Source organism: Oceanobacillus oncorhynchi (genome assembly GCF_000821065.1).
Taxonomy (GTDB): Bacteria; Bacillota; Bacilli; order Bacillales; family Amphibacillaceae; genus Oceanobacillus; species Oceanobacillus oncorhynchi.
The window spans coordinates 4,379,386-4,437,056 of sequence record NZ_CDGG01000001.1 but is presented as its reverse complement, the minus strand read 5'-3'; the positions used below and the strand labels follow the sequence as shown (position 1 = coordinate 4,437,056).

Here is a 57,671-nt window from a genome sequence, read left to right as displayed (position 1 = left end):
CGGACACGGTGATGACATGGTCCCGCTTATCCGTTATTCTTACGCAGGCGGCATCCCGCTTGAAAAGCTGATTTCGAAAGAACGGTTACAAGAGATTGTACAAAGAACCCGGACTGGCGGCGGTGAAATTGTAAATCTGTTAGGAAATGGAAGTGCTTACTATGCGCCGGCTGCTTCTTTAACCGTAATGGCAGAAGCAATACTAAAGGATCAGCGCCGGATATTACCATCCATTGCTTATTTAGAAGGGGAATACGGCTATGATGGTATTTACTTAGGTGTACCGACTGTTCTTGGCGGCAAAGGGATTGAAGAAGTGATTGAGCTGGATTTAACAGAGGAAGAGAAGCAGCAATTAGATAAATCTGCAAAATCTGTAAAGAAAGTAATTGACATTCTGGAATGAATTTTAATAAAAGCGCAATGGTTTAAAAATAGACCATTGCGCTTTTATTAATGACTCAACTTTTGCACATTAAAAAGTAGCTTCATTTCCATAGAAATAGGAGTTGATCGTTCCTTCGAAAATACCCTTGACAAAGAATAGAAGGTGAAGTGTAAAGCACCATCACCAATTCCAAAAAGGCCGGATATGTAACCAGCAAGCATGCTAATGGAGAACATGTTCATCTTGGAATAGCAAGATATATTTGCTTATTCTTAGGTGCGAAAGTTGAGTTAATGAATAAGAATGTTTTAAAGAATAGCTGAAAACAGCCGCTCTAGCAAGAACACCAAGTTTTAGAGACAAAGTGATCATCTTGGTTTTTATTATGAGTAAAAATACATTTTCGATTGGTTATTATTTTGTACCCGCTGCCTTCATTATTGCATAGGCTACTATACATAATGAAGGAGAGGATCTGAATGAAATGAGTTTAACTATCCCGCATTTATTGTATGGATTTTTTACTTTGCTTATTTTAATAACAATGATTTTCCGGAGAGGCATTGTTCTTCCAAGCCTACTAGGAACATTTGTTATTGCCTGCTTTTATAAAGGAAGTATAGTCAGCGGATTTATGGCTATTTTTAACGCTAATTTAGTCGCAGCACGTGAGCTTTTTAGTATCTTTTTGATTATTACTTTTATGCTTGCGCTATTAAATGCCTTAAAAGATTTGAAAGCGGATGTACTGATGATTCAGCCAATTCAGAAGGTCATGGTCAATGGACATTTATCTTATTTTGTTTTAATCGCTGTGACGTATGTGGTTTCTTTATTTTTCTGGCCGACACCAGCTGTCCCGCTTATTTGTGCTTTACTTGTCCCTGCAGCGATACGTTCTGGGCTACCGGCGATTACAGCGGCAGTTGCGATTACAATAGCAGGCCAGGGGATGGCTTTATCCTCTGACTATATTGTTCAGGTTGCACCAGCTCTTTCTGCAGCTGCAGCGGGTGTAGAAACTTCAGCAGTTGCTGATCGGGCACTGGTTTTATCTATTATTACCGGTGTGATTGCTTCTGTATTAGCTTATTTATTTTACAGAAATTCGATTCGTTCAAAAGTAGACCCTAGAAATCAGACAGAAGCAGAACAAATTCAAGATTATGATTCCTCCGGCCATAAGGCAGCTTCGAAGCATTTGAACAAGTGGAGTCGCGCGTTTGCCTGGCTGGTGCCAATTGTTTTATTATCCGTCGTCGGATATATGCTGTACAGTAAATTTTTTGGATCCAGTGATTTGGTCGGTGGAGAAGGAGCTGCCTTCGTTGGCGGAGTGGCAGTGATTCTATTATTATTGGCTACGGCTGTATTTGGAAAGCAAAATGCGTTAGATTATGTGGGGAATCATATCACCAATGGATTTGTATTTGCCTTTAAGGCAATGGGACCAGTTATCCCGATTGCAGGATTTTTCTTCTTAGGAAATGCGGAATTTTCACGGGAAATATTACTTGTAGAAGAAGCGCCATCCTTTTTATTCGATATCATTTCATCCATCCAGGCCTTTCTTCCGGAAAGCACGGTGTTTGTTGCTTTTAGCTTATTAATTGTAGGGATTATCACAGGACTGGACGGATCTGGCTTTTCCGGCTTGCCATTAACGGGAGCATTAGCTGCATCCTTAGAATCTGCTTCCATCGATGCAAGTACATTAGCAGCAATAGGCCAGCTTGGAGCAATTTGGACTGGCGGAGGAGCATTAATTGCATGGTCCTCCCTAATTGCTGTTGCAGGATTTTGTGGTGTTTCAGCAATGGAACTAGTCAGGAAAAACTTTTTTCCGGTCATACTGGGACTATTTATAGCGACGCTTGCTGCGTTAATCATATTTTAATGGAAGAGAAAATATAATTGTATGGGTTAGGGTTGTTCATTCTGGCTCATACAATTTTTTAGCTGTTTTCCAATGGTATTATTTGAAAATTTTTAAATATAATGTGAATATATGTTTGAATATGTTAAACTGTTAAAAAATCCATAAAGGAGGTTTTTAATAAAAAATAATTTAAGCGCTTACAAAAAATAAAAGGAGGGGAAGTTTTACATGAATGCAATTTTAATAGCTTTCATAGGGATTGTTGTATTTATTTTAGGCTATCGGTATTATTCCAAGTTTGTTGCAGAGAAAATATTTCGATTAGACCCGAATTATGTTACTCCGGCACACCGTTTCAAGGATGGTGTGGACTATGTCCCAACCAATAAATTTGTTTTGTGGGGGCATCATTTTACATCTGTAGCAGGTGCTGCTCCTATCTTGGGACCGGCAATTGCTATTTATTGGGGCTGGCTTCCGGCTTTTTTGTGGGTTGTTTTAGGAACCATTTTTGCAGCTGGTGTCCATGATTTTGGCACATTGGCATTATCTGTCCGAAATAAAGGGTATTCTATTGGAACAATTGCAGATCGCTTGGTCGGGAGAAGGGCAAAGCTATTATTTTTATTCATTATTCTTATTCTCGTATTGATGGTAAATGCGGTGTTTGCATGGGTTATTTCCAATTTATTTATTAGTTATCCTGCAAGTGTATTTCCTGTTTTTATACAAATTCCGTTAGCTATTTGGATTGGTTATGCAGCATATAAACGGAATATAAAAATGCTTCTTCCCTCTGTTATTGCATTAGTTATCATGTATGCAGCGGCTATTATGGCAAGCAGGGTCGGCTTCCTTCAAATTGATTTAGTCAGGTATATGGGAGGAGAGAATGGCACTGGTTTGTTCGGACTGGGTACTGTTTCAACGGCGTTCCTGATATGGATTGTTATTTTGATGGTATATGTATATATTGCGTCTACACTCCCGGTATGGAAATTGCTGCAACCGAGAGATTTTATTAATTCGCATCAATTAGTTGTCGGACTGGCTATTCTTTACTTGGGATTGCTTTTCACGTCTCCAAGTATGACAGCTCCTGTAGTAAATGAAAGTCCGGATAGAAGCTTTCTGCCGCTGCTATTTATCACAATTGCCTGCGGTGCGATTTCCGGCTTTCATGGACTAGTATCCTCAGGGACATCTTCTAAACAGCTGGATAAAGAAACCGATGCGCGTTTTGTAGGTTACTTTGGAGCAGTAGGAGAAGGCATTCTGGCCCTGGTTTCCATCATTGCGGTAGGGACATTCTTTGCAAATACCGATGCGTTTTCACAAGCCTATACTTCTTTTAATGAAGCGAATGCCATTGGTCTTGGAACGTTTATCGAAGGAGCGGCAACATTAGCGCAGGGGCTGGGAATTCCAACAGATATAGCGACGACAATCGTATCGATTATCGTTGTCAGCTTTGCTGCGACGACATTAGATACCTCGGTACGCTTGATGCGGTACATTATTGCAGAATTAGGGATTGAATATAAAATCCAGCCATTAACGAAAACACATGTAGCGACAACGGTTGCTGTGCTTTCCAGTGCGGCACTTGTGTTAATTCCTGAAGGTCCAAATGGTTTCGGGTCAGGCGGCTACCTCATCTGGCCACTATTTGGCACTGCCAATCAATTACTGGCTGCCATTAGTTTATTCTTAATTGCTATTTGGCTAAAACGAAAAGGAAGTAATTATATGGTTGCGCTCATCCCGATGATATTCCTGATCTTTATGACTTTGTTTGCGATGTTCCAGCAGGTGGTCTTTGAATGGTCGTGGATGGGAACAGGTTCCAATATGCTATTGTTTGTTCTGGGCTCTATTATCTTTGTATTTGCGATTTGGATAGCTCTGACCTCCTTTTCAGAACTGATGAAAAAAGTAGAAGATCCGTTAAATAAAGATTGATTTTGCTTCCATACATATCTTCTTCAAAAGATATGTATGGAGGTTCGATATAAATAAATTATAGCCGGGAGGGCGGGAAAATGTTCACAGACAGGTTAAAACAGTTGATCCACTATTATGAGGAAGTAATAAGCTTGCCGCATAAAACAGAAGTAGCCAGAGAATTAAGAAACGAAGATGATTTTTTCTTGCTGCTTCTATATTCTGAAATGGTAGGAATACCGAACCCGGTTTATTATTATACGTTGGAATTATACCCGTATATCATTGAATCCTTCCATGATTGGCATTTACGAATGGGGATGGATAAATCACCACTTAACGGGATTCGCTGCTGTTAAAAAATTGGATGGGCATGCTGGCCATACATTGGAAGGAGGAGAGAAAGGATGCTTGGAGATAATAACCGGATTATTTTTGTAGGAGGCAAAGGCGGCGTCGGGAAATCCAGCTCGGCTGCTGCTTTGGCAACGGGATATGCAGAAAAAGGCTATCGTACCTTACTCATTTCAACGGATCCAGCTCACAATATAAGCGATATTTTTCAGCGGCAGATCGGTGGAAATATCACCTATATTGAAAAAAATCTATATGCGCTGGAAATTGATTCTGAAAAAGAAACAGACGCGTATATTCAAAAGGTTAAAGAAAACATACAGGGGGTTGTTCATGTTCAGATGATGGAAGAGGTACACCGTCAATTAGACACAGCAAAAGCCTCGCCGGGAGCAGATGAAGCTGCCTTATTTGATAAACTCATATCAATTATTTTGGAAGAAGGGGCCAGGTTTGATAAACTAGTATTTGATACGGCTCCAACAGGTCATACGATTCGGTTGTTATCTCTTCCGGAATTAATGGGAATTTGGATTGAAGGTCTATTAAATAAAAGGAAAAAAACGAATACACAATATTCGCAATTGCTAAACGATGGACAAGCTGTAGATGATCCTATTTACGATACATTACAAGAAAGAAAACAGCGGTTTACCAAGGCAAGAGAAATTCTATTGGATAAGCAGGCAACAACCTTTCTATTTGTTTTGAATCCGGAGAAATTACCAATATCGGAAACCAAAAAAGCAATTCATCTCCTGGAGAAATTTCAGATAGATGTTCCTTACATTATTGTCAATAAAGTGTTGCCAGAGGAGACCGGCGCCGGTTTTTTTGAAAAACGGAAACAAAATGAAAAAATCTATTTAGAACGTATCGCCGTGGACTTTTCTGCTCAAACGATTTTGTATATTCCCTTTTTTTCTGAAGACATCACAAACCGTAAACAATTGAAGCAAATGGGAGCTTATTTGAAGGAGGTATTAGCGGATGAGAGCACTAGTACATGAAAATGGAAGCTTGCATATGAAAGAGATGGAGCTCCAAAGTCCGGGAGGATCAGAAGTTGTTGTAAAATTGAAAGCAGCAGGGCTTAACCGGAGAGATTTAGCTATTCCGAACCGTCGTAAAGAAACGGAAGAAGCATTGATTCTTGGCTCAGATGGAGCGGGAATCATTGAAGAGGTAGGAAAAAATGTCAACGATGTAAAAGTTGGCGATGAAGTGATTATCAATCCGGCTTTACGCTGGGTACGAAATAGTGAGGCGCCGCCGAAAGAGTTTGATATTTTAGGCATGCCAGACCATGGTACGTTTGCTGAAAAAATTGTGATTTCTGAAGATCAGGTAGAACCAAAACCGGCATATATGAGCTGGGAGGAAGCGGCAGCCTTTCCGTTAGCTGCATTAACAGCGTATCGGGCAATGTTTACTAAAGGGGAACTCGAAAAAAAAGAAACGGTATTTATTCCCGGAGCAGGCGGCGGTGTTGCGACTTATTTGATTGCATTTGCAAAAAATATCGGTGCCCGGGTAATTACAACTTCAAGAAGTGAACAGAAAAGAGAAAAAGCACGAGAGCTCGGTGCGGATGTCGTGATAGATACGGCAGATGATTGGGAAGAGAAATTAAGCAATGAAACCATTGATATGGTAATTGATAGTAACGGCAAAGCAACCTTTCAACGTTCTTTAGCCATTTTGAAAAAAGGCGGTAAATTTGTTACATTCGGTGCGACAACAGAGGATGTTATTGATTTTGATTTACGTGCTTTCTTCTATGGACAATACAAATTGATTGGTTCTACAATGGGGTGCCGGGAAGAACTTATGGCTGCGTTAGCACATGCAGAGAAATACCAATTGCATCCTGTTGTTGACCGTGTTTTTTCCTTGGATCAAAGTGTAGAAGCACTTAGTTATTTGGATGAAGGAAAACAGTTTGGAAAGGTAATTATTCGTATTTCTTAAAGCGGATATTTAAAAAAGAATTCCTATAGGAAGAAGCGGCAGATTGATGAAGAATAAAAGCAGAGAGACTGACGAGCGCTGATGTGCTATAAAAGTCTCTCTGCTTTATATTGTATTGGCACTGGTCAAAGGAAAAGCAAGCATTAGAACGATATTTATGATTTTAAATAGGGCTCCATCCGGTTGACCGCTTCTTGCATCCGTTTTTGGTTCCGGTCATATACTTCCTTGGATGCAGGGTTATCAGTAGCTAAAGCAAACAGCTCTAAATCTGCTTGGCATTTTTTCATGCTGGCTAATAACAGAGCAGATTGTGCCGGCTCAGGAACGGTGATATGGTCGTCATAGAGATCAAGAAATAATTGTCCTTGATGGTCTACTTGACCGAGAAACACATTATCTATGGTAACATTTTGTTTTTCTAACTCTGCTTCCAGCCACGTCGGGTTTAAGGAAGCATTAGCCAGAGGCTCCAGCAGTATATTGCCGTCAGCAATAACCGTTTGCGGTTCTTTAGCTGGTGCTGGAGTGATATTTAAGTCTTTTAAAGTGATGGGCTGGTTTTCCTTTTTAGGCAAAACATTTAATTCCCCAGTCGGCTCTAATACGGCAAATTCAACATCGGAAACGAGGAATTGATTATTATTTCGAAGCTTTTCTAATAAATCATCAGTAGAATAGCCTTCTTTTTTTAAGTTTTCCTCCATAATTTTTCCATTTTGTATAAAAACAGTACTTTTCCCATCCGTGAAATCTCGCATCCGTTTGCTTTTTAACGATAACTTTTCAATGGTGAAGGCAGCAATAAACCAGACAAACATCGCTAATAATGCATAATAAAAGCTATTATACGGATCCACTGTATGGAAGGCGGCAATTCCTCCGAGTACGATTCCCGAAATGGTTTCAAATATATTGAGCTGTGATAATTGCTTTGCGCCCAGCCACTTTACAAAGAAAAATAAGACGGTGATTAAAATAATGGAGCGAATAATAATGGATATCCATTCAGGCATGATTTTCCCTCCTTATGACTTATATTGCGGTTCTTGTTTGTCGATATGAATAACCTGCTGATGTATATCATGGCGTGTTTCTTTGATTAGCTGCGAAGCTTCTTCAATTGCGGCTTTTAAATCCTGTTCCATGGAGGCGGCGTATAATAAATCTAATCCTGCTTCAATGGATTTTAATGTAGCGTAGCACGTCTTTACCTGTGATCCTACTGTCATAAAACATCTTCCTATCCTTTTGGTTTGAATATCATGGCGCCGATGACACCGAATATAATGGCGGCTGAAATACCAGCACTTGTAACCTCAAACATTCCAGTTACGACACCGATTAATCCGTGTTTATCCGCTTCCTGCATAGCTCCATGAACTAAAGAGTTCCCAAAGCTTGTGATAGGAACGGTAGCGCCTGCTCCTGCAAAATCAATAAGCGGTTCATACCAGCCGAGTCCATCCAAAATCGCTCCAGCAATAACCAGAATAGATAATGTATGTGCAGGAGATAGCTTAAATACATCAAACATAATTTGTCCGATAACGCAGATAAGTCCTCCTATTACAAATGCCCAGAAAAAAATCATAGATGTTCACCTCTTGCTTCGATTGACACTGCATGTGCAATACATGGGATAGGAGCTTTCTGCTGAATGCTCAAGGTTGAATGCAAAGACCCGGTTGCCACCACAAGAATTCGCTGTAAATTCCCTTTGATGACTTCTTGAAGATAATGGCCATATGTCACGATAGCAGAGCATGCTGCACCACTGCCTCCAGCAAGAACTGGCTGGTCTTCGCGGTAAATTGTAATCCCGCAATCCACATATTTTTCTGATTCAATCGGAATATTTCTGTCACGCAATAAATCAAAAGAAACCTCTCTGCCGACATGCCCCAGGTCGCCAGTGATGATTAGATCATAATAAGACGGATCTATCTGCAGGTCCCGCAGATGTGCTTCAATCGTATCAGCAGCAGCGATAGCCATCGCGCCCCCCATATTAAATGGATCTGTCATCCCCATATCAGCTACTTTTCCAATCGTCGCCGAAGTAACAGCCGGTCCTGTTCCGTTCTGAGCAACAAGCGCACAGCCGGCTCCGGTAACTGTCCACTGGGAGGTTGGAGGTTTTTGTCCGCCGTATTCTGTCGGATAGCGAAATTGTTTTTCCGTCGCTGCATTATGACTGGAAGCAGCACAAAGAATATAATTTGCTCCCTTTGCATTTATAATAGAAGCTGCAAGTGCCAGGCTTTCCATTGAGGTAGCACAAGCGCTGAAAGCTCCCAAAAAAGGAATGCTGCTTGTACTTGCTGCAAAGCTGGTCGGTGTCATTTGATTGATTAAGTCGCCGGCAATCAAAAATTCAATATTTTCTTTTTCGATGCGGGCTTTTTTTAATGTAGTCTGTATCGCTTCCTCCAGCATTTTTTGCTGGGCTTTTTCCCAGGAATCCTGATTGAGCCACATATCCTCATGAAGCGTATCGAATGCCTCGGGGATGTTCCCCTTTGCTTCAAATGGTCCGCCGATTGTTCCTGTAGAAAGAATAGCCGGCCGATTTTCAAAAATCCAGGATTGATGTCCTTTCAGCATTAGAATCCCCCCCATTGCGTAAGTATGGTTTTAATAATGGCTACGACAAATGCAGAAAAAACACCATAAACAATTACCGGGCCGGCAAGTTTAAGCATATTGCTGCCCACGCCGAGAATAAAGCCTTCAGAACGATATTCGATTGCTGAAGAAATAACGGCATTACCAAACCCTGTCACCGGCACTGCAGATCCCGCTCCGGCAACCTGTGCAATACGGTCATAGACCCCAAATCCGGTTAACAGCATTGTAATAAAAATTAATGTAGCAATCGTCGGATTTCCAGCTGTTTTCTCTGTGAAATTAAATTGATAAATATAGAAAGTAGAGATGAGCTGTCCGATGAAACAGATAAATCCGCCTATAAGAAAAGCTTTGATGCAGTTTTTAAAGACAGGCCGTTTGGTTTCCCGCTTTTGTTGAAAAGCCTGGTAGCGCTGTTGATTTGGCTGTAGCTTTTGTTTCTTTTTATCTCCCATGGAAAGCACTCCTTTTCAGGTTAATACACGAAAGAAATGAAGATAGCTCGTCATCAAATATCAAGTCTGTTCCTTGGACAGATGGATGATTTCCTTCATTTTTTTCTTGATTTCTTCTTTTGTTAATGTTTGATTATCCATTTTTTCTTCCAGCTTTGCTGTTTCCAGGATGATCTTTTTATCCGTCGATAATTCTATTGTAAAATCAGGAAAGGCCTGTTCGAGTTCTTTTTGATAGGCTTCCGTTTTATCTTGCAGCGAAAAACGCTCATGATGTGGAACTTCGATGGTAACGAGCAATGTATCATCTGTATTTACTGCATGAACAGCGGTAATATCATCTTTATTAATCAGCAATTCCTTTGCCTGTGTTGCGGGATCCTGAGAGGAATTGGTGGATAAATGCTTTATATTTGGATTTTCTGAATAAGAAGATTCGTTCTGATGATTACAGCCGACTAAAAAAAGAATAAAGAGGAGCAGCAGGGCCATTTTTTTATTTCGCATATATTCACATCCTGTTCTGTAACGAAATATGTAGGGCGGAGGACCAGACAGTCCCCCTGTTTTCCTGTATTTGCTGACATATCTTATTACTGTTTGTATTGTGGCTCTTCCTGCGTAATTTGTTGCATCCTCGGTTCTAATTGGTCTAAAATACCCTGTGTTTGTTGTGCTGCATTTTTATATAGCTGTTTTGCTTGTTTATTATCTGTTTGAAGAGCAAATTGCTCCAGACTCGCCTGAGCACTTTTTAAACCTGCTACAGTTTGTTGAACTTGTGTGCCTACTGTCATCTTCCTCACTCCTTTTCATATCTTGCCTTATTATTTTGATGAAATAATTATATTTTATGCTTGTAAACAATTTCCAAAACCTATATGGACAGGAAAGCAGAAAGCAATGAAGACGTGTAAAAGCAGGTGACGGGAGGGAAAGTAAATAACAGGAATCGTGTTGACGTTGGAAGGATAATGAACGTAAACATAAAAAAACGACAGAAGGTACCTGTCGTTTTTAACATATATCGCAACAGATGGAAGCTTATCCAAATGTTAAATTTTATTTATTGTTTATTTAAGTTTTTTGATTTTACAAAAGGTCCTACATCCATGCGTGTTGGTTTTTTATATTTTTGGCTCATTTGTTCTGTCCATGTTTCCTGTTTGTTATTCGAATTTCGCGATTCATAATAATCTTTCATAGTCTGATCGTATTCCTGAATAAAGTGTTTTTGTTTGTCAAAAGGAATATACTGATTTTCGTGATAAATTGCCGGAAACGGCAAACGTGGTTTGATATCTGGTATTTCTGCCGGGTAGCCAATCGCCAGGCCGAACAATGGAACCACATGATCCGGTAATTCCAGAACATCGTTGAAGGCCTGGATATCATTACGAAGGCTTCCTAAGAAACAGATTCCCAGCCCCAATGATTCAGCAGCAACAACAGCATTTTGAGCAGCTAAAGAGGCGTCGATCGTTCCTACTATAAATTGTTCGGTGCTTTCCAGATTTTCGGTATGTTCGATTCCATCCAGTTGTTCAAGACGATGCAGATCCGCGCAAAATATAAGCAGATGACCATTTTTCTTTACATGCTTATGCCCCGAAATGGCATAGAGTTTTTCCTTGAGAACCTGGTCTGATACACCGATGATACTGTAGGCCATCACATTGCTGGAGGTGGAGGCGCGTTGTGCACTTTCTACAATTGTTCTTATTTGAACGTTGTTTAAGGGTTTATCTGAAAATTTTCGAATAGAGCGATGATTCATTAATGTTTCAATGACTTGATTCATACGGGTTCCTCCTCTTCATCGATACTGTTCCATAAGTTATTATAATGATTTATTTTGAAGACAATACTCGATAGCAAGTGTATCATGGGATTTACATCGGTTCCAAGAAACTTGCTCTGTTACAATGAATGGTGTAAAGAAATTATGTTATTATAAAGGCAATATAAATCTTTATAATAACATGAGCAGTAGCTGATGGGCTGAGAACAGTAAAATCCAAAGTTACATATGCTGGAGGGGCGATGTGTGTGAAAACATTTAAACTGCGTAAATTGGTTGTTTTAGATTATGATAAAGGATTAGAAGGAACAGAAGTGGAGCTGATTGACGGTCTCATTATTAATCGGGAAGATGATTATGATACATGGTTGATTGAAGGATTTATTAATCGTAATTACTGGAATTATTTTGAGGATAAAAAACATGAGGAACTGATGGTGCAAGCAACCATTACAAAAGAGAGCAATGAACCTGCTTCATTTATAACAAAGATGACTGAGATGCATGAAATCGGACAACAAATGAATGTAATGCTGATGGGGAAAATTATTGATAAACAAAAGAAAGATGTGGAGCAGCTATTAACTGCGCTGGTAGAGGATGGATATGAGGGAGAAGAGTTAATTCAAAAATTTAAAGAAATCTATTAGAGGATGTTCACAAAATCCAATAAAAAATGATATGTCAGGAAAAGGAGCCTCTCCCAAGAAGATCCGCGACGTGCGGGCAGCGCAGAAATCATCGCAACACGATGTGCTCTGATGCGACTGGTCCTTTTCAGCGTACTGTTTAAACATGTACAAACAGTATTCACATGATAAGAAGAAGGGAAAAACAATGAATAAAGAACGAAAAAAATTTGAGACGCCCACCCGGCGTTCTCCATTTCAAATGCTAATGATTTATTATATGGCTGCGATAGCGCTATCGACTATATTGCTATCTTTACCTGTTTCGCATAAGCCCGGTATTGATATTCCTTTTATTGATATTGTTTTTACGGCTGTCAGTGCGATTAGTGTAACAGGATTAAGTACTATTTCCATTGCGGATTCATTAAGTACCACGGGAATTATTTTTTTAGCTCTGATGATGCAGATTGGAGCAGTAGGGATTATGGCAATTGGTACGATACTCTGGGTGGTGTTAGGTAAACGGATAGGTTTTAAAGAAAGAAGCATGATTATGACTGACCAGAATCAAACGCATTTTAACGGCATGGTACAGCTAATCAAGAATATTATATTCTTGCTGCTGGCGGTTGAAGCAGCTTTCTTCATTATATTAGGCATCTATTTTATGGGGTATTATGATTCCGTAGGAGAAGCATTCCTGCAAGGTTTTTTCATGGTTATCAGTTCGGTGACAAATGGTGGTTTTGATATTACGGGGCAATCCATGATTCCATTTCAATCTGATTATTTTGTTCAAATAATCAGTATGGTGCTTATTATCATTGGCGCTATCGGCTATCCGGTCATCATAGAGATAAAGGAATATCTTTTGCATAAAAGAAAATTAAAAAAACAATTTCATTTTAGTTTGTTTACGAAGCTGACAACTGTAACTTTTTTTAGCTTGGTTTTGGTTGGTGCGTTCGGCATTTATCTGTTTGATATAAATGGATTTTTTAAAGGTGTTGTCTGGCATGAATCCTTTTTTTATGCGTTGTTTCAGTCTGTTACCACAAGAAGCGGGGGATTGGCGACAATGGACTTAACTTTATTATCAGATACCAACCATTTATTCATGTCTGCATGGATGTTTATCGGGGCATCTCCAAGCAGTGCCGGGGGAGGAATCCGGACAACGACCTTTGCGCTGGTTTTGATTTTTCTATTTACGTTTATCCGCGGCGGAAGAAGTGTTAAAATTTTTCACAGAGAGGTCTACGAGGTAGATTTAAATAAAGCGGTGACTGTAACCTTTTTTGCAATAATGGTTGTATTTTCTTCTGTTATTATCCTTAGTTATTTAGAGCCGTATTCATTAGATGCGCTTATTTTTGAAGTTACTTCTGCTTTCGGAACAGTGGGGTTATCCCTGGGGGTTACAGGTGACTTAACCACATTCAGTAAAATAATATTGATGATATTAATGTTTATTGGACGAGTCGGTATTCTCACATTCCTTTTAGTATTCCGTCGTAAAAAGGATCCAGCGAAATTTAATTACCCGAAGGAAAGAATGATTATTGGGTAAAGGGCGTTAAGAAAGGAATAGTTAGTATGTAAAATAAAATGGCCTGTGCCTTTAGCACAAGCCATTTTGTGTTTAGCAGTAAAATGCAGCTCCTACGATGATTAGTAAAATGAAAAGAACAACAATCAACGCAAAGCCGTTTCCGTAGCCGCCACCATAGCCGCCACCATAGCCGCCACCGTAGCCGCCACCATAGCCGCCACCATATCCATAGCCCATGCTTTTCACCTCCTGAACTTACAGTATTACTGTATGCAGATAGATAAAATGTGTATAGACGTTTGCCTAGTTTTTTAACAGCAGCGTTCTGATACTTCCTCTGTTATTGTTTCAGCAGGCTTTATAAAAGACAGGAGATTTATACAGCAAGTAATAAAGAATACAGGAATTACTCAGCAAACAGCATGCAATTACATTTTTTACTTTATTTTATGTAGAGATATTGATAAAATGGAATTATATAAGTGAAATGAGTAATCATATTTTGTACATAGGCGAAGGGAGTGCTTCATGATGGAAATGCTTTTCGGTGTGGTTTGTTTTGCGATTCTTGTTTTGAATATTGGTTATTGCGTTATGGATAGAGAGTAGTCTTTCCGCCATTATAAAAGCAGAATGCTGTTTCTATTTTCTTGAAGAAAATAAGAATCCAGTGTTCTGCTTTTAGTCTATCCAGCCAAATTCGTTGAAAGGATAAATAATTAATTCAGATTTGCCGATAATATCATCTCGTGGAATAAACCCAAGTCCATTGCGGCTGTCTTTACTAATCAGTCGATTGTCTCCCATGACAAAATAATTATTTTCAGGAATTTCTAACGGACCAAAATTATTAGTTTGTGCAATGACTTCATCGCTTAAAAAATGCTGCTGATAGGCCTGACCATCGATATATAATTGACTGTTTTCAATTTCTATCGTTTCTCCGGGCATCCCGATAATACGTTTTACATAGTTTTTTGGCGGCTGATGGATGATGACCACATCGCCCCTGCCAGGGTCATCTATCGTGTAAACAATTTTATTAAAAATGACACGCTCTCCATCCTGAAGAGTGGGATACATGCTTTCTCCTTCTACAATGGAAGTGGCAAAAATAAATGTCCTGAGAAAGAAAGCAAGCATTATCGTAATAATAATTGCCTTCAGCCAGCCTACCCATTCTTTTTTTTGATCGGTATTTTCCACTAACTCATCTCCAAAACGTGCATAGTCTCCTTTTATCGTAGCATGTTTACGCGATTTTGCGCAAACATGCCAGTGGAAACAATTGAAAAATATATTGCGGAAGAGAAATAATATCCATTTACTTTTTATTTAACAGGTATGCTTCTAATCGATCCAATCCTTCTTTTAAAATGTCCTCGTGATAGGCATAGCTTAGACGCATATAGCCTTCGCCGTCTTTAGAGAAGCTGCTGCCTGGAACAAGAGCGACTCTGGCGTTCCGGACCAGGGAGAGCCCTAAATCAAATGAACTCATATCATTTAATGTCAGCTTTGGAAAAATATAAAATGCGCCCTGCGGCTGCTCAACCTCCAATCCCATGCCTGTCAAACGTTCATACACATAATCCCTTCGTTTTTTAAACACTTCTTTTATATATGCCGTGTGTTCCTGATAAGTAGTCATTGCTTCTAAAGCAGCGTATTGGCTGATGGAAGCAGCACAAGATACATTGTATTGGTGAACCTTTAACATTTGCTCTGATATCCATTCAGGAGCAAGGGTGTATCCGATACGAAAGCCTGTCATGGAGTGTGATTTAGATACACCGTTGATAACGATGGTTTGATTTTTTAAATCGGAAATCGAAGCAATCGATGTGTGGGCAAAATCAAAAACAATCTCACTGTAGATTTCATCGGATAAAATAAATATTTCTTTCCCTTTAATCACTCCGGCAAGAGCTTCTAATTCTTCTCTAGAATAGGCTGCACCAGTCGGGTTAGAAGGGGAAGGAAGAACAATACATTTGGTATTTTCATTGATAACATCTGCCAATGCTTCCGGAGTAAACTTAAACCCGGTATTAGTTGTATCTACATGAACCGGTTTGGCGCCAGCGAGCGTAATCAGCGGTTCATAGCCCGGATAAATAGGACTTGGCAAAATCACTTCATCCCCAGGTGTAAGGATGGTCCGGAAAGTAATATCAATTGCCTCAGATGCACCAGAAGTAACAATAATTTCCGAATCCGGCTGATAAGCCAGCTCATAATTTGTCTTGTAATAGGTATGTATGGCTTTTCGTAACTCCCAGATTCCTTGATTCGGTGTGTACGTTGTGAAGTTATTCTCAATCGCCTGAATTCCTGCATTTTTTACATTATCCGGAGTATGGAAATCCGGCTGTCCGATTGTTAAAGAAACGACGTCCTTTTCATCAGAAACCAGATTAAAGAATTTACGGATTCCCGATATTTCAATATTTTTTACATTGTTATTTATTAAATGCTTCAACATAATCACCTACGCTTAAAAAGTAAAATTTTCATTAAATGTTCAAATAATTTGGATTAATACGAATGAAATTGGGTATAATAAAAATATAGAATAAAATAAAAGGAGAATACAATATGCGACCAAGATCTCTTAATTTCGAACAGCTTGTTGACATGAATAGACAAGAATTATTAAACGATGAGAAAAGTATATCACAAATTGAAGAGAAGTTAGACAAGAAACAAGAAGCTTTTTTATTGAATCATAAAAAGAATAAAAACGAATTAACCGCTGAGTAGGAGAAATCCTTGCTAAAGCGGTTTTTTATTGGAGAGAGGGAAGAGGAATAAAAAAACGATTTTGAAGCAGCCCTGTTCTTATTGTATCATCTTTATAAAATAAGGGATTTTACCGCCGTATAAAATCGTTTCAACATGACGAAACTGAATAGCAGCGAAATCAGAAAGAAAAGGTGAGAACATGTTGCTGTCAGGGATAGTATCTATCGGAAATGTTGGAATTAATATTACTTATATTTATGTCATTATGATGCTGTTATGCAGTACAGCTGTGTACTATCTGACGAAAAAAATATATCAATGGGCGGTTAGAAAGCAAATGATGCGGTTTCTGGCATATATCGGTGCAAGCATTATTGTGATTAGCTTAACGATTATAACAGCTGTCATCCAGGAAAGGGATGCTTGGCACTTTCTAAGGGCTGCTATGCAAAGCCTCGCTTTTTTAGGCATCTGCTTAGCTATTTTTCCATTATTGCATCAATTTTTATTGAAAAGAAAATAATCTTCGGCAAATGTTATTTTCTTTTTAATACGGCAATAAAATGTTTATATACGATGGGCCAAAGATTAATGTCTGGCCAGCTTCCTTATTTCTTTTTAGAGCGTGCAGGAGGCCAATCCATTTTTCCTAACGAAGAAGGTACGTAATAGCTGGAGCGATGTTTTTTGGCAGGGGTCGATTTTGGTTTTTCCTGCTTCCAGTTAATATACTGACAAATTAGCCGTTTAGCTTGAGATAAAGACATTTTTACAGGCGGGTTGCGATAGCTTTGGTCTAATGCACCCAGATGCTTCAGATGTTTTAAATCCTCTTTGGCAGGAGGGATATGGAAGCAATATTCTCCAACCTTAATAAGCACTGTAGAATGTTGATTGCTAAGCTTGGGATGGTCAGAAAAATGCAACCCTTTTTTAGAAGCTTTTTTCTCTTTTAATAATTTTTCGATGGCTTGTTTTTTTAATTGATACAGCTGCTTCGGGTCAGGAGCCGTTTTTGCATGCTTATTAATAACAAATAAAGCCTGCGCCAGCTTTTCAACCTCAACGTCATGTTTCATTTTTAGTCTCTCCCTTTAAAAAAGGATTCAATCAATCTATATTTAATTAATACTCTAACTTAAAATTTATGGAATTTCAATACTATATCGAAAAAATACGAACAAATGCACTAGTTTTGTGCCGGGTGAAAAATAAAAGCTTGAATAATGCTTGCGCCAGCAAGGATTACGCGTATAAGCACGTGCTGAGAAAAATATACTGTAGATTATTAGGAAGGCATGATAGTAATTTCCGAATTCAGGGAAGAAAAAAGACCCTCGCATGGCGGCTAAGGTCTTTTCAGATGAGCAAGAAGAAATATCATTTTAGTGCTGTGGGAATGCTTTGTTGAAATATCGTGCTGTCTAATTTACTTTTTTTAAGTCATCAAGAATTGCATCCATGTTATCAAATTCCACTCCATCATAATTTTTGACAACTTCACCTTCCGGGCTGACTAGAAAGAAAGATGTCCCGTGGAGAACCTGATCATCTCCCTCTGCGGGGGCTTGAACAAGGTTTTTAAAATGCTTAATGGAAAATTCGCGGATCGTTTCAAAATCATAACCAGTGACGAAAGACCAATTATCGAAATTCACATCATAGTTAGAGGCATAATCCTTTAATACCTCAGGGGTATCGAAATCTGGATCTACGCTAAAAGAAACAATCTGTGCATCGATGCCTTCCTCTTCCATCATGGATTGCAGGTGAGCCATATTATATGTCATCGGCATACAGACGGTGGTACAGTTTGTAAAGATAAAATCAGCAATCCACCATTCTCCTTTTAAATCTTCAAGGGAGAGCTGTTCTTCATCCTGTGTCGTATACTCAAATTCCGGGACTTGTTCTGACATGGTTGTTTCAATTGCGTAACCCTGTCCGCAGCCTGCTAATACGAAAAATAAACCAATAAGTAATAAATAATGTCTCATATCATTAAACCCTTTCCTACTGTATCTTATGTTCATTATAGCATTGGGGAAAATGTTGAAAAAGTCTCTCATATGAAGGAATTATGACATTTTAAACCGGGCTGCCCGGATATCTTTCTTTCGATAAAATTTTACTGCAATCCAATTCTTTCAAGCTGAAGGATAATCGAGCCCTTTAATAGTGATTCTCCAATCGCTGCTGCAGGCGAAAATCGAGGTTATCCCATGAAGAAACAAAAAATTCTGCAGGTAAAGCATTAATTTGGATGTAATGTAAATACATGCAGCTCCGGTTTGCAGAAGAATCGATAAGGTAAACGGGTGGTTCCAATCCCGCTGTTCACGTATAATGTCAATCTATCTGAAACAGTGTATTTCCCTTGTACATATTTTTCTGCGTACGCCGGCGTATATAAATCGCCAATAAAAGGTAACCGGACCTGCCCTCCATGGCTATGACCTGATAATTGAATATCCACAGGATAATCCTTCACCATATCGGCAAGGTCAGGCTCGTGCGCAAGAAGAATGGTGAAATCAGAAGCTGTCCGATCTCTTAACGATTGACTGACATCCGGATTCCCAAGCATTGCATCATCCAGTCCAGCCAGCAGAAAGGAAGCATTCTCACGATGGATACGGGAGGCATTGTTTTGGAGCAAGGTAAAATCAGCTGCTTCAAAGGTTTCGTATAAAATATCCGTTCCATAGCCCCCATGATCATGATTTCCATAAATCCAAAACTTTCCTTCAGGCGCCTCCAGCTGCTGTAATATACGGATGAGACTGTCGTCCCAGTGATAATTATTAGGTTCGTCTACTAAGTCCCCTGTAAATAAAATCAAGTCGGGTTCCAGATTATTAATTTTTGTAACAAGAGTTTCGAGCTGCTCTAAGCTATAATGGAAACCTAAATGGGTATCGGAAAATTGCACAATTTTAAACTGATTAAAAGCGTTGGGAATTTGTGGAGATGTAATTGATTCTTCTGTGATTTTCAGGAGAGAAGGTTCTATCTCACGAGCATAAAAATACGTTCCGCCGCTCAAACCAAATAATGTTAATAAGCTTCCTAAAGACCTTTTTAAAAATGTTCTGCGATTCATTGTATAATTTCCTTTCTGCATATAAACCAATACGAAAATTATAGCACGGATAGAAGCTTTTTTTCATTTGGCAAATAGGTAAAGTTTTATACTTTTTTATTTAAGATACAGTAAAATCATTCTTACTGCTTTTAAAGACCTGATTTATCGCGTTTTACTCGGACATAATTCTTCTGTAGAAATATGTGAAGGCACTTTTTTAGGAGCAATATTCTTCCAAATGAGGAATCTGCTGATACAATCACTGGGAGAGAACCGCAGAAGTATGTTAAACTAAAAGTGTGTGTATAACGAAAAATCAAGTAATATACTTTAAGGTGACCGTTTATGGGTAATTATCCTCGCAGATAACACCCGTGAACTTTTATGATGAAGATAGAGCAGGTCTCGCAGAAACGTTTTGGAAGAAGATGTATCTACCGGGTTACTTTCACAGCATTTCTAATAAGTTAAAAGCATCTTTGAATTTCAATCGTCTTTATATGAAGAAGGGGGTAAATAAGGTGAGTACAACGCAAGATAAACAATTGTCAGATATGAAAATCAGTGAAGTCCTTATACCTGCTGAAAAGGTAGCGCATGTCCAGCTCAATAATCCTTTAGAACATGCATTGCTGGTATTAATGAAATCCGGCTATGCAGCAGTGCCAGTACTTGATGCAACCTATAAATTTGCCGGGATTATCGGAAAAACCGTTATCCTGAATGAAGTACTCGGGATTGAAAGCTTTGAAATGGAACGCTTATCAGAAATTCGGGTAATGGACGCCATGGCTGCAAATGTACCGACCTTAACCAGAGAAAATAGTTTACTAGACGGGCTGAATGCTTCCATTGACCATCCATTTGTATGTATAGTAGATAAAGATGGTTATTTTGATGGTATTTTAACAAGAAGAGCAATATTGAAGCAAGTAAAAAAAGATATTTATATGAATGCATATAAAAAATAATAACAATGTCTCCATGACGTGGAAGAGCGATAGTTTATTCTGCTTCATGGGGATTTTTTTGCATGTTAGGAAATATATATGCTGAATTTAGCGCTTCAACATGTTCCATGGGGGAATAATCTTAGGCACCAGAAATACACTCCGCTTTCGTAGGCCCCGAGCTCATCTCCTTTGAAGAAGACTTAGCGATTGGCAAGAACATCGATATTTTAAATAACAAGTGGTTTTCTTGGTTTTTCTTACAGTAATATTAGTTGCCGATGAAGATGGCGTCTGCTAAAGTAAGAAGGAGATTATAGAAAATGGAGGAGTAGTTGATTATGGATGCAAATGAAATTATACAATTTATTTCTAATAGTAAGAAAAGCACACCTGTAAAAGTATACGTGAAGGGAGACTTGGACAAGCTTCCTGAACAGAACGAAATAAAGGCATTTGTTGATGCGAAAAGCGGTACATTATTTGGAGAATGGAAAGCAGTAGAGCAATTCTTAAAAGATAATGAAGCTGTTATCGAAGATTATGTTATTGAAAATGATCGCCGTAACTCTGCTATCCCAATGCTGGATTTAAAAAATATCAATGCGCGTATCGAGCCGGGTGCGATTATTCGTGACCAGGTAGAAATTGGCGATGGTGTTGTAATCATGATGGGTGCATCAATTAATATTGGTGCTGTTATCGGTGAAGGAACGATGATTGATATGAATGCAGTTCTTGGCGGGAGAGCTACTGTAGGAAAGAACTGTCATATTGGTGCAGGTACTGTCCTTGCCGGCGTAATTGAGCCGCCATCTGCTAAACCAGTTATCGTAGAAGATGATGTGGTAATTGGCGCAAATGTTGTTGTCCTTGAAGGAATCACGATTGGAAAAGGCTCTATTGTTGCAGCAGGATCTATTGTTACCAAGGACGTAGAACCAAACACATTAGTCGGCGGTACACCTGCCCGAGTTTTAAAAGAAATCGATGAGCAGACAAAATCGAAAACAGAAATCAAACAAGAGCTTCGTAAATTAGATAATTAAGGCAGATGAAAACTTTATGACAGCAATTGATTTGCAAACGATCCGCAGGGAACTGCATCAGATTCCTGAATTAGGTTTCAGGGAGGAAAAGACGCAAAAGTACCTGCTCGCAAAAATTCAAGAAATGGCGACAGATCGTGTTGAAGTGAGAACATGGCGGACCGGTATTTTAGTACATGTATCTGGAACCAATCCAACAAAGCGGATTGGTTTTCGGTCTGATATCGACGGACTCCCCATTTTGGAAGACACAGGCTTCGACTTTGCTTCAACGCATAGGGGACAAATGCATGCGTGCGGACACGATTTCCATATGACCATTGCTTTGGCAGCACTCAACAGGCTGATTGAACAGCCTGTAAAGGATGATGTGCTATTTATTTTTCAGCCAGCTGAAGAAGGCCCGGGCGGCGCAAAGCCGATGATTGCGTCAGAAGAATTTCTTGCATGGAAACCAGATACGATTTTTGCACTGCATATTGCTCCAGAGCTGCCAGTTGGTCAGGTATCCTCTAAATCTGGACTTTTATTTGCTAATACGAGTGAGCTGTTCCTGGATTTTAAAGGACTTGGCGGCCATGCTGCCTATCCGCATTTAGCGAAGGACATGACCGTAGCAGCGAGTAATTTTGTTGTGCAGGCTCAGCAAATTGTCTCCAGAAGGTTAAATCCGTTAGACGGTTCCGTCGTTACGATTGGAAAAATGGAGAGCGGATTTGTTCAGAATGCCATAGCGGAGACAGCTCGTTTGGAAGGAACCATTCGAACGACAGAAGCTTCCTCCATCATATTGGTGAAGGAAGAGCTGGAGAGGCTGATCAAAGGATTTGAAATAGCCTATGATTGCCAAATAAATGTCGATTATGGAGCGAATTATTACCAGGTAGTAAATGAAGAAAAATATGTGGAGCTCTTTAAAACGTCTCTGGAAAACACGGGCATTACTTATGTTCAGGCTTCTGCAGCAATGACTGGAGAGGATTTTGGAGATATGCTAAAAGAGATTCCAGGATTTATGTTCTGGCTTGGGGTAAATTCTCCATATGGACTGCATCATGCGAAGCTAACCCCGGATGAAGCTGCGCTTTCTGTAGGGGCGGAAGCTGTAGAAACCTATATCCGCTCCATTGGTAGTGTTTGACAGGTATATTAGGGTTTAATAAAAAAGATTTTCTCTTGTAATGGGGGAAATCTTTTTTATATGCTCTATTCTTCTAAAATCAAATGCATACATCTTCCTCCCTCATCATATATCAGTTAAAGAGAATAGGAAGGAGTGACCTCATGCAGATTTATGATGCCCTCCCTGATTTATCTAAATTCAAACCATTGCCCGGAAGTAATCAATCCCTGTTATTTTCTAGCGGAAAGCCGATTCTTGTTATATTTTGGTCTGTTAGCTGTTCATCCTGTGATTATTTCTTGCAAAAGCTGGCTGCTATTCCTCCAATCAAATACCAAAAAGTGATTACTATATTGATTCACACATATTTAGATGGTGAACAAATCAGCCTGCCTGAAATAAAAAATAAACTAAATCAGCTGCATGTTGATGCTGTATATTTAGATGATGTAACTGGACAATTGGATGATATATTTCAGTTCCGTTATGTACCTGCGTTATACTTATTTGATAAACAGGAAAAGCTGCGGTTCAAACAAATTGGAAAACCTTCTACAAGTTTGGTAGAACAGCGTTTGAGACGATTAATCAATACAAAATAAATAAAATATATAGACTCTATTCTTTCCGGGATGGAGTTTTTTTGTGCAAAAGGAGCAGATTATGGATGGTTTCAAAATATTTCACGGATAGAAATCACGCAACAAAAGCTGTCTTAAAAAATTTATCAAAAATTTTCAAAAAAATTTCACAAAACAGTAGAAATTTATTTCGGAAACCGTTATATTAGTTATTACGGATTAGTGGAAAGGGGGAATTAATTTTGAATACCTTTAAAAAACTGAAGCATTTCTATTGGCCTTATAAAAAGTATTTTATTTGGTCGATTATTTGTATGCTTATCGTTACCAGCATTATGGTTGTTTATCCGATTATCCTGCAAATTACAATCGATGAAGTAGTTGCTGAACAGAGATATGGACTGATTCCTTATATTTGTGGCGTATTCTTAGGGTTGATGATGATAAAGGGTGTATCTACTTTTTTCTTTCAGTACCTGGGTGATTTATTTGGAATGACCTCTGTATATAAGCTGCGTGAATCATTATACGATAAGCTGCAAGCGCTGGCATTTAAATATTATGATAATGCCAAAACAGGGGATATTATGTCCCGGCTGACTGCAGATGTCGAAGGATTTCGTTTCTTTCTTTCGGTAGGTTTTGCAGAATTGATTCGCGTTGTGTCGTTGATGCTGATAAGTATTTCGGTTATGTTTTATTATTCTATTCCTCTAGCACTTATAACAATGGCGGCGATGCCGTTTCTGGCATTTGTTGTTTATAAATTTGATAAGCAGGTTCATCCGGCCTTTCGAAATATCAGGCGCTCCTTTGGAAAGTTAAATACAAGAGTACAGGAAAATATAAGCGGGATGAATACGGTTAAATCATTATCAAGAGAAGACTTTGAGATTGGCAGGTTTTCTGAAAGTAATGATAATTACCGCCAAAAATATTTGTTTACATCAGGTTTGTGGGCAAAGTATTTTCCGGTGATGGAATTTATCGGAAATGTCAGCGCCGTTGTTTTATTAGCGTTTGGCGGTTTTTTTGTCATAAATGGATCCATGACGACCGGACAATTAATGGCCTTTTTCAGTTTAGTCTGGTTTATCATGGGACCGCTTATGAACTTAGGATTTATCATTAATCAATTTTCACAGGCAAAAGCATCTGGAGAGCGGCTGCTGGAGATCCTCGAAGCGCCTGAAGATATCGAAGAAAAGACTGGTGCGATGGATGCTGATATTCAAGGTCATGTCACCTTTAAGGATGTCACATTAACATATATCGAGGAAGATGATGAAGCATTAAAACATGTCAGCTTCGATGCCCCGCCGGGCAAAACAATCGGGTTAATCGGCGCAACAGGCGCAGGAAAAACAAGTATTACCCAGCTGCTTACACGGTTTTATGAACCGGAAGAGGGGGAAGTTTTAATCGATGGGCGCCCTGTTTCGGACTATAAGCTGAAGAGTCTCCGCAGCCAAATTGGTTTTGTTCTGCAGGAGCCGTTCCTTTTTTCCACAACCATTAAAGAAAATATTTCTTATGGTACACCAGGAATTCAGGAAGAAGAAATTGTTGCAGCGGCAAAAATGGCGCAAGCGCATGATTTTATCATGGAGCTTCCAAAAGGATATGATACGCTTCTGGGAGAAAGAGGAATGGGGCTATCCGGGGGGCAGAAACAGCGGATAGCTATAGCCAGAGCCATTTGTATCGATCCGAGTATTCTTGTATTAGATGATGCAACGTCTGCTGTTGATATGCAGACGGAGCATAAGATTCAAAAGGCATTGCGCGAAGTGATGAAGAACAGAACATCCTTTATTATTGCGCACCGTATTTCCTCTTTAAAGCATGCAGATGAAATTTTAGTGCTGGAAGACGGGGAAATCGTTGAACGGGGCACTCATGACTTCTTGTTGAAAAATAAAGGTCCTTATGAACGTATTTATAATATCCAATATCAAGACCGCGAAGAGATTATGAGTGTGGTCAATTAAGGGAGGCGGCGTATATTGGCAAAAGCAAAAGAAGCTAAAAAGCAAAGTAATCATCTGGAGCGATTTCACTATACAATAGACCAGACAATTGAAAAGCCGTTTAACTGGGAACAGATGTGGAGATTGCTTCAGTTCTTAAAGCCTTATTCCAAAACATACTTGCCAGGTGCGATTATTGCAATGATGATTGCTACAGCTGTCCGATTATCTATACCGATTCTGATTGGAAAGGTAGCTGTGGATATTGCGATTGCCCAGAATGATGGAAATCTGTTAGTTTATCTAGTTGCAGGGATTGCTATTCTTTATATTATCAGTTTTATCGCCAATCGATTCCGGATCAAATGGGTAAATATTTTGGGGCAGAATGTAATCTATGATTTAAGGCAAAAGCTATTTTCCCATGTACAGAGGCTGTCACATCGGTTTTTCGATAACCGCTCGGCAGGATCTATCCTAGTCCGGATTTTAAATGATATTAATTCCCTGCAGGAACTATTTACCAACGGAATTATTAATCTGTTGATGGATATTTTAATGTTGAGCGGCATTATTATTATCCTGTTTATAATGAGCCCGCCTCTGGCGTTGGCGGTGGTAATCGTCATTCCGCTGATGTTTATTATATCAACTGCATTAAGAAGAAAAATTAGAAGAGCATGGCAGCTTGTCCGCCTGCAGCAATCGAGAATGAATTCACATTTAAATGAAGGACTGCAGGGAATGCGTATTACCCAATCCTTCTCTCAAGAAAAAGAGAATGCGGAATTCTTTGATGGTGTAAATTCAGGCTTCTTTAACAGCTCCCGTGATGCAGCGAAGAAAAGTGCTTTTTTCCGTCCGCTTGTAGATATCTGTGACGCAGCCGGGACCATTATATTAATCGCTTTTGGCTCTTACTTAATTTTGAACGGAACGATTGAATTAGGGACGTTTATTTCCTTTGCATTCTTCTTAGGGATGTTTTGGGAGCCGATTTCCAGGCTGGGTCAGATGTATAATCAGCTGCTGATGGCAATGGCCTCCTCCGAGCGTATTTTTGAATTTTTGGATGAACAGCCTAATGTGGAAGAAAAAGAAGGCGCATATCAATTTGAAAAGATGGATGGCCAGATTGAATTTGATGAAGTCGAATTCGCTTATAATGCAGATCGGATGGCATTAAAAAAGATTTCCTTGAAGATGGAGGCAGGTCAGACAATAGCCTTGGTTGGTCATACGGGAAGCGGAAAGTCTACCATTGCCAACCTGATCAGCCGTTTCTATGATCCTACATCTGGAGCAGTAAAAGTGGACGGACATGATCTGCGGGACGTGACGTTAGACAGTCTAAGACAGCGGATTAGTGTTGTTCTTCAAGATACGTTTATCTTTTCTGGAACAATTATGGAAAATATCCGCTTCGGCAGACCGGACGCGAAGGATGAAGAAGTAAAGGAAGCGGCAAAGGTTGTTGGAGCAGACAGTTTTATCAGCCGGTTAGCCAATGGTTACGAGACAGAAGTGGAAGAGCGGGGGAATATTCTATCTGCCGGTGAAAGACAATTATTGTCCTTCGCAAGGGCGCTTTTGGCAAATCCGAGCATCATTATATTGGATGAAGCTACAGCAAGTATTGATACCGAATCGGAAGTGAAGATTCAAAAAGCATTGAAACGTTTATTAAAAGGAAGAACGTCGATTATAATTGCCCATCGTCTGTCTACGATTCGAGAAGCGGACTGCATCTATGTTCTGGAGCACGGAGAGGTTTTAGAATATGGAAATCATCAGGAATTAATGCAGCAGCACGGAAAATATTATGAACTTGTTAAATCACAATTCACGATGCTGGATGCTATATAAATAAAAGGAAGGGAGCAGCTGCAATTGTGGCTGTTCTTTTCTTCTTTTATCGCAATGCAAGATAAAGTAAAATTCCCCGCTGAATAATGTTTTACATTATGTTAATATATAGAAATGAAAGACTGGAGGTTGCTTGTCATGAAAAAAGATTTTGCAGTAATTGGTCTCGGCAGATTTGGCGGAAGCATTTGTAAAGAACTAAGCGATAAAGGAATGCACGTTCTCGCCATTGATTCAGATGAGACGAAGGTCAATGAATATAAAAATATTGCATATCATGCTGTCGGACTTGATGCGACAGATGAAGATGCCTTGAAAGAAATAGGGATTACCAATTTTGATCATGTTATTGTAGCTATCGGAGAAAACATCCAGGCAAGTATTCTGGCCGCGGTTATCTTGACGGATTTAGAAATAAGAAGGATCACGGTGAAGGCCCAGAATGATTATCATGAAAAAATTCTGAATCGGATTGGCGTTCATCATGTCGTCCATCCCGAAAGAGATATGGGCAAGCGGCTGGCACATAGCTTCATATCCAATAATATTTTAGAGTATCTGGAGCTATCCAATGAGCACAGCATCGTAGAGGTTATCGCAGGCAAGAAAATGATTGGTAAAAATTTAATTACACTGGATGTCCGGGCAAAGTTTGGGTGTAATATTGTTGCGATAAAAAGAGGATCAGAAATTGATGTATCCCCTGAAGCAGATGAGCCTCTCCATGAAGGAGATATACTTATTGTAATTGGGGCAGATCAGGATATTAATCGGTTTGAAAAAGCATTTATTTTTGATTAACTATAAGTTCGTCCTCTTTAAAAGACCCTTTCACATTGAATATCTTTGTAAAAGGGTCTTTTCTAATTATCAGCTAAAGCTGCTCATTGTCAAAGCGGTAGATAAGAAGGCGCTCGTCTGGATTCAGCCAGTATGCTTTTAGTTTTATTTCCTGCAATAATTCAAAAGGGCTATCATATTCAAGGAATTGAATATATGTATCATGAGGGTAATATAGAATAATATCTACCACCCTCGGGGCCTCTTCAACTGATTTTAAAATATTAGAGGTAATGCGCTTAAAAATTTGTACAGAAAAAGGATTGAAAAAATAAAAATGATTATCCTTTGCACGAATTTTATATTCCTCTGCCAAGCAGCAAATAAATTGAATATCGGTCTGCTTATCCTCAGCGTTTATTGAGTGTGTATATGTTTGTAAATTATGCTGGGCATCGTTAAAAAAATGCGTGTTCATTTCTATGCCAGTCACCGATATCTGCTGAAAAAAATCAAGATAAAAGGCTAAACGTCCTTTTCCACATCCAAAATCGATGACAGTGCCTTGTTTATCAAGCGTATAATTTTTCGTTAATTTTTCCAAAGCGCTGTATGGAGTCGGCTCATAAGGATTGTAATGATGTGATTCAGGATAGATTGTTTTCTTATCCTCGATGGTATGAATTTGCAACAGCTTATCATAATATTTATCCTTCATAAACAAGTACCTCTTTCTGGATAGCAGTGCCGCCCATTTTAAAGAAAAGCTCCATTCTCCAAAAATAATTTTTCAGGAGAATGGAGCTTCTGTTCTTTATATTTCCATAATGATTGGTAAGACCATTGGACGACGTTTCGTTTTTTCATATAAGAATGGAGCAATCGTATCTGTAATTTCATTTTTAATTTCAGACCATTGTGTTGTACGGCGTTCCATTACTTTTTCTAAATGCTTAGCGACAAGTTTTTGCGCATCGTTGATAAGGTCTTCTGATTCACGCATATAGACAAAACCGCGAGAAATAATATCTGGACCTGATTCAATTTTAAATTCTTTCATGTTGATACTTACAACAACAATTACTAAGCCTTCTTCAGACAGAATTCTGCGGTCTCTAAGAACAATATTCCCGATATCGCCAATTCCGCTTCCATCAACATAGATAGAGCCGGATGGGATTTTACCTGCAATCGCAGCTTGGTCTTTTCCAAGGGCCAGTACATCTCCATTGTCCATAATAAAGGAATGATTTTCTTTGACCCCGCATGATTCAGCTAATTTCATATGCTCGATTAACATACGATACTCCCCATGAATCGGCATGAAGAATTTCGGTTTGATTAAACGAAGCATCAGTTTTTGCTCTTCTTGACTTCCATGACCAGAAGTATGAATATTATTCAGTTTTCCGTGAATAACATCCGCTCCTGCACGGTATAATTTATTGATAGTTCTGCTTACGCTGACAGTGTTCCCCGGGATTGGCGAGGATGAAAATACAACGGTATCTCCAGGAATAAGTTGAATTTGCCGATGTGTTCCATTAGCAATTCGAGAGAGTGCTGCCATCGTCTCGCCTTGTGAACCAGTACAGAGGATCGTCACTTCATTTGCCGGAAGACGATTAATTTGGTTTCCGTCAATAAACGTATCTTTAGGTGCCTGGATGTAACCCAGCTCCTGGCCGATGTTTATCGCGGATTCCATACTTCTTCCGAAGACAGCAACTTTACGGTTATGCTTCACGGACGCTTCAACTACTTGCTGGAGGCGATAAATATTAGACGCAAACGTAGCAAAAATCAGTCTGCCGTCAACACGGCTGAATATATCCTGAATGCTTTCACCAACGACGCTTTCTGACATTGTAAATCCAGGTACTTCACTATTCGTACTATCGGATAGGAGGCATAATACTCCTTCTTCGCCAATTTGAGCCATTTTAGCAAGGTTTGCTGGTTCACCGACTGGTGTGAAATCAAATTTGAAATCGCCGGTATGAACGACATTTCCAGGCGGTGTTTTTACAACAATACCAAATGAATCTGGAATACTGTGTGTAACACGGAAAAAGCTAACGGAAGTTTTACGGAATTTTATCACATCGTCTTCTTGAATGGAAATTAGCTTGGTACTGCGTAATAAACCGTGTTCTTCTAATTTATTACGAATTAAACCGAGAGCTAATTTTCCGGCATAAATTGGCACATTAATTTGTTTTAATAAGAATGGGATTCCACCAATATGATCTTCGTGACCATGTGTAACAAAAAGACCCTTGATTTTATCTTGATTTTGCACAAGATAGGTGTAATCCGGGATTACATAATCAATACCAAGAAGGTCATCCTCAGGGAATTTGATTCCTGAATCAATAAGGATAATCTCATCCTGGAATTGAACTGCATACGTATTTTTGCCGATTTCCCCAAGTCCGCCCAGGGCAAATACAGCCGTCTGATCATTTTTTACAAACTTCATTACTATACGTTCTCCACTTCAAAATTGCCGGTACTTTTTTCGTATTCGAGATGTGCCTCATCTAATACTTGAATGTACTCAATGTTAATATCGCGGTCACTAATTTTTGATCTTGCTTCTCTGACGGATTCAGCTTCTACATAGAGGCTCTCCGTACGTTCTCTTACAGGCACTTCTTTACGTGATGCCTGATATAATACTTTAAAAATCATTTCATCTCTCCTTTAAAATTTAAAAACTTTATTTAGTCAGGGTTATTCATACGATGTGTTGTATTCCGTTATAAAAGGCAAGTTTCCGTCAGCTCACCTGAAAAATGGCTTTTCTAATTAAGAATGATATTCTTATTTGGCTGTTCATTATTTATTAGTAGTTGGTACGCGTCCCTCTTTGCCTAGTAAATCCTTCAAACGTTTTTTTAGTTTCTCTTTAAGACGTTTCAGCATAAGGACTCACTTCTCCTTCCGATAATATAGAAAAGCAAATTTAACCCTCTACCGTCCAATCCTCTTATCTATAGTATAGTACGAAATTGGAAAGAATTAAATAAAAAACGATAAATAATAAAAAATATTCCTTTGTTCGTGTTTGCTAAACTATTTCTATCATCGTCTAAATCAGCAATTTTATACAGTTTGAAAAGAATTTTCCGGGAGCGCTAAATTAATTGATTTCAATGGAATTATCCGGAATGGCAAAAGGATTCTCCTCGTTGATCCGGTCAAAAAACATAATACCGTTTGTATGATCGATTTCATGTTGAAAAACAATAGCCGGATAATCTTTTAAACGCAATTTAACTGGATTATCATTTATATCTGTTGCAGTTATAGTAATACGAGCGTGTCTTGGGACATATCCTTCTATAACACGGTCAACAGATAAGCAGCCCTCTCCATTTTGCAAGTATGCCTGCTCTACAGAGTGACTGATGATTTTAGGGTTGGCCAGTCCCATACTGTATTTTTTTCCTTTGCTGTCTTCAAAATGCAGTGCAATCAATTGTTTTTCAATGCCAAGCTGAGGGGCAGCCAGACCTACTCCGGCTCTTAAATTATATTTTTCAGCTATTTCATCATCTTGACTGTTTTTTAAGAATTGAAGCATATCTTCTAATAATTGTTTGTTTTCCGCAGACAGCGGCACATCTACCTTAGCGGCTTTTTTTGTTAAAGAAGGATGTCCTTCTCTGACAATATCTTTCATTGTTATCATGTTTACGACTCCTTTATATCTGTTTATTTACGTTATAGAGGATGTTCAAAAGGTTCCTGAATAATAAGCGGCAAACTCTTTTATTGACTTGGCTTTTCCTGGGCGCAGCGATTACTAGCTACATTGAAAATCATTCGTTCCTTTTGAACACGTTAGCTTAAATTATAAAATAATGCGAGACAAGTCTGTTGCTTATCATAACACATAAATTTAAACATGGATGATATTTCATATTATAAAATAGGAGGGGAGGATGTAAAAGGTTTTGCTCTAGTCTTTCCTGAACTTCGCATCATATGTTACAATTTTAGTCGTATATAGTTTAAAAAACGGATACATAGGAAAAACAAAAAGAAACGTACATATTGGAGGTTTTTTTGTGTCAAAAAAAGGTTATTTATACGCAATTATTATTTCTTCTTTATTATTCATTGCTGCATGCAGCAGTAAATCTGCTGAAGAACAAATACATGATCATCTTGAAGAAGCAATTCAAATAGAAGAAGGATATGAAACACAGCAGCAGGAAATTGAAGAACTGGAGCAGCAGGAACAGGAAATATTCAGTCAGATTGTGGAGCTGGATATGGAGCAATTTGATCAGATTCAAGAATTATCACAGGAAGCCATTTCTATCGTTGAACAAAAGCAGGAAAAGCTTGGTGAAGAAAGAGAAAGCATTGAAGCTTCTCAAGAAGAATTTGAACAAGTGGAGTCCCTTATCTCTGATTTAGAGGATGAAAATGTTCAGCAGGAAGCAGAAAGCATGTATGACATCATGATAGAGCGATATACAACATACTATGATTTAAATGATACGTACCAAACCTCCGTCGACCAGGAAAAAGAGTTATATGAAATGCTGCAGCAGGAAGAGCTTGAACAGGATGAAGTAACCAGTCATTTAGAAGCTTTAAATGAAAATTATGAAGGAATTATTGCATTGAATGAAGAATTTAATCAATTGACAGCTGACTATAATGAAGCAAAACGTACATTTTATGAAGTATCGGATTTAAATGTAAGTTATGAAGACGAATCAGATGCCGATACAGAAGAATAATTACCGTTAAGCACCTCCTGCTCAGGAAAAACCTGCGCAGGAGGTTTTTTGAAGAATAGGAAAGTATATAAAAAAATGCTGAATATAGCCGCTCCAACAGGTTTCATGGGCTGAGTAATCTTAGGCCCCAGAAATACACTACGCTTTCCGTGAGCACCGAGCTCAGTCTCTTTTAAAGAAGACTTGCTGATGGGCAGCCAATAGGTGTAGACAGAGCTAAAGTTGGGACTTCGATTACTAAAACCACTGCGCATTCCCACAGGAGTCTCTGTGTATTTCTTCTGGGACTGGGACTGCGATTACTCGTCCCATCAAAAAGCGTCGCTAGAATTAGCGTTATTTCCTTGTGAAAAAGCAAATAAAACATAATTCTTCTTAGATGGGAGCGACTTCCCGCAGCGGACATCTGCTCGGAAAGAATACCAGTATTTTAAAGACAAAGCGGTATTCTTGGTTTTTCTTAGCGGGTAGGATCGGATGTTCTTATAGAGCGCATGTATGCTGCAAAGAAAAAATTACAGCACAATGTTTTATGCAGGGAATGATACAAAATTGATACAGTTTTTTTACATAGTAATACAGTTTTTACTTGATGGAACAGGGAGCAGCAAACCCTTGAATCATATATCAATGTACAAGAAACAAACTGATTGACCATCCATAAAAAATGAGCTAAGATAATAGGAGATAAAAATTGTATTACTTTCTATTGCTCGTCCTTTTAGAACAGTAGTGATAAAATAATACAGATTAAAAATTTCTGCATTAGGGTAAAGGTATTAGTATGTAATTTTTATTGTTTAAGGGTAGAATAGTAAAAGGATACTTAATTTTGATATAAGAAAGGAAGAGGTGAATCATTTTGAAACAGGTACTTGAAAATATTGAAAACCAATTCGAAATGTTCCAAGTTCTAGATGAAAATGGAAAAGTTGTAAACAAAGATGATCTCCCTGATTTATCAGATGATGAATTGAAGGAGTTAATGAGACGCATGGTATATACACGTATACTTGATCAGCGTTCCATTGCACTTAACCGCCAAGGACGCTTAGGTTTCTATGCGCCGACTGCCGGTCAGGAGGCTTCTCAGTTAGGAAGTCAATTTGCATTAGAGCAAGATGATTTTATTTTACCGGGATATCGTGATGTTCCACAGTTGATTTGGCAGGGACTTCCATTATACCAAGCTTTCTTATTCTCTAAAGGACATTTTCATGGAAACCAATATCCAGATGAAGTAAGAGCGCTAAGCCCGCAAATCATAATCGGTGCACAGTATGTTCAAACAGCTGGCGTAGCACTTGGTTTGAAAAAACGCGGCAAGAAGAATGTAGCAATCACTTATACAGGTGACGGCGGTACTTCTCAAGGTGATTTCTACGAAGGAATAAACAATGCTGGCGCATTTAAAGCTCCTGCTATTTTTGTTGTGCAAAATAACCGTTTTGCTATTTCTGTTCCTGTAGAAAAACAAACCAATGCAAAAACATTAGCTCAAAAAGCTGTTGCTGCCGGAATTGAAGGAATTCAAGTAGACGGCATGGACGTTTTAGCAGTTTATGCAGCAACTAAAATGGCTCGTGACCGTGCAGTAGCAGGTGAAGGTCCTACCTTAATCGAAACATTAACTTACCGTTTTGGACCGCATACCATGTCTGGTGATGATCCAACTCGCTACCGTACAGAAGATATGGACAAAGAGTGGGAGCAAAAAGATCCGCTTGTTCGTTTCCGTAAATACCTCGAAGGTAAAAAGCTTTGGACAGAAGAAGATGAGAACAAAGTAATTGACGAAGCGAAAGAAGATATTAAAAAAGCAATTAAACAAGCTGAACAACAGCCTAAACAAAAAGTTACTGATTTAATTGATAATATGTATGAAGAGCTTCCAACTCATTTACAGGAGCAAAAAGAAATCTATCAAGCAAAGGAGTCGAAATAAATCATGGCACAAATGACAATGATTCAAGCAATCACTGATGCAATGCGCGTTGAGCTGAAAAATGACGAAAACGTGCTTGTATTTGGTGAAGATGTTGGACAAAATGGCGGAGTTTTCCGTGCTACGGAAGGTCTTCAAGATGAATTCGGCGAAGACCGTGTATTTGATACGCCGCTTGCTGAATCAGGAATTGGCGGCTTAGCCATTGGTTTAGCAATGGAAGGGTTCCGTCCGGTTCCAGAAATCCAGTTTTTCGGCTTCGTTTATGAAGTAATGGATTCGATTAACGGCCAAATGGCTCGTTTGCGTTATCGCTCCGGCGGCCATTACAATGCGCCAATTACTGTTCGTGCACCATTTGGCGGCGGGGTTCACACGCCTGAACTGCATGCGGACTCTTTAGAAGGTCTTATTGCACAACAGCCGGGTATGAAAGTAGTTATTCCTTCTACACCATATGAAGCAAAAGGACTGCTTATTTCTGCAATTCGCGATAATGATCCGGTTGTATTTTTAGAGCATATGAAGTTATACCGTTCTTTCCGCGGGGAAGTTCCGGAAGAAGATTATACCGTAGAGCTTGGAAAAGCTGACGTAAAACGCGAAGGTACTGACGTTACGTTACTTGCTTATGGCGCAATGGTGCATTCTTCATTAAAAGCAGCTGAAGAATTAGAGAAAGATGGTATTTCAGCAGAAGTAATCGACTTGCGTACGGTTTCTCCAGTAGATTATGACACCATTTTAGAGTCTGTTAAGAAAACAAATCGTGTCGTATTTGTCCAAGAAGCACAGCGTCAAGCTGGTATCGCTGGACAAGTTATTTCTGAAGTGCAAGAGAGAGCAATTTTACATTTAGAAGCTCCTATTCTTCGTGTTACTGCACCGGACACAGTTTATGCATTCTCTGATGCAGAGGAAGTATGGCTGCCAGACCATAAAGACATTGTTGAAAGAGTAAACGAAGTAATCAATTTCTAAATTATTTAGGAGGTCAAATCCATGGCATTTAATTTTAAATTACCAGATATCGGTGAAGGAATTCACGAAGGAGAGCTCGTTAAATGGTTCGTTAAAGAAGGCGACGAAGTAAAAGAAGACGATGTGCTTTGTGAAATTCAAAATGATAAATCTGTCGTTGAGATTCCATCTCAGGTAGACGGAACAGTTACAAAAATCCATGTGGCAGAAGGTGAAGTTGCAGTTGTAGGTGATACGTTAATTTCATTTGATGCAGAAGGATACGATGATGAAGAAGAGGAAGATACTAAATCAGACGATGCTTCTTCGGAATCAAAAGAAGAAAAAGCGGAAGAAAATGCGGATCAAGCGTCTGACGACAATGCATCTGAATCAGATGACAAGCGTGTTATCGCAATGCCATCTGTTCGTAAATTCGCACGTGAAAATGATGTGAATATTAAAGATGTACAAGGATCCGGCAAAAACGGACGTATTACAAAAGAAGACGTAGAAAGCTTCTTAAGCGGAGATCAGCCTGAGGCTTCTTCTGAATCTGCAGAACCGGCAACTTCTGAAGATACACAAGCAGCTGCTGCTCCACAAGGACAGTATCCGGAAACACGCGAGAAAATGACAGCAATGCGTAAAGCAATTGCTAAATCAATGGTTAACTCTAAATCAAAAGCTCCACACGTTACGTTAATGGACGAAGTGGATGTTACAGAATTAGTAGCTCACCGTAAGAAATTCAAAGCAGTTGCAGCAGAACAGGAAATCAAGTTAACGTACATGCCATATGTCGTTAAAGCATTGGTATCTGCGTCTAAGAAATTCCCAATCCTTAACTCTTACATTGATGATGCAACGGATGAAATTGTAGAAAAACATTACTACAATGTCGGAATTGCTGCAGACACAGATCGCGGACTTTTAGTGCCGGTTGTGAAAGATGCAGATAAAAAATCTATCTTCCAGATTTCTGATGAAATCAATGAATTGGCAGTTAAAGCGAGAGATGGTAAACTGAAACCAGACGAAATGAAAGGTGCTTCCAATACGATTTCCAATATTGGTTCAGCTGGCGGTCAGTGGTTCACTCCAGTATTAAACTATCCAGAGGCAGCTATTCTCGGAATTGGTCGTATTGCTGAAAAACCTGTCGTTCGTGATGGTGAAATCGTAGTGGCTCCAGTTCTTGCTGTATCCCTAAGCTTTGATCATCGTATCGTTGATGGTGCAACTGCTCAAAATGCATTGAACCAAATCAAACGTTTATTGAATGACCCACAATTAATTATGATGGAGGCGTAAGTCATGGTAGTAGGAGATTTCCCGGTAGAAGTAGACACACTTGTCGTTGGTGCTGGTCCAGGAGGCTATGTTGCAGCAATTCGTGCAGCACAGCTGGGACAAAAGGTTACAATTGTTGACAAAGGTGAATTAGGCGGCGTTTGTTTAAACGTTGGATGTATTCCTTCTAAAGCACTTATTGAAGCAGGACACAAATATCAGAATGCAAAAGGCTCTGATGATTTAGGTATTACAACAGAAAACGTAAGTCTTGACTTCTCTAAAGTACAAGATTGGAAAGCATCTGTTGTAAACAAACTTACTTCTGGTGTTCAAGGACTGTTAAAAGGAAATAAAGTGGATATTGTAAAAGGGGAAGCTTACTTCGTAGATGAGCATACGGTAAAAGTTGCCGGCGAAAAAGACTCTCAAACTTACAAATTTAACAACTGTATTCTTGGTACTGGTTCTTCACCAATTGAAATCCCTTCTTTCAAATTCTCTGAAAGAGTATTGGATTCTACAGGAGCATTGGCTCTAACTGAAGTTCCTGAAAAATTAGTTGTTATCGGTTCTGGTTATGTTGGAACTGAGCTTGGTACAGCTTATGCAAACTTCGGCACAGAAGTAACGTTCTTAGAAGGTGCTAAAGATATTCTTGGCGGCTTTGAAAAACAAATGACACAAGTTGTTAAAAAAACGCTGGATAAAAAAGGTGCTAAAATTGTTACAGAAGCAATGGCTAAAGGCGCAGAAGAAACAAAAGATGGTGTAAAAGTGACTTATGAAGCAAATGGCAAAGAAGAAGTCATTGAAGCTGATTACGTACTTGTTACAGTAGGACGCCGTCCAAACACAGAAGAACTTGGCTTAGAACAAATTGGTGTTGAAAAAGATGACAGAGGCTTGATTAAAGTGGATAATCAAGGAAGAACTTCTGTAAGCAACATCTTTGCAATCGGCGATATCGTTCCTGGTCCGGCTCTTGCTCATAAAGCATCTTATGAAGCTAAAATTGCCGCAGAAGCAATCAGCGGTGAAAAAGCAGCTATTGACTACAACGCTATTCCGGCAGTAGCATTTACGGAGCCTGAATTAGCAACAGTAGGTCTGTCTGAACAAGCTGCGAAAGATGCAGGTTATGACGTAAAAGCTGCGAAATTCCCATTTGCAGCAAATGGACGTGCATTATCGTTAAACACTTCAGAAGGCTTTGTGAAGCTGGTTACCCGCAAAGAAGATGGTCTTATCATCGGCGGTCAAATCGCTGGTCCAAATGCGAGTGACATGATTTCTGAAATCGGACTGGCTATTGAAGCTGGAATGACAGCAGAAGATATTGCATTAACTATCCATGCTCATCCAACACTAGGTGAGATTACGATGGAAGCTGCAGAAGTAGGCTTGGGTACACCAATCCACACAATGTAATATTTGTTGAAAAAAAAGGCATGCTCCGGGTATATATCCGGGCATGCCTTTTTTAAGGAATAAGAAAGCAATAAATACACTCCCTGCGGAAAGCGACTTCCTGAGACTGGGATTGCGATTACTCGCCCCATCGAAAAGAGTTTGCGATTACCCGCCTCATCAAAAAACGCCGAAGCGTACATCTCCTGGGCAAGAACACTGGTTTTTGAAGATCAGGCGGTGTCCTTGCTTTTCTTAAATATAAAAAGGGAGTCAGGCACCTGCTTTAATAATCCAAGGTGCCTGACTCCCTTTTATCATGCAATAAATCTATTCTGAAGGGTTTTACTCCTTCATGCAGAAGCTAGTAAATAATTTGATCATTTGCGCTGACAATGGATTCTAATGTCTCCATAAGATCTCCGCGTGACATATGATTTTCAATCGAGTAGATAACATCTTCATCTTTAAGTAAGTAAACACTATTATTATTTAAAGTATAATCTGACGGCAGCTCTTGATTATCCATGGTGCGTTTTTCCGGACTGGAAATTTCATCTGGATATTTTGCCTTCAAATCAACAAATGTATTCATATAACTATCATTATCTTCAGCTGGAGGAACATATATAACATGATAGTCTGTAAATTCAAATTCAATAACTTGCATGTTCTCTTCATGTTGACAGCTATTTAATATGGGAATCATAGTAAATAATAGTAGAATGATACCAAATTTCTTCATTCTATGTCACCTCTTCCCGAAAATAAAAGCAATCACTGTCACTTTTGTTTTCGCTGGATATAAATAGTTTAACAAATAAAATCCACTATTTAAGAGATGTTATAAAATAGTAACGAAAATGATATTAGAGTAACATTCTTTTGTAGCAATGTGTAATACTTTAAAAGAAAAGTAATGATAAACGTGTTTTGGTGTCGAAAACTGGGTATAAAAAAGCTCTCCTTAATTTTAAGGAGAGCTTTTCTTTAACATTATTTCATTCTTCAGCACAGTTTTTATTAGTTAAGATTCAGGTCTATTTTCTTCCTGATCAATCTCGGGAAGAGTTTTTTTGAATCCTTCTTTCATTTCTTTTATTTCTTTTTTCTGTTTTTCCCGGAACTCCGGATCATATCTGCGCTGTCTGGCTTCCAATGTTAAAATTTTATGTTCACTTTTCAATGCTTTCAAGAGAGAGTAGCACATAAAAATCATTAAAATAGCGAATGGAAATGCTGCGATTAACATAGCCATTTCAAGTGCGCTTAATCCGCCAGACCATAACAGAACGGAGGCGATAGCAGCTAAAATCAGTCCCCAAATTACTTTTATACCCATGTTAGGGTTTAACTTTCCGCCGGTTGTAAGCATACTAAGCACAAAAGTACCAGAATCGGCTGACGTAATAAAGAAACATGAAATCAAGAGAACAGCAATACCGATGACAACTGAAGCCATTGGCATGGACTCAAGGAAAGCAAATAAAGCTACTTCATTCCCTAGTTCATTCATTAATTGATGAATCATGCCACCTTGGGATGCATCCATTTCTAAACCTGCGACACCAAAAACAGAGAACCAGATGGCGCTAAATATGACAGGCACAGCAGTTACACCAATAACGAATTCACGAATTGTTCTTCCTCTAGAAACACGGGCGATAAAGGTTCCAACAAATGGTGACCAGCCAATCCACCAAGCCCAATAAAATAGTGTCCAGGAATTTAAGAATTCTCTTTCTCCAATATATGCATTTGTGCTTAATGTCATACTGGGGAGATTTTGTATATAATTTCCTAATGTAGTTGTAAAGGATTCAATCATCTGGGTAGAAGAACCAAGGATGAACACAAAGACCATTAATCCAATTGCAAGTACAACATTGGTCCAGCTCAAGTATCGAATACCCTTGTTAATGCCTGTTGTAGCAGATAACATAAATAGTGCTGTGATAATGATTATAACGATTAAATTTGTTGTAAAGTTATTTGGAATTCCTTCAAATGTAAAATTTAACCCGGCTGTAATCTGTGTTGCACCTAGACCTAGTGATGTTGCAATACCAAATACAGTTGCGAAGACAGCAAGTGTATCGATGGAAATCCCTAAAATACCTTTTGTGCGATCACCAATCAATGGTGCAAAAACAGAACTGATTAAAGCAGGAGAACGATGTCGGAATTTAAAATAAGCCAGTGCCAATGCAAGTACTGCGTATACAGACCATGGGTGGAAACCCCAATGGAATAAAGTGTACTGCATCGATTGTTCTGCTGCAGCCAATGTTTCTGGTTCAGCTGAAGGAGGTGAATAATAATGTGTTACGGGCTCTGTCACACCGTAGAATACGAGGCCTACCCCCATACCGGCAGTAAATAAAAATGCAAACCAGGTGAAATAACTATATTCTGGTTTTTCATCAGGTTTTCCTAATTTTATTCTTCCATAAGGTCCAAAAATGAGAAATAGGGCAACTAGTATAAAACCAGTAGTAACGAGCATATAAAACCAGCCAAATGTGTCTGAAATAAAACCGTCAATGATGCCTAAAACATTTTCTACATTTGCAGGGAAAAAGGTTCCCCAAATAAGAAATACAAGTATCAACGATATGGATACCCAAAAAACAGGTGTAATTGTTTTTGATTTAATAAGTATGACCTCCTTATATTATAACATTTAAGTAATGTAAGCTAAGCAGCATCACTATTTTCTTATACATTTCAATGTTCATTCATTCTGGTGACTGTCATGTTTAAAAGTTCAACTAATTGGCGTTTATTATATTTCCCTTTATAAAGAGAGATTATCCAGACATTGATAATGAAATTAAAACAATACAAAAGATTGTTGTACAAATCCAAATCACATCAATTTTTCTGTAATTATGAATTTTAACTTTTGTAACGTTAGTTAGTAATTTAGCGTGAAATGGATTATGTTAGCGTCAGAACAACTAAACTGCTGCTTTTTTCCGTTTTTAGACTGGTTTTATACCGATTTATTCCCTCTTCTTTTGTTAAATACCTATAACAGACTAACAATCCTTTAACCTTATTGTCAACCTTTTGATTTAACACCTGTACAAGCAAACGGAAGAAGTATGTATCCTGTCAAAGCTATTTATCATCTAAATTAATTTCGTCAGCAGATAATCAAGAAGGCTTTTCCCAATGGAAGTTTGTATTCATTGTTTGCTGGTATGAAATTCAAATCATTTATTCCAGTTTCATGTCGAAAGAATGTAGATAGTGACACTTTATGTATTTTGTAATTTTAGCTTATTATTTAACTACCCAATATTAAAAAAATCAAACATATTTCATTCCCTTTCTTAATAAATACTTTGGTTGCTCATTGTAAAAAATTAACTTATAATAAAATCAGAATTTTATAATGGATTATGGGGGTTCTTGATAATATGTTACGAAAAAGCGGATTTATTGTCGTATTCATTCTGTTAGTCGGTGCGATGGCGGCCTGCAGTTCGAATGATAATGAGGAGAGCAGTGCAGAACAATCTGAGGAGGAGACAGAAGCGCCAGAAGAAAATACCGAGAACCAAGAGAATAAGGATTCGGTTGAAAATGAAACAAATGAACAAGAAACGGAAGAAGAAGGCAATGAGGAGGAAAACACAGAGGACCAGGAGCCGGCTTACTACATAGACGAAGAAACAGCAGCAATTCACCCTATTGATGATGCAGACGAGAACGTAGTCCTTCTAACCATTGATGATGCACCTGATGAGTATGCTCTGGAAATGGCTGAAACATTGCAGGAAAAGGATGCGAAAGCGATATTTTTTGTGAATGGACACTTTATTGAAGATGAAGAAGGACAAGAGGCGTTGAAAACCATCCATGAAATGGGATTCCCAATCGGTAACCATACGTATTCTCATCCGGTGATCCCGGAAATTCCTGAGGATGAGCAGACAGAGGAGATCGTCAGTCTAAACGATAAAATTGAAGAAATTATTGGTGAACGTCCGCAATTCTTTCGGGCACCGCATGGCGCGAATTCAGATCATTCACGCGAAGTTGTAAAGGAAGAAGGAATGGTTTTAATGAATTGGACGTACGGTTTTGACTATTTTGAGGAATATCAGGATGCAGATAAATTAAAAGAAGCTCTTATTTCTGGCGAAGCGCCTGAAATAGATATTAATTATTCCTTGCTCCAACCGGGCGCGAACTTGCTGATGCATGATCGTGAATGGACAAATGAAGCATTAGGAGATGTTATTGACGGTCTGCGGGATCAGGGTTATGAGATAGCTGATCCAAATTTAATTGAAACATTAGAATAAGATAATGTGGAGGGGAAACCGTGTATCAAACAAGGGTTACGAAGCTGTTAAATATTAAATATCCGATTATTCAAGGGGGATTGGCATACTTGGCTTATGCTGATCTTGCTGCAGCAGTAAGTAATGCTGGCGGGCTGGGACAGGTTACTGCAATGAGCTTGTCCTCTCCAGAAAAATTGCGGGAAGAAATTCAAAAAGTAAAACAGTTAACAGACCGGCCTTTTGGGGTTAACTTTGCTATTGGGCAGCACGGCAGAAAATTTGATCACATGGTAAAGGCGGCTGTAGAGGAGCAGGTGCCAGTAGTTTCAGTAACTGGAGGAAATCCTGCCGGTGTCTTTGACCTGTTAAAAGGTCACCCTATCAAAAAATTAGTCTTGGTTGCATCTGTAAGACAGGCTGTCAAAGCGCAGGAATTAGGAGCGGATGCCGTAATGGTTGTAGGGCAAGAAGGCGGAGGTCACTTGGGCAGAAGTGATACGGGTACCATTGTTCTTACGCCGCAGGTTGCGGATGAACTTAAAATTCCCGTCATTGCATCAGGCGGTATTGTCGACGGAAGAGGCTTGATGGCAGCACTAGCTCTTGGAGCAGAAGGCATTGAAATGGGGACAAGATTTATTGCAACAAAGGAAGTTCAGGCGCATATAAATTATAAAAAAGCAATTGTATCTGCCGGTGAAGGAGATACCGTAGTTATTAAACGTTCATTAGGCACGCCGGCAAGAGCATTACGTACGCCTTTTACAGAAAATATTCTCTCGCTGGAAGAAAAGTACGGGAATAATTACGAGCAGTTAAAGGATTATATTAGTGGAGAGGTAAATCAAAAGTATATCCATTCTGGCAAGGCGTCAGATGGATTTGGATGGGCGGGCCAAGGCGTGAGCCGTATCCGGCAGATTTTAAGTGTAGAAGATGTCATGGACTCCATTATAAGGGAAGCAGACGAGATTAAAGAAAAATGGAGTAAAGAGGTGTAAAAATGAATTATACGTACCCCATGGACGAAACGTGGTCGACAAATGAAATTATTGATGTAGTCAATTTTTTCTCATTAATTGAGCAGGCATACGAGAAAAAAGTCAGACGGTCTGATCTTCTTTCTTTATATCGGCGCTTTAAAGAGATTGTTCCGTCAAAAAGTGAAGAAAAGCAATTATTTGAAGAATTTAAGCGTTCTTCTGGATACTCCAGCTACCATGTCGTGAAAAAAGCAAGAGAGTCGGAAGAAGCTTTTATTTCGATAAAATGAAAGAAATCCCCTAAACTTTATGTCGTTTAGGGGATTTCTTTTATGCATCACGGCTGTCGATTGCCAATTTGTAAAGCGGGAGCAGCTGTTCATAGGTTTCTGTTATCGTTGTAAATAGTTCTTTATCATTTTGTAAAATCGGATCATCATAGGATAGATGTCTGCCGATCAAGAACTCGGCTTTTTTTACATCGCGGAAACGTTCTATCTCTTTTTCCGTTAGCGCTTCTAAGGAAATGGCATCCTTTTTAGTGTGATCTAATGAAACAACAAATGACGCAGGAAGAGTTTTTATTTCTTCAAAATGATCTAAATAGCTCGCTGCAATTTTTGATTTGTTTGGTAATTCATAAATAAGTGCCAGCCAAATGAATAAATGATCATCAAATAATCCGACTTGAAAGTGAGGGTGCTTTTTATAGCCCCTTTTGTTATCTGCAATTGCCAGCCATGTATCATTCGGCGGATTTACACTTCTGCGAGCGTGTCGGGCAATATGTAAATAAAGCTCCTGGTCTATTTTCTCAGACAAATAGGAAACAAGTTCTTCTCCGATAGCTTGAAATTTTGGCTGTATTCTATTCTGGATAGCTTCCATACGCTCATCTAATCCATCAATTGTAAATGTTTGAAAATCTTCTTTTGTAAAATGACGTAATTCCACAAATACCATCCTTTCCTTTGGTGTATATACCTTTTTAATATAAATTATTATTCTTTATCTGTAATAAGAAGTCAAGCGAGAGCAGAAGACGTTAAAAGAGGACGATTAAAAAGCAATTGTTTTTGCCCGGGAGAAATGTTTAATACTTCAAAAAGAGGGTATAGTGAGGTAAGAATAAGATTGATTTTTTAGTTTTTAGTGAACAATTTATCTCGTGAATCATAATATATAGCACATACATGAAACGAAAAGAAATGATAGGCTCTCAGGTGAAATGTGAATTTCCTTATAAAGGAGTGATAGGATGAAATATGTTATGGAAGCTCTCCGTCGAAAAGAAGCAGAAGAACGTCTCCCTGTCATCAAATTAGAGATTGATTATGAATTGGCAACGTTATTTGATGCGATGCAGGAGGAAGATACTGTACAAATTATCAAATCTAAAGAGAGGCTGAAGCAGCTCAGCGAGCAGTGGATAAGCCTTATCGATTAAATAATATCAGAATACCCTAATATATAGCCGCTTTCTTTATCAAAAAAAAGGAGAGAAAACGCCCTCTTCAATCGCGTAGAGGTAAGGGGGAGGTGAATCTCCTATGCACAAAAGATTGCTTTTTGGTGTCTCGACTGTCCAATGCTGAATCGAACAAATGTTCCGGAATCGTCCTTCTTCTGATATAATAGACAGGAGGAGGTTAGAAGCTATGAAAATAACAAAAGCATTTCGTTTTCGTATCTATCCGAACAAAAACAAATCACCTTCATCCATAAGACAATCGGCTGCTCCCGCTTTGTCTACAACTATTTTACAGGAAAACAAAAAGAAAAAGGCCACTATTAGCATACGGTGAATGAAATGGTACAAAACGGACAGCTTCTTCAAAATAATTGGAAGGGCGAATTTTTCAATAAAAATAAGGCAATCAAAGCGGTTCCAGAATTGAAGAAAACCTATCCTTTCCTCAAAGAAGTTGATAGCATTGCCCTTCAAAAAGCCGTTGAAAACGTGAACGATTCCTATACACGTTATTACAAGAAACAGAACAAGGCACCTCGTTTTAAATCAAAAAAGAATCCTGTTTAATCGTATACAACCAAATATGTCAATGGAAACATTGCTGTATTGGATAAACATATCAAACTGCCTAAGCTCGGATTGGTTCGTTTTGCCAAAAGTCGGGAACTGGAAGGGCGTATTGTCAATGCAACAATCGGGCGCAATCCTTCAGGCAAGTACTTTGTTTCGATTGTAGTTGAAACAGAAATTGGACACGATGAAAAAACAGGTTCCTCTGTAGGCATCGATGTCGGATTAACCGATTTTGCAACCCTTTCCGATGGGACGGTGTATGAAAATCCAAGGTTTTTCCAGACATTAGAAAAGAAGCTGGCAAAAGCGCAGGTGATTCTTTCAAGGCGACAGGTGGGCTCAGCGAATTGGCAGAAACAAAAACGAAAAGTAGCCCGGCTTCATGAAAAAATTGCCAATAAAAGAAAAGACATGTTAGATAAAATCTCCACCAATAAGGAGACAAGCTAAAATTGCCGCGTCCTGCGGCAACGCTTGCATGACCAACATCCTGTTGGCCTAAACCACGATATCACCGGAATAGAAGATTTGTTTGTGAAAAACATGTTAAAAAATCGTAATCTTGCGAAAGCGATTAGCGATGTATCCTGGTCTGCGTTCCAGACGATGCTGGAATATAAAGCGGCCTGGTATGGAAAACAGGTCGTTACGATCGCTAAAAACTATCCATCCAGTCAGCTGTATTCCAATTGTGGACACCAAAACAAAGACGTTAAAAATCTCGCTTTGCGTGCATGGACGTGTGATATCTGTCAATGCCATCACCAAAGAGAGAGAAACACAAGCAGGAAACTTCGTAAAGAAGCATTGCGATTAACCGCAGAAACTGCGGGGATAGCCTAATCCATAACTGACCGGTAGGTTGGTGTTCTTAGGAATCTCCTACTTCAAGCACCTTGAAGGTTGATAAGTGGGGGTAGTTCAAAAGAAAGAGCATATTAGGGTTGTTTATTGAATATTTCCATCCTCAATTATTCCTTTATAGTAAGTTTAGGATTGGTTTAATAAAGAGGAGTCTGATAAAATAAGCTTACATGTAGTTTTTGGAGGCGATATATAAATGAATCAGCAACAAAGACAGAAAATTTATGAAACAGCAAAACGTTGGATATATGAGGCAGGGACCGAAATTCGAGAGCATATGAATGATCCGCTGGATATTGAAACAAAATCTAATCCGAATGATTTAGTAACGGCTCTGGATAAACAAACGGAAAAATTCTTTGTAGACCGGATTCATCAAGCTTATCCAGAGCATCACATTATTGGCGAGGAAGGCTTCGGGGACACATTGTCTAGTGTCGACGGAACTATATGGATTATTGATCCGATTGACGGAACAATGAACTTTGTCCACCAAAAACGCTCATTTGCAATATCTATTGGTATTCTACATAATGGCATAGGTGAGATTGGTTTTGTTTATGATGTGATGGGTGATCAGCTTTACCATGCTAAGCGCGGTGAAGGTGCCTTTAAAAATGAAACCCGATTAGAACCATTAGATAAAAAGAAAAAATTGGAAGAATCCATTATCGGCATGAACCATTTTTGGTTATGTGAGAATCGTGTGGTAAGTTATCCAGTTATGCAAAAATTTGTGCGTACGGTAAGAGGTACACGGACAATTGGATCGGCAGCATTAGAATTAGCGAGTGTAGCTGAAGGGGTTCAAGATGCTTATCTTGCTTTAAGTCTGGCACCATGGGACGTTGCCGGCGGAATTATATTGAATCAGGAAGTTGGCGGTGTTGCCGGAGATGTAGACGGAAACCCTTGGAACCCGCTGGAAAGAGCACCGGCTGTCGTGGCTAATCCCGCAATCCATGATTCCATTATAGGATTTTTAAAGGAAGGAAGGAAATAATCATCCCTTCCTTTTTTTCTTTCTGGACATTGCAAATCCGAATACAGAAAATGCTAGGATAATACATAAAATGATGGCCCATACATTTCGAAAAGCAATAGCCAATCCCACTAAAATAAATAACAGAACAACTAGAAATGCTAATAATAGCATGGAAATATCAATTTTCTTCATTTTCAACCGCCTTTACTATTTGTCCACAAACCAGTATAAAGGATAATAACGAGAACTTCAAAAAACAGACATATAATTTTTCATTTTTCTCTAGTCATATGAAAGCACTTTTAGTATGATTAAGGAAGCGTGTAAATGTGTATCTTCTATTAGATAAGGTGGCATGTAAGTTATGGTATTTGATTATGTCTTTGAATTGAATGGAACCGACAATATTTTCTGGATTTTTTATGTAATGAATCTAATTCTTTCAGCAATAGCTTATCAGCTGGGCTTTGCAAAAAAGCTCCCGATTGCAAAAAATATCATTGTATACATACTATTAATGGTTGGAACATTTGTTATAACTATCTTCTCCACGGTAATGAGAATGCCTACAATAGAATGCTTGATTATTATCATATTAGTGTTGGGGATATACCGTTTTCGTCTGCATCGAGAGAGAAAAAATCGCAGCGATGTACAAGAGGATAATGCATAAGCAAAAAAAGTATGAGAAGCCGTCCGTTTTTAAATCGGAGAAAGTTATTAGGAAAAAGTGGATATCACTTAAAAAAGCAGAGAGTCGATAATCGGCTTCTCTGCTTTTTAATGGAATAAAAAAATACAGGTTATAGGAAATCATCTACTTTCTTTTCTTCTTGATAAAAGCGAAATTTTCCTGTTGCCAGTCTTTTTTTTGTATTTTCTTCAATGCGGTCATAGCAAGTAGTACATAAATGAATATTTTTTCTGCGATTGCGCAATCTTTTCGCATGTGGTGAATTATTTTCTATTTCTTCCACTTTATCGCATATGGTGCATTTAACCTGCATGTTTCCACCTCAATTCGGTAATAAGAGTAAAACAATTTCTTTAGAAAGTGCCTGTTCAAAAAGTATGATGAAAAAGACCGGCCAGCTATGAATGCGATGTTCCAGGTTTGGGATTACGTACTTCGTCGAAGCGTTCTGGCGCAATTCCGGCACTAGCATCTCCGAAGACTACCGCTGCGCATCGCCGTGTCATTTTTATTGGGCTTTTTGAGCATTCTCTTATATAACACACTATAAGTATAGCATATTTTATAGAGCTAATTAAATAATCAAAGTTTGAAAAGGTGAGAAGTGGGAATGATAACAATAAAGAAGTGCCTGATTTTCAGCAATCCTATTTTGCCTGAGGAAGCAGGGGAAAGGGATTCCTTAAGTAAAATGAAGTTTCAATTTATGGAAAGGATGATAACATGAAAAAAAGATATGTGGTATCAGCATTAGGAGCAGTCGGAGCGGGAGTTGCCGGTGTATTATTGACAGATAGAAAGAAACGAAAAAAAATAAAATCATCGCTGGGAACTTTAAGGGTATTTGAAAACGCCGGAAAACCTGATGAATTTACGGAAGAAGAATTGGATCAATTGGAAAATGCTAAAATGGTTTCCGAGGGGTCGCAATTTGGAGTACAGTACTATAATGAAAAAAAGGCTGAAATGAATCAGCTGTCAAAAGAAGAAAATGAAAAAAGATAATAGAAAGTCCGCCCGCTGTTTATTTTATAGACAGCGGGCGGACTTTGTTAATGATTAATGAATATGAATTTCTTTAATATACTTAATTGGATTATCCTGATTAGAGCCATCTTTATAATAAAAGTGAACGGGGCCGTCTTCACGAAGCGGCTTTCCTTCTAAGGAAAAAAGCAAATAACCATTCTTGGCGTCTTCTAAAGCTATTTTTTCGTTTTCTCCATTGCTTTTAATAAATTCAACTTCCGCAGCGTCTGCTTTTGGTTCTGCATTATTCAGAAAATCATGCAATGGGATAACATAGCTGTTTTTTAAATATGCTTCCCCTTCCATCTTCGAGATACTCCGGTTTACAGGCGGTTTTTGAAAGTTTGAAGTAAATGTTTCTTGTTCTTCTGGTTCCGTAAAAGCTTTTTCTAATTCCACTTTTCTATCATCAAAAATCCATACAGTTGGATCAAGTGTGATAGGATAGCCGACATTTCCTTTAATCATTACGATCATATTATTTTATCCCCCTACGTATATACATACATGCATGCATGCAGTGCAAATCAAGATAGGGAAGCGTTTGCTTCACAAATGCAGTTTGCACGTACTTCCAACTATTAGAATAGCAAAGATTAGGAGTACTTTCATCTATTTTAATTCAGAAAGCTGCAACATCTGCCTGCCCTTGATTTTAACAAAAAAAGGAATAAAAAGCGTATTTTTAACATTATACTTAAGTTATGTTTGCATTTTTGTGCTTGTAGCGATAATATTATATAAAGAATGTTAAAATGCGGAGGGGATTATATTGATGCCTGATGTAACGATTAATCACCGTGAAAAAGCCCACGCTCTTTTGAAAGCTGATGCTGATAAGATACTTCGTTTAATCGAGGTTCAGATAGAAAATTTGACGATGCCACAATGTCCTGTATATGAAGATGTACTGGATACGCAGATGTTTGGCTTATCTAGAGAAATTGATTTTGCAGTTCGTCTGGAATTGATTACAGAAGAAGAAGGACGAAATTTATTGGGAAACCTGGAGAAAAAGCTTAATATATTACATGAGGCTTCACAACGTACATTGTGAGTATATTTGCCGCTGCTGGGACAGTACCATAATAAAACTTTGCCAATTTAACAAACGGCAAGGTTTTTTTATAAGTTGGAGAATAACAATTGTCAGTGTGCATTGATTCTTATTCAGGAGTAGTCACGGCTGAATTTGAGCTTTGAATCCAAAAAAAGTTCGGCAACAGCTTTCACTTTTTCAGGCAGGATAATTCGAAGGATTGCGGCTTTTAATGTGTATGCTCATGTTATCCTTACTATATTGATAGAAAAAATACGTGAAGGCTGGCTGAATCTTAAATTAGGAAAGAAAAGATGAAGACGTTTCAAAAATGAAAATGAAATAATTACATACGTAACAAAAGGAAGCTGAAGAATGGTTGGAATACTAAAAAATGCGTAACCATGCAGGTTAGAATAAATTTTTAGAGCTTCCTGTTGTTTCCTATATGTTAAAAAATGTATACTGACAAATGAGAGATAATTATAACAGCTCTATTAAAAATATGATATACTGTTAAAAATCTCTTAAAAAAGGATGTTCAAAAAGTCCGCCAAAAATGACACATCGAATTTCTTCGTTAGCTTGCTTTTCCGCTGAGACCTGCGATTACTCGGTCTATTAAAGCCGTTGCTCATGTATTTAACGGCATACATTCCGCTGGGGACTGCGATTACTCGCCCCATTAAAATCGTTGCTCAAAGCTGCGCTGCCTCGAACTTCTCGGTCTTTTTTAACGGACTTTTTGAACACACACTTAAACTTACATAGTGACTAGGAGAAAAATAATGTTAAAAAATTGGAAGCACTTCGATTTCACATTGATGATTACGCCAATTCTATTAGCTGGTTTTGGAGTAGTAATGGTATATAGTGCAAGTATGGTATTAGCTGTTGTGGAAGGTTCAGACAGTAATTTTTATCTTAACAGGCAATTAGTATTCTTTATTGTTGCACTTATTGGATTCGCGGTTACATCCTTCTTGCCGTACCAAATCTATCAAAGACTGATGAAGATAATCATTATATCTTGTATTATCTTACTTGTAGCTGTTCTTTTCTTTGGAGATACAGTCAATAATGCAAGGTCGTGGTTTCGGTTTGGTCCATTCAGCTTGCAGCCTGCAGAGGTCGCTAAGCTTGGTCTGATTATGTATTTAGCTGCAATATATTCTAAAAAGCAGGCTTACTTAGACCAGTTTAGCAAAGGAGTGCTGCCTCCGCTTATCATCACTGCCGTCGTTCTTGGATTAATTGTGGCGCAGCCGGATGTTGGAACAGCTGCTATTATATTTTTGATGGCATGCTCTGTTATCTTTGCTTCTGGTATCAAATGGAGACATTTATCTATTCTTGTTTTTGCCGGCTTGCTGCTGCTTGCATTTGCCATTCCAAACATGGTAACGGAAGAAAGACTCTCCCGTTTTACTGGTGCTTACCAGCCGTTTAATTCGCCGGATTTAAACGGGTATCAATTAATCCAGTCGTATGTTGCGATTGGTGTGGGCGGCTGGACAGGAGAAGGATTAGGACAAAGTATCCAAAAACTGGGCTTTCTGGTAGAAGGTCATACGGATTTTATTATGGCCATTATTGCGGAAGAACTCGGATTTATAGGGGTAGCGATCGTTTTAGGTTTACTTGCTGCCATTGTCTTTAGAGGACTCTATATTTCCAGACGATGCCAGGATAGTTTTGGTTCATTGCTTGCACTTGGGATTGCATCGATGATAGGCATTCAAACTTTTATTAATTTAGGCGCAATTAGCGGGGTTCTGCCAATTACAGGTGTTCCCTTGCCATTTATCAGTTATGGAGGATCCTCTTTGCTGTTTATGATGATATCCATGGGGATTCTTAATAATATAGCTATGCAAGTTAATAAGAAAGAAAGTGAAAGGGAAGAACTGGCTCCTAAGCCTAGTTTATTCCACAGAAAATCTATCAATTCGTACAGAGGTGGTAAAGCATGACAGAATTAAAGCAAATTAACAAAGTATTAGTTGCAAACAGAGGAGAAATCGCGATACGTGTATTCCGGGCTTGTACCGAGTTAAATATACGCACTGTAGCTGTTTACTCCAGCGAAGATTCGTCTTCCTTTCACCGGTTTAAAGCGGATGAAGCTTATTTAATCGGGGAAGGGAAAAAGCCGATTGACGCATACTTAGATATCGAAGGAATCATTGCTTTAGCAAAAGAAGTAGATGTGGATGCAATCCATCCGGGCTATGGCTTCCTTTCTGAAAACATCGAATTTGCAAAGCGCTGTGAAGAAGAGGGCATTATTTTTATCGGCCCTACCAGCCAGCATTTAAATATGTTTGGAGATAAAGTAAAAGCAAGAGAACAAGCATTGGCTGCCGATTTACCAATTATTCCGGGCAGTGACGGCCCGGTTAACTCTTTAGAAGAAGTCAAAGCTTTCGGGGATAAGCATGGCTATCCGATTATTATTAAAGCTTCGCTTGGCGGCGGCGGAAGAGGCATGCGTGTGGTGCAGGATGCCAATGAAGTGGACAATGCTTATGACCGCGCAAAATCAGAAGCAAAGGCTGCCTTTGGGAACGATGAAATCTATGTAGAGAAATTAATTGAAAATCCGAAACATATTGAAGTACAGATTATTGGTGACAACCAAGGGAATATTATTCATTTATATGAAAGAGACTGTTCTGTACAGCGCCGTCATCAGAAATTGATTGAAGTAGCTCCAAGCTTATCTCTAAATGAAGAGCTGAGAGAAGCAATCTGTCAGGCAGCTGTCGATTTGATGAAAAATGTCGACTATCTCAATGCGGGTACGGTGGAATTCCTGGTAACCGAAAACGATTTTTACTTTATCGAAGTAAACCCGCGTGTGCAAGTAGAGCATACGATTACCGAGATGATTACCGGTGTGGACATCGTTCAGACGCAAATCAAGATTGCGGATGGATTTGGACTTCATGATAAGGAAGTAGGTATTCCAACACAGGATAAAATTACAACACAAGGTTATGCGATTCAATCCCGTGTGACTTCGGAAGACCCGCTGAATGATTTTATGCCGGATACCGGAAAAATCAATGCTTACCGCAGCGGCGGCGGATTTGGTGTCCGTCTCGATGCAGGAAATGCGTATCAGGGAGCAGTTATTTCACCTCACTATGATTCATTATTAGTAAAAGTTTCTACCTGGGCGCTTGATTTTGAACAGGCTACCATTAAAATGGTGCGAAACTTAAAAGAATTCCGAATTAGAGGGATCAAGACAAATATTCCATTCCTGGAAAATGTGATGCTGCATGAACAGTTCTTATCCGGAGAATATGATACGACGTTTATTGATAAAACACCAGATTTGTTTATTTTCCCAGTGCGCCGTGACCGCGGAACCAAAATGCTGACGTATATTGCAAACACGACGTTAAATGGCGTAGATGGTGCGGAAAAGCAGGACAAACCAGATTTTGATAAATTGATTATTCCGAACACAGAAAATATTGAAACACAGCCGGGATCGAAACAAATTTTAGATGAACGCGGTCCAGAAGGACTTGCTAAATGGCTGAAGGATCAAAAACAGGTGATGCTGACCGATACCACATTCCGTGATGCCCATCAATCTTTACTGGCTACACGCGTTCGTACTAATGACTTATTGCACATTGCAGAGCCGACCGCAAAATTACTGCCAAATCTATTTTCTGTAGAGATGTGGGGCGGTGCAACCTATGATGTTGCTTACCGTTTCTTGAAAGAGGATCCTTGGCAAAGACTGCTGCATTTGAGAAAGCGCATGCCGAATGTGTTATTCCAGATGCTGCTGCGTGCAAGCAATGCGGTTGGATACAAAAACTATCCGGATAATGTAATCGAATTATTTGTGAAGAAAAGTGCCGAAGCTGGTATTGATGTCTTCCGTATTTTTGACAGCTTGAACTGGGTGGAGGGCATGCAGGTAGCCATCGATAACGTCCGCAAAACGGATAAAATTGCAGAAGCTGCAATCTGTTATACGGGTGATATCCTAGACACAGGCAGACAAAAATATGATCTTGACTACTATAAGAATATGGCTAAAGAACTGGAAACAGCTGGCGCTCATATTCTGGGAATCAAGGATATGGCAGGCTTGCTGAAGCCGGAAGCAGCCTATCAGCTGATCAGCACATTAAAAGAAACCGTCGATATTCCGATTCACCTGCATACGCATGATACCAGCGGCAATGGAGTGTACGCTTATTCGAGAGCGATTGAAGCAGGAGTCGATGCGGTTGATGTCGCGGTTGGTTCGATGGCAGGGATGACTTCTCAGCCAAGTGCACAGTCACTGTACTATGCTTTAGAAGGAAAAGCATATCAACCAGCGCTGGATATTGAAAAATTTGAAGAAATTGGCCAGTATTGGGAAGGTGTCCGCCAGTTCTATAAAGATTTCGAAAGCGGCATGAATGCGCCGCATACAGAAATCTATCAGCATGAAATGCCAGGCGGTCAATACAGCAACCTGCAGCAGCAGGCAAAAGCGGTAGGGCTTGGCGATCGCTGGAATGAAGTGAAAGCAATGTTCCGTACGGTGAATGATATGTTCGGTGATATTGTCAAGGTTACTCCATCCTCCAAAGTGGTCGGAGATATGGCGCTCTTCATGGTGCAAAACGATTTAACAGAGGAAACAATCTATGAAAAAGGCGAATCCATTGATTTCCCTGATTCGGTGATTGAATTTGCACAAGGATATATCGGACAGCCTTACCAAGGCTTCCCGGAAAAACTGCAAAAGCTGATTTTAAAAGATAAAAAACCAATCACTGTAAGACCTGGGGAGCTATTGGAAGACGTTGATTTTAAAGAAATGCGTGATACACTTTATAATGAACTGAATCGTCCGGTCAACAGCCATGATTTGATTTCCTATGCATTATATCCAAAGGTATTCAAAGATTACGAGGATTTCTTGAATACGTATGGCGATATGTCCGTATTAGACACACCGACATTCTTCTACGGCATGAAGCTTGGTGAAGTGATTGAAGTAGAAATTGAAAAAGGGAAAACCCTGATTGTGAAGCTGGTTTCTATTTCTGAGCCGAAAGAAGACGGCACCCGTGTTGTTTATTTCGAATTAAATGGGCAGAGCAGAGAAATCGTCGTCCGTGATAATAGTATTGAGTCTGCGATCGCAGCCAATCCGAAAGCAGATAAATCCAATCCAAAGCACGTAGGCGCAACGATGCCTGGAACCGTCCTTGAAGTACATTGTGCCAAGGGAGATACGGTTAAAAAAGGACAGCATCTGATGACAAATGAAGCAATGAAAATGGAAACATCCGTACAGGCACCGCTTGATGGAGTGGTTAAAGAAATCCATGCGCAAGCAGGCAGCTCGATTGCGGTAAATGATTTATTAATTGAATTTGAATAAACAAAATAAAAACAGCCCCTTGGTGAATCAGCCAAGGGGCTTGTTGTGTAATGGATGATTATTGGGGAAGGGGATGGCACCAACCTGTACAAAAGAGAAGGATAAATTCTCAATCGGAGCAACTTCAGATTAAAGCTATGGATAAAAAAAGGGACCCTTGTTTAAGTGCAAGCAAGGTCCCTTCTATTTTTTGGCTGGAATATTGAAATATAATAGATTCGATTATTTTTCTTTTCTGCTGCTTCGGAAAGACAGATGGATAAAATAAGTCAGCATTCCAAAGTAACATGTAATAAATAGTGCATGGGCTAGTGCAATAAATAAATTAAGCTGTGTAAAAATGATGAGCGAGCCGGAGATAACCTGCAATGTAATCAGTGACAGCGTAATTATCCAGCCCCATCTCATAACCTCGCTGCGGCTATATTTCTTTAGCATACGGACTGTTAAAAGGATTGTCCACAAAAATAAGATTCCAGCTGCAAAACGATGCCCCATCTGGACCCATTGATGAAAGGAATAGCTTGCAAAGGCAAATGGCTCTGAATTGGAACAAAATGGCCAATCGGTACAATCCAGGATGGAATTCGTATGACGTACCAGTGCCCCGCTATATACCACACACATTGTATAAACCGTTATCGCATAGATTTCAATTCGGTGAGATTTTTTAATATGGATATCTTCTGTATGTAATTTCTTATCAATTTCAAAGAATAATAGCATAAGTAAAAAAACAGCAGAAAAACAAATTAAAGATATCCCGAAATGGGTAGCCAATATAAAGTCAGATTGTCCCCAGACCACTGCTGCTGCACCGACCAGTGCTTGTACAATAATAAAAAATAATGCAGAAAAACTTAAAAAAATAACTTCCTTATGATGTCTGTATGCTTTCCAGGAAAGAATAGCAAGTAAAAGCACCAATATACCAACTGCGCCGCTGACCATTCGATGACTTAATTCAACAATCATTTCAAAATGAAGGTTAGCAGGGAGAAGTTCGCCTTCACACAGCGGCCAGCTGTCTCCGCATCCATCCGCTGAACCTGTTTTTGTAACAAGTGCTCCTCCTAAAAGAAGGGGAAGCATTCCAATGGCCGTTGTCACAGATAGTATTTTTAGTATTTTTAACATATCTATGCAACCTCACTTCTTATGTAAATTATCCAATATCTCCAGTGTACCAAAAATCATGCGGGAAACGCTTTCCAATTTTGAACAAAATCTAACATCCGCTTGTAATGCCTGTATAGAAGCACAGCTTTCCCTATTTGAAAAATTGTATCAGGGACGAATAAGATAAATATTTTGCATTGATTTTTGATATCATCCGTTTAACAAATAAAGACAGACAAAATGACTTTATTCCAAAAATAAAACCCAAATACCAATCTTAATAGTATCATGTTTTTTTGAAGTTTTCATCAGCAAAAAAAAAAGCTTGCATAATTCAGTTATGTTTGCTAGAAATATAGTATGGATTAGTATGCAGAAGAACAGTTGCCGTTTTATAAAAAATAGAAAATATACATAATTCATTTTCTTTATCTATTTTCCGAGACAACTTTTTAGCTGGATGTTCAAATAGTTGTAATATATTATATAAAAGTTCATTAGATTGTCATAGAAATCCATGCTATAATTAAAGTTGGAAACGGAATACATAGAAACAAATGCGTGTATTCTGTTTATTATTATGTCTTCCTACTGGTGCGAAGGGGGGAAATTATGGATAAAGTAGATATGACTTACTCGGAGCTGATCGGTAACACAACCATTTCAACCAAAGAAAAAATAACTGTTTTTCTGTCAGAAGTGAAGGCGCTTATAAAAATCGGAATTGTCAACTCTAATTTGATTACGGCAATTACAGGTTTTTTAGTAGCTATCGCTTTAACGAACGCCTCCTTTAGCAATCATTGGGGAATATTTCTTTTGATGATAATTGGAAGTGCTTTAGTAATTGCCGGCGGCTGCATTATGAACAACTGGTATGATGTAGATATTGATCCCAAAATGTCCCGAACGAAGAAAAGACCAACTGTGACCGGATTCTTTTCATTGCGGGCAGTACTGGTAATGGGAATAGTTGTCAGCAGTCTTGGACTCGCAGTATTGATGTTTACCACTTGGTACGCGGCATTATTTGCTTTTATTGGCTGGTTTGGCTATGTCGTATTGTACACCATGTGGTCAAA

At 38.9% G+C, this 57,671-nt stretch carries 57 protein-coding genes and 2 pseudogenes (2 of these 59 only partly in view); 34 read left to right on the top strand and 25 right to left on the bottom strand.

The window, feature by feature from the left end; genetic code table 11:
• The 6 genes from mdh to BN997_RS21255 form a co-directional block, all read left to right on the top strand.
• Positions 1-406: the 3' end of a malate dehydrogenase gene (gene mdh / locus BN997_RS21280; RefSeq protein WP_042535336.1), read on the top strand. 533 nt of this gene lie to the left of the window's left edge; only the last 406 of its 939 coding nucleotides appear in the window; its start codon lies off the left edge, out of view; the stop codon is at positions 404-406.
• A 466-nt stretch (positions 407-872) separates the two neighbouring features.
• Positions 873-2,285: a hypothetical protein gene (locus tag BN997_RS21275; protein ID WP_042535334.1), complete on the top strand. Its 1,413-nt coding sequence runs from the start codon at positions 873-875 to the stop codon at positions 2,283-2,285.
• 210 nt (positions 2,286-2,495) lie between these two features.
• Complete coding sequence (locus BN997_RS21270; protein ID WP_042535333.1) at positions 2,496-4,229, top strand: carbon starvation CstA family protein; 1,734 nt, start codon at positions 2,496-2,498, stop codon at positions 4,227-4,229.
• An 80-nt stretch (positions 4,230-4,309) separates the two neighbouring features.
• Entirely contained in the window at positions 4,310-4,570 is a 261-nt protein-coding gene (locus BN997_RS21265) for a cory-CC-star protein (RefSeq protein WP_042535332.1), read from the top strand.
• Between the two features lie 48 nt (positions 4,571-4,618).
• On the top strand, positions 4,619-5,575 hold the full coding sequence (locus BN997_RS21260) for an ArsA family ATPase (protein WP_042535330.1): 957 nt from the start codon (positions 4,619-4,621) through the stop codon (positions 5,573-5,575).
• Positions 5,556-6,536: a quinone oxidoreductase family protein gene (locus tag BN997_RS21255; RefSeq protein WP_042535328.1), complete on the top strand. Its 981-nt coding sequence runs from the start codon at positions 5,556-5,558 to the stop codon at positions 6,534-6,536. Before BN997_RS21260 ends, BN997_RS21255 begins: the two co-directional genes overlap by 20 nt.
• A gap of 155 nt (positions 6,537-6,691) precedes the next feature.
• Here the strand turns inward: BN997_RS21255 and BN997_RS21250 are convergent, their stop codons facing one another.
• The 8 genes from BN997_RS21250 to nfsA form a co-directional block, all read right to left on the bottom strand.
• Positions 6,692-7,552: a DUF421 domain-containing protein gene (locus BN997_RS21250; protein ID WP_042535326.1), complete on the bottom strand. Its 861-nt coding sequence runs from the start codon at positions 7,550-7,552 to the stop codon at positions 6,692-6,694.
• Positions 7,553-7,564: 12 nt separating this feature from the next.
• Entirely contained in the window at positions 7,565-7,768 is a 204-nt protein-coding gene (locus BN997_RS21245; protein WP_042535324.1) for a DUF1657 domain-containing protein, read from the bottom strand.
• Positions 7,769-7,779: 11 nt separating this feature from the next.
• Positions 7,780-8,130, bottom strand: a complete 351-nt coding sequence (gene spoVAE, locus BN997_RS21240) for a stage V sporulation protein AE (protein ID WP_042535322.1) — start codon at positions 8,128-8,130, stop codon at positions 7,780-7,782.
• Positions 8,127-9,143, bottom strand: a complete 1,017-nt coding sequence (spoVAD, locus tag BN997_RS21235) for a stage V sporulation protein AD (RefSeq protein WP_042535321.1) — start codon at positions 9,141-9,143, stop codon at positions 8,127-8,129. Before spoVAD ends, spoVAE begins: the two co-directional genes overlap by 4 nt.
• Positions 9,143-9,622 carry a stage V sporulation protein AC gene (gene spoVAC / locus BN997_RS21230; protein WP_042535319.1) on the bottom strand — a complete coding sequence of 160 codons (480 nt, stop codon included), beginning with the start codon at positions 9,620-9,622 and terminating at the stop codon, positions 9,143-9,145. The genes spoVAD and spoVAC overlap by 1 nt, the downstream gene beginning before the upstream one ends.
• Before the next feature lie 60 nt (positions 9,623-9,682).
• The gene (locus tag BN997_RS21225; RefSeq protein ID WP_042535317.1) at positions 9,683-10,129 is read right to left on the bottom strand and encodes a hypothetical protein; all 447 of its coding nucleotides are present in this window, start codon (positions 10,127-10,129) and stop codon (positions 9,683-9,685) included.
• Positions 10,130-10,215: 86 nt separating this feature from the next.
• Positions 10,216-10,419, bottom strand: a complete 204-nt coding sequence (locus tag BN997_RS21220) for a DUF1657 domain-containing protein (protein ID WP_042535315.1) — start codon at positions 10,417-10,419, stop codon at positions 10,216-10,218.
• 269 nt (positions 10,420-10,688) lie between these two features.
• A complete protein-coding gene (gene nfsA, locus BN997_RS21215; protein ID WP_042535313.1) occupies positions 10,689-11,423 on the bottom strand; it encodes an oxygen-insensitive NADPH nitroreductase in 735 nt (244 codons plus the stop codon).
• 248 nt (positions 11,424-11,671) lie between these two features.
• Here nfsA and BN997_RS21210 point away from each other — a divergent pair, with 248 nt between their 5' ends.
• Together BN997_RS21210 and BN997_RS21205 are read left to right on the top strand one after the other, a co-directional pair.
• Positions 11,672-12,073, top strand: coding sequence for a YwpF family protein (locus BN997_RS21210; protein ID WP_042535311.1), 402 nt, complete (start codon positions 11,672-11,674; stop codon positions 12,071-12,073).
• Between the two features lie 187 nt (positions 12,074-12,260).
• Positions 12,261-13,625, top strand: coding sequence for a TrkH family potassium uptake protein (locus BN997_RS21205; protein ID WP_042535309.1), 1,365 nt, complete (start codon positions 12,261-12,263; stop codon positions 13,623-13,625).
• A 72-nt stretch (positions 13,626-13,697) separates the two neighbouring features.
• Here BN997_RS21205 and BN997_RS23615 read toward each other — a convergent pair.
• The 3 genes and pseudogenes from BN997_RS23615 to BN997_RS21190 all read right to left on the bottom strand — a co-directional run.
• Positions 13,698-13,778, bottom strand: a pseudogene (locus BN997_RS23615) (YjcZ family sporulation protein); the annotation flags it as partial.
• 510 nt (positions 13,779-14,288) lie between these two features.
• On the bottom strand, positions 14,289-14,750 hold the full coding sequence (gene lepB, locus BN997_RS21195) for a signal peptidase I (RefSeq protein ID WP_084613052.1): 462 nt from the start codon (positions 14,748-14,750) through the stop codon (positions 14,289-14,291).
• Positions 14,751-14,931: 181 nt separating this feature from the next.
• Entirely contained in the window at positions 14,932-16,089 is a 1,158-nt protein-coding gene (locus BN997_RS21190; RefSeq protein ID WP_042535303.1) for an aminotransferase A, read from the bottom strand.
• Between the two features lie 116 nt (positions 16,090-16,205).
• On the opposite strand from BN997_RS21190, the gene BN997_RS22795 reads away from it, so the two are divergent.
• Together BN997_RS22795 and BN997_RS21185 are read left to right on the top strand one after the other, a co-directional pair.
• Positions 16,206-16,370 carry an FbpB family small basic protein gene (locus tag BN997_RS22795; protein ID WP_084613003.1) on the top strand — a complete coding sequence of 55 codons (165 nt, stop codon included), beginning with the start codon at positions 16,206-16,208 and terminating at the stop codon, positions 16,368-16,370.
• Between the two features lie 184 nt (positions 16,371-16,554).
• Positions 16,555-16,875, top strand: coding sequence for a hypothetical protein (locus BN997_RS21185; protein WP_139089158.1), 321 nt, complete (start codon positions 16,555-16,557; stop codon positions 16,873-16,875).
• An 85-nt stretch (positions 16,876-16,960) separates the two neighbouring features.
• On the opposite strand, the gene BN997_RS21180 is transcribed toward BN997_RS21185, so the two are convergent.
• The 3 genes from BN997_RS21180 to BN997_RS21170 form a co-directional block, all read right to left on the bottom strand.
• Positions 16,961-17,431: a YkyB family protein gene (locus BN997_RS21180; RefSeq protein WP_042535299.1), complete on the bottom strand. Its 471-nt coding sequence runs from the start codon at positions 17,429-17,431 to the stop codon at positions 16,961-16,963.
• A gap of 345 nt (positions 17,432-17,776) precedes the next feature.
• Positions 17,777-18,349, bottom strand: coding sequence for an SCO family protein (locus BN997_RS21175; RefSeq protein WP_042535297.1), 573 nt, complete (start codon positions 18,347-18,349; stop codon positions 17,777-17,779).
• A 257-nt stretch (positions 18,350-18,606) separates the two neighbouring features.
• Positions 18,607-19,455, bottom strand: coding sequence for a metallophosphoesterase (locus BN997_RS21170; RefSeq protein WP_042535295.1), 849 nt, complete (start codon positions 19,453-19,455; stop codon positions 18,607-18,609).
• A gap of 503 nt (positions 19,456-19,958) precedes the next feature.
• Between BN997_RS21170 and cbpB the strand changes: the two genes are divergently transcribed.
• From cbpB to BN997_RS21135, 7 genes are all read left to right on the top strand, one after another.
• Entirely contained in the window at positions 19,959-20,408 is a 450-nt protein-coding gene (cbpB, locus tag BN997_RS21165) for a cyclic-di-AMP-binding protein CbpB (protein WP_042535293.1), read from the top strand.
• Between the two features lie 320 nt (positions 20,409-20,728).
• On the top strand, positions 20,729-21,436 hold the full coding sequence (gene dapD / locus BN997_RS21160; RefSeq protein WP_175297074.1) for a 2,3,4,5-tetrahydropyridine-2,6-dicarboxylate N-acetyltransferase: 708 nt from the start codon (positions 20,729-20,731) through the stop codon (positions 21,434-21,436).
• 16 nt (positions 21,437-21,452) lie between these two features.
• Positions 21,453-22,577, top strand: coding sequence for an N-acetyldiaminopimelate deacetylase (locus BN997_RS21155; protein ID WP_042535291.1), 1,125 nt, complete (start codon positions 21,453-21,455; stop codon positions 22,575-22,577).
• 143 nt (positions 22,578-22,720) lie between these two features.
• On the top strand, positions 22,721-23,161 hold the full coding sequence (locus tag BN997_RS21150; RefSeq protein ID WP_042535289.1) for a TlpA family protein disulfide reductase: 441 nt from the start codon (positions 22,721-22,723) through the stop codon (positions 23,159-23,161).
• Positions 23,162-23,382: 221 nt separating this feature from the next.
• On the top strand, positions 23,383-25,131 hold the full coding sequence (locus BN997_RS21145) for an ABC transporter ATP-binding protein (RefSeq protein WP_042535287.1): 1,749 nt from the start codon (positions 23,383-23,385) through the stop codon (positions 25,129-25,131).
• A gap of 114 nt (positions 25,132-25,245) precedes the next feature.
• On the top strand, positions 25,246-26,976 hold the full coding sequence (locus BN997_RS21140; RefSeq protein ID WP_379542569.1) for an ABC transporter ATP-binding protein: 1,731 nt from the start codon (positions 25,246-25,248) through the stop codon (positions 26,974-26,976).
• A 138-nt stretch (positions 26,977-27,114) separates the two neighbouring features.
• Positions 27,115-27,777 carry a potassium channel family protein gene (locus BN997_RS21135; RefSeq protein WP_042535283.1) on the top strand — a complete coding sequence of 221 codons (663 nt, stop codon included), beginning with the start codon at positions 27,115-27,117 and terminating at the stop codon, positions 27,775-27,777.
• A 73-nt stretch (positions 27,778-27,850) separates the two neighbouring features.
• Here BN997_RS21135 and BN997_RS21130 read toward each other — a convergent pair whose 3' ends face one another.
• The 4 genes from BN997_RS21130 to def all read right to left on the bottom strand — a co-directional run bounded on the left by BN997_RS21130 (position 27,851) and on the right by def (position 31,453).
• Positions 27,851-28,474, bottom strand: a complete 624-nt coding sequence (locus BN997_RS21130; protein WP_042535281.1) for a class I SAM-dependent methyltransferase — start codon at positions 28,472-28,474, stop codon at positions 27,851-27,853.
• Positions 28,475-28,570: 96 nt separating this feature from the next.
• Complete coding sequence (gene rnjA / locus BN997_RS21125; RefSeq protein ID WP_042535279.1) at positions 28,571-30,238, bottom strand: ribonuclease J1; 1,668 nt, start codon at positions 30,236-30,238, stop codon at positions 28,571-28,573.
• A 2-nt stretch (positions 30,239-30,240) separates the two neighbouring features.
• Entirely contained in the window at positions 30,241-30,450 is a 210-nt protein-coding gene (locus tag BN997_RS21120) for a DNA-dependent RNA polymerase subunit epsilon (protein ID WP_042535278.1), read from the bottom strand.
• Between the two features lie 451 nt (positions 30,451-30,901).
• A complete protein-coding gene (gene def / locus BN997_RS21115) occupies positions 30,902-31,453 on the bottom strand; it encodes a peptide deformylase (RefSeq protein WP_042535276.1) in 552 nt (183 codons plus the stop codon).
• 379 nt (positions 31,454-31,832) lie between these two features.
• Between def and BN997_RS21110 the strand changes: the two genes are divergently transcribed.
• The 5 genes from BN997_RS21110 to lpdA all read left to right on the top strand — a co-directional run bounded on the left by BN997_RS21110 (position 31,833) and on the right by lpdA (position 38,145).
• Positions 31,833-32,516, top strand: coding sequence for a YkyA family protein (locus BN997_RS21110; protein WP_042535274.1), 684 nt, complete (start codon positions 31,833-31,835; stop codon positions 32,514-32,516).
• A gap of 862 nt (positions 32,517-33,378) precedes the next feature.
• Positions 33,379-34,461: a pyruvate dehydrogenase (acetyl-transferring) E1 component subunit alpha gene (pdhA, locus tag BN997_RS21105; RefSeq protein WP_042535273.1), complete on the top strand. Its 1,083-nt coding sequence runs from the start codon at positions 33,379-33,381 to the stop codon at positions 34,459-34,461.
• 3 nt (positions 34,462-34,464) lie between these two features.
• Positions 34,465-35,442, top strand: coding sequence for an alpha-ketoacid dehydrogenase subunit beta (locus BN997_RS21100; RefSeq protein WP_042535270.1), 978 nt, complete (start codon positions 34,465-34,467; stop codon positions 35,440-35,442).
• 21 nt (positions 35,443-35,463) lie between these two features.
• Positions 35,464-36,735, top strand: a complete 1,272-nt coding sequence (locus BN997_RS21095; RefSeq protein WP_042535268.1) for a dihydrolipoamide acetyltransferase family protein — start codon at positions 35,464-35,466, stop codon at positions 36,733-36,735.
• A 3-nt stretch (positions 36,736-36,738) separates the two neighbouring features.
• Positions 36,739-38,145 carry a dihydrolipoyl dehydrogenase gene (gene lpdA, locus BN997_RS21090; RefSeq protein ID WP_042535266.1) on the top strand — a complete coding sequence of 469 codons (1,407 nt, stop codon included), beginning with the start codon at positions 36,739-36,741 and terminating at the stop codon, positions 38,143-38,145.
• A gap of 343 nt (positions 38,146-38,488) precedes the next feature.
• Here the strand turns inward: lpdA and BN997_RS21085 are convergent, their stop codons facing one another.
• The gene (locus tag BN997_RS21085) at positions 38,489-38,869 is read right to left on the bottom strand and encodes a hypothetical protein (RefSeq protein ID WP_042535264.1); all 381 of its coding nucleotides are present in this window, start codon (positions 38,867-38,869) and stop codon (positions 38,489-38,491) included.
• A 282-nt stretch (positions 38,870-39,151) separates the two neighbouring features.
• The gene (locus tag BN997_RS21080; protein ID WP_374705733.1) at positions 39,152-40,786 is read right to left on the bottom strand and encodes a BCCT family transporter; all 1,635 of its coding nucleotides are present in this window, start codon (positions 40,784-40,786) and stop codon (positions 39,152-39,154) included.
• 763 nt (positions 40,787-41,549) lie between these two features.
• Here BN997_RS21080 and BN997_RS21075 point away from each other — a divergent pair.
• The 3 genes from BN997_RS21075 to BN997_RS21065 are packed head-to-tail and all read left to right on the top strand — an operon-like array spanning position 41,550 to position 43,695.
• Positions 41,550-42,440, top strand: coding sequence for a polysaccharide deacetylase family protein (locus tag BN997_RS21075; RefSeq protein ID WP_042535260.1), 891 nt, complete (start codon positions 41,550-41,552; stop codon positions 42,438-42,440).
• Positions 42,441-42,460: 20 nt separating this feature from the next.
• A complete protein-coding gene (locus tag BN997_RS21070; protein WP_042535258.1) occupies positions 42,461-43,423 on the top strand; it encodes an NAD(P)H-dependent flavin oxidoreductase in 963 nt (320 codons plus the stop codon).
• A 2-nt stretch (positions 43,424-43,425) separates the two neighbouring features.
• Positions 43,426-43,695: a UPF0223 family protein gene (locus tag BN997_RS21065; RefSeq protein WP_042535256.1), complete on the top strand. Its 270-nt coding sequence runs from the start codon at positions 43,426-43,428 to the stop codon at positions 43,693-43,695.
• A 40-nt stretch (positions 43,696-43,735) separates the two neighbouring features.
• Here BN997_RS21065 and BN997_RS21060 read toward each other — a convergent pair whose 3' ends face one another.
• On the bottom strand, positions 43,736-44,368 hold the full coding sequence (locus BN997_RS21060; RefSeq protein ID WP_042535254.1) for a YktB family protein: 633 nt from the start codon (positions 44,366-44,368) through the stop codon (positions 43,736-43,738).
• A 295-nt stretch (positions 44,369-44,663) separates the two neighbouring features.
• Between BN997_RS21060 and BN997_RS21055 the strand changes: the two genes are divergently transcribed.
• The 3 genes and pseudogenes from BN997_RS21055 to BN997_RS21045 all read left to right on the top strand — a co-directional run bounded on the left by BN997_RS21055 (position 44,664) and on the right by BN997_RS21045 (position 47,316).
• Positions 44,664-44,852, top strand: a complete 189-nt coding sequence (locus tag BN997_RS21055; protein ID WP_042535252.1) for a hypothetical protein — start codon at positions 44,664-44,666, stop codon at positions 44,850-44,852.
• A 211-nt stretch (positions 44,853-45,063) separates the two neighbouring features.
• Positions 45,064-46,292, top strand: a pseudogene (gene tnpB / locus BN997_RS21050) (IS200/IS605 family element RNA-guided endonuclease TnpB).
• A 217-nt stretch (positions 46,293-46,509) separates the two neighbouring features.
• The gene (locus tag BN997_RS21045; RefSeq protein WP_042535250.1) at positions 46,510-47,316 is read left to right on the top strand and encodes an inositol monophosphatase family protein; all 807 of its coding nucleotides are present in this window, start codon (positions 46,510-46,512) and stop codon (positions 47,314-47,316) included.
• On the opposite strand, the gene BN997_RS23325 is transcribed toward BN997_RS21045, so the two are convergent.
• A complete protein-coding gene (locus BN997_RS23325; protein WP_175297073.1) occupies positions 47,317-47,490 on the bottom strand; it encodes a DUF5325 family protein in 174 nt (57 codons plus the stop codon).
• 172 nt (positions 47,491-47,662) lie between these two features.
• On the opposite strand from BN997_RS23325, the gene BN997_RS21040 reads away from it, so the two are divergent.
• Complete coding sequence (locus tag BN997_RS21040; protein WP_042535249.1) at positions 47,663-47,971, top strand: YlaH-like family protein; 309 nt, start codon at positions 47,663-47,665, stop codon at positions 47,969-47,971.
• 130 nt (positions 47,972-48,101) lie between these two features.
• Here BN997_RS21040 and BN997_RS21035 read toward each other — a convergent pair whose 3' ends face one another.
• Entirely contained in the window at positions 48,102-48,305 is a 204-nt protein-coding gene (locus tag BN997_RS21035; protein ID WP_042535247.1) for a YlaI family protein, read from the bottom strand.
• 410 nt (positions 48,306-48,715) lie between these two features.
• On the opposite strand from BN997_RS21035, the gene BN997_RS21030 reads away from it, so the two are divergent.
• Complete coding sequence (locus BN997_RS21030) at positions 48,716-48,997, top strand: hypothetical protein (protein ID WP_042535245.1); 282 nt, start codon at positions 48,716-48,718, stop codon at positions 48,995-48,997.
• A 54-nt stretch (positions 48,998-49,051) separates the two neighbouring features.
• Here the strand turns inward: BN997_RS21030 and BN997_RS21025 are convergent, their stop codons facing one another.
• Positions 49,052-49,498, bottom strand: a complete 447-nt coding sequence (locus BN997_RS21025) for a hypothetical protein (protein ID WP_042535244.1) — start codon at positions 49,496-49,498, stop codon at positions 49,052-49,054.
• A gap of 298 nt (positions 49,499-49,796) precedes the next feature.
• Here BN997_RS21025 and BN997_RS21020 point away from each other — a divergent pair, with 298 nt between their 5' ends.
• The 3 genes from BN997_RS21020 to pyc all read left to right on the top strand — a co-directional run bounded on the left by BN997_RS21020 (position 49,797) and on the right by pyc (position 55,470).
• Entirely contained in the window at positions 49,797-50,078 is a 282-nt protein-coding gene (locus BN997_RS21020) for an Fpa/YlaN family protein (protein WP_042535242.1), read from the top strand.
• A gap of 770 nt (positions 50,079-50,848) precedes the next feature.
• Positions 50,849-52,033 (top strand): putative lipid II flippase FtsW, encoded by a 1,185-nt coding sequence (gene ftsW, locus BN997_RS21015; RefSeq protein ID WP_042535240.1) that lies wholly within the window; start codon positions 50,849-50,851, stop codon positions 52,031-52,033.
• The gene (pyc, locus tag BN997_RS21010) at positions 52,030-55,470 is read left to right on the top strand and encodes a pyruvate carboxylase (protein ID WP_042535238.1); all 3,441 of its coding nucleotides are present in this window, start codon (positions 52,030-52,032) and stop codon (positions 55,468-55,470) included. Before ftsW ends, pyc begins: the two co-directional genes overlap by 4 nt.
• Before the next feature lie 222 nt (positions 55,471-55,692).
• On the opposite strand, the gene BN997_RS21005 is transcribed toward pyc, so the two are convergent.
• Positions 55,693-56,607 carry a COX15/CtaA family protein gene (locus tag BN997_RS21005; RefSeq protein WP_042535237.1) on the bottom strand — a complete coding sequence of 305 codons (915 nt, stop codon included), beginning with the start codon at positions 56,605-56,607 and terminating at the stop codon, positions 55,693-55,695.
• A gap of 594 nt (positions 56,608-57,201) precedes the next feature.
• Between BN997_RS21005 and cyoE the strand changes: the two genes are divergently transcribed.
• A protein-coding gene (gene cyoE / locus BN997_RS21000; protein ID WP_042535235.1) for a heme o synthase crosses the window boundary here: on the top strand, positions 57,202-57,671 show its 5' portion. Its footprint extends 475 nt past the window's final position; the window shows 470 of its 945 coding nt (coding positions 1-470); it begins with the start codon at positions 57,202-57,204; its stop codon lies off the right edge, out of view.

Bases quoted from the DNA above. Each gene is read 5' to 3' on its own strand.
- BN997_RS21095 (WP_042535268.1), top strand. From the start codon at position 35,464: ATGGCATTTAATTTTAAATTACCAGATATCGGTGAAGGAATTCACGAA.
- BN997_RS21025 (WP_042535244.1), bottom strand. From the start codon at position 49,498: ATGATCGTAATGATTAAAGGAAATGTCGGCTATCCTATCACACTTGAT.
- pyc (WP_042535238.1), top strand. From the start codon at position 52,030: ATGACAGAATTAAAGCAAATTAACAAAGTATTAGTTGCAAACAGAGGA.
- rnjA (WP_042535279.1), bottom strand. From the start codon at position 30,238: ATGAAGTTTGTAAAAAATGATCAGACGGCTGTATTTGCCCTGGGCGGA.
- BN997_RS21250 (WP_042535326.1), bottom strand. From the start codon at position 7,552: ATGCCTGAATGGATATCCATTATTATTCGCTCCATTATTTTAATCACC.
- BN997_RS21085 (WP_042535264.1), bottom strand. From the start codon at position 38,869: ATGAAGAAATTTGGTATCATTCTACTATTATTTACTATGATTCCCATA.
- lpdA (WP_042535266.1), top strand. From the start codon at position 36,739: ATGGTAGTAGGAGATTTCCCGGTAGAAGTAGACACACTTGTCGTTGGT.
- BN997_RS21020 (WP_042535242.1), top strand. From the start codon at position 49,797: ATGCCTGATGTAACGATTAATCACCGTGAAAAAGCCCACGCTCTTTTG.
- spoVAD (WP_042535321.1), bottom strand. From the start codon at position 9,143: ATGCTGAAAGGACATCAATCCTGGATTTTTGAAAATCGGCCGGCTATT.
- BN997_RS21275 (WP_042535334.1), top strand. From the start codon at position 873: ATGAGTTTAACTATCCCGCATTTATTGTATGGATTTTTTACTTTGCTT.
- BN997_RS21100 (WP_042535270.1), top strand. From the start codon at position 34,465: ATGGCACAAATGACAATGATTCAAGCAATCACTGATGCAATGCGCGTT.
- BN997_RS21175 (WP_042535297.1), bottom strand. From the start codon at position 18,349: ATGAGACATTATTTATTACTTATTGGTTTATTTTTCGTATTAGCAGGC.
- BN997_RS21140 (WP_379542569.1), top strand. From the start codon at position 25,246: ATGTGGAGATTGCTTCAGTTCTTAAAGCCTTATTCCAAAACATACTTG.
- BN997_RS21065 (WP_042535256.1), top strand. From the start codon at position 43,426: ATGAATTATACGTACCCCATGGACGAAACGTGGTCGACAAATGAAATT.
- BN997_RS21170 (WP_042535295.1), bottom strand. From the start codon at position 19,455: ATGAATCGCAGAACATTTTTAAAAAGGTCTTTAGGAAGCTTATTAACA.
- BN997_RS21260 (WP_042535330.1), top strand. From the start codon at position 4,619: ATGCTTGGAGATAATAACCGGATTATTTTTGTAGGAGGCAAAGGCGGC.
- BN997_RS21150 (WP_042535289.1), top strand. From the start codon at position 22,721: ATGCAGATTTATGATGCCCTCCCTGATTTATCTAAATTCAAACCATTG.
- nfsA (WP_042535313.1), bottom strand. From the start codon at position 11,423: ATGAATCAAGTCATTGAAACATTAATGAATCATCGCTCTATTCGAAAA.
- BN997_RS21270 (WP_042535333.1), top strand. From the start codon at position 2,496: ATGAATGCAATTTTAATAGCTTTCATAGGGATTGTTGTATTTATTTTA.
- BN997_RS21205 (WP_042535309.1), top strand. From the start codon at position 12,261: ATGAATAAAGAACGAAAAAAATTTGAGACGCCCACCCGGCGTTCTCCA.
- BN997_RS21220 (WP_042535315.1), bottom strand. From the start codon at position 10,419: ATGACAGTAGGCACACAAGTTCAACAAACTGTAGCAGGTTTAAAAAGT.
- BN997_RS21265 (WP_042535332.1), top strand. From the start codon at position 4,310: ATGTTCACAGACAGGTTAAAACAGTTGATCCACTATTATGAGGAAGTA.
- BN997_RS21075 (WP_042535260.1), top strand. From the start codon at position 41,550: ATGTTACGAAAAAGCGGATTTATTGTCGTATTCATTCTGTTAGTCGGT.
- BN997_RS21035 (WP_042535247.1), bottom strand. From the start codon at position 48,305: ATGCAGGTTAAATGCACCATATGCGATAAAGTGGAAGAAATAGAAAAT.
- dapD (WP_175297074.1), top strand. From the start codon at position 20,729: ATGGATGCAAATGAAATTATACAATTTATTTCTAATAGTAAGAAAAGC.
- def (WP_042535276.1), bottom strand. From the start codon at position 31,453: ATGATAACAATGAAAGATATTGTCAGAGAAGGACATCCTTCTTTAACA.
- BN997_RS21180 (WP_042535299.1), bottom strand. From the start codon at position 17,431: ATGAAACATGACGTTGAGGTTGAAAAGCTGGCGCAGGCTTTATTTGTT.
- BN997_RS21045 (WP_042535250.1), top strand. From the start codon at position 46,510: ATGAATCAGCAACAAAGACAGAAAATTTATGAAACAGCAAAACGTTGG.
- BN997_RS21225 (WP_042535317.1), bottom strand. From the start codon at position 10,129: ATGCGAAATAAAAAAATGGCCCTGCTGCTCCTCTTTATTCTTTTTTTA.
- BN997_RS22795 (WP_084613003.1), top strand. From the start codon at position 16,206: ATGCGACCAAGATCTCTTAATTTCGAACAGCTTGTTGACATGAATAGA.
- BN997_RS21155 (WP_042535291.1), top strand. From the start codon at position 21,453: ATGACAGCAATTGATTTGCAAACGATCCGCAGGGAACTGCATCAGATT.
- BN997_RS21030 (WP_042535245.1), top strand. From the start codon at position 48,716: ATGAAAAAAAGATATGTGGTATCAGCATTAGGAGCAGTCGGAGCGGGA.
- BN997_RS21120 (WP_042535278.1), bottom strand. From the start codon at position 30,450: ATGATTTTTAAAGTATTATATCAGGCATCACGTAAAGAAGTGCCTGTA.
- ftsW (WP_042535240.1), top strand. From the start codon at position 50,849: ATGTTAAAAAATTGGAAGCACTTCGATTTCACATTGATGATTACGCCA.
- BN997_RS21135 (WP_042535283.1), top strand. From the start codon at position 27,115: ATGAAAAAAGATTTTGCAGTAATTGGTCTCGGCAGATTTGGCGGAAGC.
- BN997_RS21255 (WP_042535328.1), top strand. From the start codon at position 5,556: ATGAGAGCACTAGTACATGAAAATGGAAGCTTGCATATGAAAGAGATG.
- BN997_RS21130 (WP_042535281.1), bottom strand. From the start codon at position 28,474: ATGAAGGATAAATATTATGATAAGCTGTTGCAAATTCATACCATCGAG.
- spoVAC (WP_042535319.1), bottom strand. From the start codon at position 9,622: ATGGGAGATAAAAAGAAACAAAAGCTACAGCCAAATCAACAGCGCTAC.
- BN997_RS23325 (WP_175297073.1), bottom strand. From the start codon at position 47,490: ATGAAGAAAATTGATATTTCCATGCTATTATTAGCATTTCTAGTTGTT.
- BN997_RS21040 (WP_042535249.1), top strand. From the start codon at position 47,663: ATGGTATTTGATTATGTCTTTGAATTGAATGGAACCGACAATATTTTC.
- BN997_RS21245 (WP_042535324.1), bottom strand. From the start codon at position 7,768: ATGACAGTAGGATCACAGGTAAAGACGTGCTACGCTACATTAAAATCC.
- BN997_RS21060 (WP_042535254.1), bottom strand. From the start codon at position 44,368: ATGGTATTTGTGGAATTACGTCATTTTACAAAAGAAGATTTTCAAACA.
- spoVAE (WP_042535322.1), bottom strand. From the start codon at position 8,130: ATGATTTTTTTCTGGGCATTTGTAATAGGAGGACTTATCTGCGTTATC.
- lepB (WP_084613052.1), bottom strand. From the start codon at position 14,750: ATGCTTGCTTTCTTTCTCAGGACATTTATTTTTGCCACTTCCATTGTA.
- BN997_RS21055 (WP_042535252.1), top strand. From the start codon at position 44,664: ATGAAATATGTTATGGAAGCTCTCCGTCGAAAAGAAGCAGAAGAACGT.
- BN997_RS21005 (WP_042535237.1), bottom strand. From the start codon at position 56,607: ATGTTAAAAATACTAAAAATACTATCTGTGACAACGGCCATTGGAATG.